Annotated in this window: 32 protein-coding genes, 1 tRNA gene and 2 pseudogenes; 26 read left to right on the top strand and 9 right to left on the bottom strand. The window is 57.1% G+C overall.

All coding sequences use genetic code 11. The annotated features are described in order from the left end of the window. Positions 1-407 precede the first annotated feature (407 nt). From folD to gcvPB, 5 genes are all read left to right on the top strand, one after another. A complete protein-coding gene (gene folD / locus B5V00_RS14775) occupies positions 408-1,259 on the top strand; it encodes a bifunctional methylenetetrahydrofolate dehydrogenase/methenyltetrahydrofolate cyclohydrolase FolD (protein WP_085011590.1) in 852 nt (283 codons plus the stop codon). A 146-nt stretch (positions 1,260-1,405) separates the two neighbouring features. Further along, positions 1,406-2,509 carry a glycine cleavage system aminomethyltransferase GcvT gene (gene gcvT, locus B5V00_RS14770; protein ID WP_085011589.1) on the top strand — a complete coding sequence of 368 codons (1,104 nt, stop codon included), beginning with the start codon at positions 1,406-1,408 and terminating at the stop codon, positions 2,507-2,509. A gap of 33 nt (positions 2,510-2,542) precedes the next feature. Continuing rightward, on the top strand, positions 2,543-2,929 hold the full coding sequence (gcvH, locus tag B5V00_RS14765; RefSeq protein WP_085011588.1) for a glycine cleavage system protein GcvH: 387 nt from the start codon (positions 2,543-2,545) through the stop codon (positions 2,927-2,929). Between the two features lie 191 nt (positions 2,930-3,120). Continuing rightward, a complete protein-coding gene (gene gcvPA / locus B5V00_RS14760) occupies positions 3,121-4,470 on the top strand; it encodes an aminomethyl-transferring glycine dehydrogenase subunit GcvPA (protein ID WP_085011587.1) in 1,350 nt (449 codons plus the stop codon). After that, the gene (gcvPB, locus tag B5V00_RS14755) at positions 4,467-5,927 is read left to right on the top strand and encodes an aminomethyl-transferring glycine dehydrogenase subunit GcvPB (RefSeq protein ID WP_085011586.1); all 1,461 of its coding nucleotides are present in this window, start codon (positions 4,467-4,469) and stop codon (positions 5,925-5,927) included. The genes gcvPA and gcvPB overlap by 4 nt, the downstream gene beginning before the upstream one ends. Positions 5,928-6,412: 485 nt before the next feature. On the opposite strand, the gene B5V00_RS14750 is transcribed toward gcvPB, so the two are convergent. Further along, complete coding sequence (locus B5V00_RS14750; RefSeq protein ID WP_085011585.1) at positions 6,413-7,342, bottom strand: energy transducer TonB; 930 nt, start codon at positions 7,340-7,342, stop codon at positions 6,413-6,415. A 157-nt stretch (positions 7,343-7,499) separates the two neighbouring features. On the opposite strand from B5V00_RS14750, the gene pta reads away from it, so the two are divergent. After that, positions 7,500-8,501 (top strand): phosphate acetyltransferase, encoded by a 1,002-nt coding sequence (gene pta, locus B5V00_RS14745; RefSeq protein WP_085011584.1) that lies wholly within the window; start codon positions 7,500-7,502, stop codon positions 8,499-8,501. A 460-nt stretch (positions 8,502-8,961) separates the two neighbouring features. On the opposite strand, the gene B5V00_RS14740 is transcribed toward pta, so the two are convergent. Next, entirely contained in the window at positions 8,962-10,227 is a 1,266-nt protein-coding gene (locus tag B5V00_RS14740) for an acetate kinase (RefSeq protein ID WP_085011583.1), read from the bottom strand. A gap of 222 nt (positions 10,228-10,449) precedes the next feature. Between B5V00_RS14740 and B5V00_RS14735 the strand changes: the two genes are divergently transcribed. Next, positions 10,450-10,680, top strand: a complete 231-nt coding sequence (locus B5V00_RS14735; protein ID WP_483866695.1) for a 4Fe-4S binding protein — start codon at positions 10,450-10,452, stop codon at positions 10,678-10,680. A 147-nt stretch (positions 10,681-10,827) separates the two neighbouring features. Here the strand turns inward: B5V00_RS14735 and B5V00_RS14730 are convergent, their stop codons facing one another. Both B5V00_RS14730 and hpt read right to left on the bottom strand, forming a co-directional pair. Then, positions 10,828-12,396, bottom strand: a complete 1,569-nt coding sequence (locus tag B5V00_RS14730; RefSeq protein ID WP_085011593.1) for a DUF3426 domain-containing protein — start codon at positions 12,394-12,396, stop codon at positions 10,828-10,830. A gap of 42 nt (positions 12,397-12,438) precedes the next feature. Further along, the gene (hpt, locus tag B5V00_RS14725; RefSeq protein WP_085011581.1) at positions 12,439-12,969 is read right to left on the bottom strand and encodes a hypoxanthine phosphoribosyltransferase; all 531 of its coding nucleotides are present in this window, start codon (positions 12,967-12,969) and stop codon (positions 12,439-12,441) included. Between the two features lie 209 nt (positions 12,970-13,178). On the opposite strand from hpt, the gene B5V00_RS14720 reads away from it, so the two are divergent. The 4 genes from B5V00_RS14720 (at position 13,179) to B5V00_RS14705 (ending at position 16,908) form a co-directional block, all read left to right on the top strand. Then, on the top strand, positions 13,179-13,868 hold the full coding sequence (locus B5V00_RS14720) for a DUF1573 domain-containing protein (protein WP_085011580.1): 690 nt from the start codon (positions 13,179-13,181) through the stop codon (positions 13,866-13,868). Positions 13,869-14,540: 672 nt separating this feature from the next. Next, on the top strand, positions 14,541-14,975 hold the full coding sequence (locus tag B5V00_RS14715; RefSeq protein WP_085011579.1) for a QcrA and Rieske domain-containing protein: 435 nt from the start codon (positions 14,541-14,543) through the stop codon (positions 14,973-14,975). A gap of 11 nt (positions 14,976-14,986) precedes the next feature. Continuing rightward, the gene (locus tag B5V00_RS14710) at positions 14,987-16,081 is read left to right on the top strand and encodes a cytochrome b (RefSeq protein ID WP_281249716.1); all 1,095 of its coding nucleotides are present in this window, start codon (positions 14,987-14,989) and stop codon (positions 16,079-16,081) included. Further along, positions 16,078-16,908 carry a multiheme c-type cytochrome gene (locus B5V00_RS14705; protein ID WP_139800796.1) on the top strand — a complete coding sequence of 277 codons (831 nt, stop codon included), beginning with the start codon at positions 16,078-16,080 and terminating at the stop codon, positions 16,906-16,908. The genes B5V00_RS14710 and B5V00_RS14705 overlap by 4 nt, the downstream gene beginning before the upstream one ends. 1 nt (position 16,909) lies before the next feature. Here B5V00_RS14705 and B5V00_RS14700 read toward each other — a convergent pair whose 3' ends face one another. Further along, positions 16,910-17,761, bottom strand: coding sequence for an MBL fold metallo-hydrolase (locus tag B5V00_RS14700; protein ID WP_172399772.1), 852 nt, complete (start codon positions 17,759-17,761; stop codon positions 16,910-16,912). A 114-nt stretch (positions 17,762-17,875) separates the two neighbouring features. Here B5V00_RS14700 and B5V00_RS14695 point away from each other — a divergent pair. After that, a tRNA-Arg gene (locus tag B5V00_RS14695) sits at positions 17,876-17,952 on the top strand. 742 nt (positions 17,953-18,694) lie between these two features. Here B5V00_RS14695 and B5V00_RS14685 read toward each other — a convergent pair. Continuing rightward, positions 18,695-19,300: a hypothetical protein gene (locus tag B5V00_RS14685; protein ID WP_085011576.1), complete on the bottom strand. Its 606-nt coding sequence runs from the start codon at positions 19,298-19,300 to the stop codon at positions 18,695-18,697. A 45-nt stretch (positions 19,301-19,345) separates the two neighbouring features. Then, positions 19,346-20,956, bottom strand: a complete 1,611-nt coding sequence (locus tag B5V00_RS14680) for an ADP-ribosylglycohydrolase family protein (RefSeq protein WP_139800795.1) — start codon at positions 20,954-20,956, stop codon at positions 19,346-19,348. Between the two features lie 213 nt (positions 20,957-21,169). Between B5V00_RS14680 and B5V00_RS14675 the strand changes: the two genes are divergently transcribed. The 10 genes from B5V00_RS14675 (at position 21,170) to B5V00_RS14635 (ending at position 37,735) form a co-directional block, all read left to right on the top strand. Beyond that, a complete protein-coding gene (locus B5V00_RS14675; protein WP_085011575.1) occupies positions 21,170-23,260 on the top strand; it encodes an AAA family ATPase in 2,091 nt (696 codons plus the stop codon). Positions 23,261-23,323: 63 nt separating this feature from the next. Further along, the gene (locus tag B5V00_RS14670; protein WP_085011574.1) at positions 23,324-23,833 is read left to right on the top strand and encodes an alpha/beta hydrolase; all 510 of its coding nucleotides are present in this window, start codon (positions 23,324-23,326) and stop codon (positions 23,831-23,833) included. Then, positions 23,830-24,093: a hypothetical protein gene (locus tag B5V00_RS14665; protein WP_085011573.1), complete on the top strand. Its 264-nt coding sequence runs from the start codon at positions 23,830-23,832 to the stop codon at positions 24,091-24,093. The genes B5V00_RS14670 and B5V00_RS14665 overlap by 4 nt, the downstream gene beginning before the upstream one ends. A 40-nt stretch (positions 24,094-24,133) precedes the next feature. Next, complete coding sequence (locus tag B5V00_RS17035; RefSeq protein WP_139800794.1) at positions 24,134-24,376, top strand: hypothetical protein; 243 nt, start codon at positions 24,134-24,136, stop codon at positions 24,374-24,376. Between the two features lie 103 nt (positions 24,377-24,479). Next, entirely contained in the window at positions 24,480-25,709 is a 1,230-nt protein-coding gene (locus tag B5V00_RS14660) for a DUF6361 family protein (protein WP_085011572.1), read from the top strand. Beyond that, complete coding sequence (locus B5V00_RS14655) at positions 25,703-27,508, top strand: phospholipase D family protein (protein WP_085011571.1); 1,806 nt, start codon at positions 25,703-25,705, stop codon at positions 27,506-27,508. Before B5V00_RS14660 ends, B5V00_RS14655 begins: the two co-directional genes overlap by 7 nt. Next, positions 27,501-30,689: a DEAD/DEAH box helicase gene (locus B5V00_RS14650; protein WP_085011570.1), complete on the top strand. Its 3,189-nt coding sequence runs from the start codon at positions 27,501-27,503 to the stop codon at positions 30,687-30,689. Before B5V00_RS14655 ends, B5V00_RS14650 begins: the two co-directional genes overlap by 8 nt. A 254-nt stretch (positions 30,690-30,943) precedes the next feature. Beyond that, on the top strand, positions 30,944-31,951 hold the full coding sequence (locus B5V00_RS14645) for a helix-turn-helix transcriptional regulator (RefSeq protein ID WP_085011569.1): 1,008 nt from the start codon (positions 30,944-30,946) through the stop codon (positions 31,949-31,951). Between the two features lies 1 nt (position 31,952). Beyond that, on the top strand, positions 31,953-34,559 hold the full coding sequence (locus B5V00_RS14640) for a PD-(D/E)XK nuclease family protein (RefSeq protein ID WP_085011568.1): 2,607 nt from the start codon (positions 31,953-31,955) through the stop codon (positions 34,557-34,559). Continuing rightward, a complete protein-coding gene (locus B5V00_RS14635) occupies positions 34,556-37,735 on the top strand; it encodes a UvrD-helicase domain-containing protein (protein WP_085011567.1) in 3,180 nt (1,059 codons plus the stop codon). Before B5V00_RS14640 ends, B5V00_RS14635 begins: the two co-directional genes overlap by 4 nt. A gap of 252 nt (positions 37,736-37,987) precedes the next feature. Here B5V00_RS14635 and B5V00_RS17480 read toward each other — a convergent pair. After that, a pseudogene (locus tag B5V00_RS17480) lies at positions 37,988-38,194 on the bottom strand (DUF4372 domain-containing protein); the annotation flags it as partial. Between the two features lie 214 nt (positions 38,195-38,408). Between B5V00_RS17480 and B5V00_RS14625 the strand changes: the two are divergent. From B5V00_RS14625 to B5V00_RS14610, 4 genes are all read left to right on the top strand, one after another. Further along, a complete protein-coding gene (locus B5V00_RS14625) occupies positions 38,409-39,986 on the top strand; it encodes a type I restriction-modification system subunit M (RefSeq protein ID WP_085011565.1) in 1,578 nt (525 codons plus the stop codon). Then, complete coding sequence (locus B5V00_RS14620) at positions 39,970-41,247, top strand: restriction endonuclease subunit S (RefSeq protein WP_085011564.1); 1,278 nt, start codon at positions 39,970-39,972, stop codon at positions 41,245-41,247. The genes B5V00_RS14625 and B5V00_RS14620 overlap by 17 nt, the downstream gene beginning before the upstream one ends. After that, on the top strand, positions 41,247-44,516 hold the full coding sequence (locus tag B5V00_RS14615; RefSeq protein WP_085011563.1) for a type I restriction endonuclease subunit R: 3,270 nt from the start codon (positions 41,247-41,249) through the stop codon (positions 44,514-44,516). Before B5V00_RS14620 ends, B5V00_RS14615 begins: the two co-directional genes overlap by 1 nt. 135 nt (positions 44,517-44,651) lie before the next feature. Then, positions 44,652-45,641, top strand: coding sequence for a type I restriction enzyme HsdR N-terminal domain-containing protein (locus B5V00_RS14610; protein WP_085011562.1), 990 nt, complete (start codon positions 44,652-44,654; stop codon positions 45,639-45,641). Positions 45,642-45,785: 144 nt separating this feature from the next. On the opposite strand, the pseudogene B5V00_RS14605 reads toward B5V00_RS14610, so the two are convergent. Continuing rightward, a pseudogene (locus B5V00_RS14605) lies at positions 45,786-45,962 on the bottom strand (helix-turn-helix domain-containing protein); the annotation flags it as partial. Positions 45,963-46,270 lie beyond the last annotated feature (308 nt).

Below are 46,270 nucleotides of genomic sequence, written 5' to 3'. Positions count from 1 at the left end.
TTCATCAACTCTGCGTTGCAGGCCCGCTTCGCTTGTGCGACGTAGCTGTCGCTACGCCTCCGCACTCATTGGGCTGCGCCTTGATCTGATAAAAAATCCAACGCCTTGAGGCAGTGGGGTGGAATTGGCCGATTGTGTGAGCTGATGATGCGGACAGACGCCATCCGGCAGGTTTACTTTATGTTTTTCCTTCCCTGTCAGGGCGTTGAAAAAGTCACGTTCCCCGGGCTGAGCAAAAATGTCCAGATGCAGGGCGTCCGCAACCCCGCGGCATAAGGCGTACCGGAAGGTACGTCGTTGACGCGGGATGAGGACAACGCAGCAGATGGGCGTTTTTCATCAGCCTGCTATAGTTTCACAGGTTCAGCGCGAAGCTTAACCCATCAGCAGAAGAGGAGACTGTGAGCATGGCAGAGATTATCGATGGCAAGGCGATCGCGGCGCGGCTGCGGGAAGAGATTCGCCAGGGTACGGAGCAGCTCAAGGCCGGCGGGGTGACGCCCGGGCTGGCGGTGGTACTGGTCGGCGAGGACCCGGCCAGCAAGGTCTATGTCTCGATGAAGGAGCGGGCCTGCGCCGAGGCCGGGATCTATTCCGATGAACACAAGCTTTCGGCCGAGACCAGTGAAGAGAGCCTGCTCGGACTGATCGCCCAGCTCAACGAGGATGAACGGATCGACGGCATCCTGGTCCAGCTGCCCCTGCCGGAACACATTGATGAACGCAAGGTGCTGGAAGCGATTTCGCCCTCCAAGGATGTCGACGGCTTTCATCCCTACAATGTCGGTCGACTGGCTACCGGCAACCCGCTCTTTCGTCCCTGCACCCCCTACGGGGTGATGAAGATGCTGGAGTCGGTCGGTTGTGACCTGACCGGCAAAGAGGTCGTCGTCGTCGGCCGTTCCAATATCGTCGGCAAGCCGGTCGCGCTGATGTGCCTGGCGGCGCATGCCACGGTGACCCTCTGCCATTCGCGGACCCGCGACCTGCCGGAGGTGGTGCGGCGTGCCGACGTTGTCATCGCCGCGGTCGGTCGTCCGCAGATGATCAAGGGGGACTGGATCAAGCCGGGGGCGGTGGTGATCGATGTCGGCGTCAACCGGATCGGCGAAAAGAAGCTGGTCGGCGATGTCGATTTCGCTTCCGTCAGCGAGCGTGCCGGCGCCATCACCCCGGTTCCCGGCGGTGTCGGCCCGATGACCATCACCATGCTGCTCTACAATACCCTCGAAAGTGCTCAGCGCCGCGCCCGCGGCTGAGACGGAATCCCTCTTCCCGTTCCGGCGGCGGTCGCCGCCCGGAACCGGGGTGGGGGGCGGGACGGAAACATTGTTCGATCTGCCGGAAAAAAACTTTTCAATTGTCCCTCTATCCTCCATAATGCGGCTCTGAAAGGAGTGGCATTATGCTGAAAAAAACCCCGCTCAATCGTATTCACCGTGATCTGGCCGCCCGCATGGTCGACTTCGGCGGCTGGGATATGCCGGTCCAGTATACCGGCGTGATCGACGAACATCTCGCCACCCGCGAGGCCGCCGGTCTGTTCGACGTCTCCCACATGGGCGAGGTCGAAGTGCGAGGCGCCGGCGCCCTGGCCTATATCCAGCATCTGACCATCAACGATGCCGCCAGGCTGGAGATCGGCCAGGTCCAGTACTCGGCCATCTGCTACCCCCACGGCGGCATCGTCGATGATGTCACCCTCTACCGGTTCGCTGCCGATCGTTTTCTCTTCTGCGTCAACGCCTCCAATGCCGACAAGGATTACGCCTGGATGGAGCAGGTACTCGAAGAGGGTGATTTTCCCGATGTGGAGCTGCGCAACCTGAGTGATGATTATGCCCAGCTGGCGCTGCAGGGGCCGGCGGCGGAGACCATTCTCGCCCGTCTGACCACGCATAACCTCAAGGATATCCGCTACTATCACTTCGCTGAAGGGCAGGTTGCCGGTGTTCCGACCATTATTTCCCGCACCGGTTATACCGGTGAAGACGGTTTCGAGCTTTACTTCGCCGCCGAAGCGGCCGAGTCGGTATGGACGGCATTGATGGCGGCGGGCAGCGAAGAGGGGATCAAGCCCTGCGGCCTCGGTGCGCGGGACACCCTGCGGCTGGAGATGAAGTTCGCCCTCTACGGGCATGAACTTTCTTCCGAAATATCTCCCCTGGAGGCGGGCCTCGGCTGGATCACCAAGTTCGACAAGGGAGACTTTATCGGCCGCGACGCGCTGCTCAAGCAGAAAGAAAAAGGCGTTCCGCGCCGCCTGGCCGGGCTGGTGATGACCGACCGGGGCATTCCCCGCGACGGCTACCCGGTTTTCGCCGGCGAGGAGCAGGTCGGAACGGTCACCAGCGGGACCATGTCGCCATGTCTCAAGGTCGGTATCGCCCTGGCGCTGGTCCGGCCGGAATGCAGCGGCGTCGGCAAGGAGTTGTCCATCGGCATCCGCAACCGCCAGGTCGCCTGTCGGGTTGCCAAGACCCCTTTTATCAAGAACTGGCGGGATTGACCCGCTACCGATCATCGTTAAAGGAGAATCGAGATGGAATTTCCCGAGGAGTTGAAGTACACCGCCGAGCATGAATGGGTTCTCTTTGAGGCCGATGTCGCCACCATCGGCATCAGCGATTTCGCCCAGGATGCGCTGGGAGACGTGGTTTTTGTCGAATTGCCTGAAGTCGGCACCCAGATTGAGGCGGGCAAGCCCTTCGGCGTGGTCGAATCGGTGAAGGCGGTTTCCGATGTCTACGCGCCGCTCAGCGGGGAGGTCGTCGAAGTCAACGCGGAGTTGCCCGATGCTCCCGAGATGGTCAATACCTCGCCCTATGAAGATGCCTGGATGATCAAGATCAAGGTCTCCGACCAGGCCGAACTGGAGAGCCTCATGGATGCCGCGGCCTACCAGGAGTTCTGCGAGTCGGAACACTGACCCGGCCCTGGTTGAGGACTGCCCCACGCTGTAACCGGATCATGATCCGGCCATTCTTCGGCGCAGGCTGTGCCCGCGGGTTGTCCGCACCGGCACAGCCTGTTGCCGTTTGCCCGCGCCGGCAATGTTTTCCGGTGCGCGGTTTCCCACACCCGGCGACGCCGGCGGCTGTCGCCTGAAGGAGAATCCTGATGCGCTACCTTCCCCATACCGACGACGATATCCGGCAGATGCTGGAGGCCATCGGGGTGAGCAGCGTCGATGAGCTGTTCAGTGCCATCCCCGCTGCTGACCGCCTGCAGCGGCCTCTGGATCTGCCCCCCGCGCTTTCCGAGCCGGACCTGCTGCGGGAGCTTGACCGCCTCGCGGAACTCAACACCTCCAGTACCCGGGCGCTCTCTTTCCTGGGGGGCGGAGCCTACAATCATTTTATTCCCGCCGCGGTCGACCACCTCATTTCACGCAGTGAATTCTACACCGCCTACACTCCCTATCAGCCGGAGATCAGTCAGGGGACCCTGCAGGCGATCTTTGAGTACCAGACCCTGATCTGCCAGTTGACCGGCATGGACGTCGCCAACGCCTCGATGTACGACGGCGCCTCGGCGACCGCGGAAGCGGCGCTGATGGCGGTGCGGGCGACGCGACGCAGTAAACTGCTCCTCTCGGCCGGTCTGCACCCCGAATACCGGCAGACGGTGTCCAGTTACTGCCGATATCTCGGCCTGGAACTGGTCGAGGTAACGCTCGCCGCCGATGGCCGTACCGATCTGGCGGCGCTCTCCCCGGTTCTCGATACGACCGTCGCCGCGGTGATCGTCGGTTACCCGAACTTCTACGGGGTCATCGAACCGCTCGCCGACCTGGCCGACAAGGCCCATGCCTGCGGTGCCATGCTGGTGAGCGCGACCGCCGAACCGGTCTCCCTCGGGCTGCTCAAGTCGCCGGGAGAACTGGGGGTCGATATTGCCGTCGGCGAAGGGCAGAGTTTCGGCCTGCCGGTTGCCTACGGCGGCCCCGGGGTCGGTTTCTTCGCCGCGCGCAAGAAGGCGGTGCGCTCCATGCCGGGGCGGTTGATCGGGGAAACCCTGGACAAGAACGGTGAGCGTGGCTTTGTCCTCACCCTCGCTACCCGTGAGCAGCATATCCGACGGGAGAAGGCGACGTCCAACATCTGCTCCAATCAGGGGCTCTGCGCCCTGATGGTGGCCATCTACCTGGCCCTGCTGGGCAAGCAGGGGATCCGGGAGTTGGCTGAGCAGAATCTGGCCAAGGCCGAGTATGCCAAGCGGCAGATCGCTTCTCTGCCCGGCTTCTCGCTTCCCCATCAGGCGCCGACCTTCAATGAATTCGTCGTTGCCACCCCGCGGCCGGCTGCGGAATTGCTGCGCACGTTGGAAGCCGACAACATTCTCGGCGGTATCGACCTGGCCAGGTTCGATGCCGCTGATGCCAACCGGCTGCTGGTCTGCGTGACTGAGCAGAACAGCCGCGACGATATCGACCGCCTGGTTGCGGCCCTGAAAGGAGGTGCGGCATGAGTCGGCTCGGAACCCGAGGACTGGTGCTGAATGAAAAACTGCTGTTCGAGCTGTCCGACAGTGGCCGCAAGGGCTACAGCCTGCCGGCGTCAGATGTTCCGCCCGCGCAGCTGGATGCCGAGCTGGTGCGTGACGCGGTGGAAGGATTCCCGGAGCTGTCCGAGGTCGACGTGGTGCGTCATTTCACCCGCCTGTCGACCTGGAATTACGGCGTTGATTCCGGTTTTTATCCCCTCGGCAGCTGTACCATGAAATACAACCCCAAGGTCAACGAGGTGGCCTGCCGCAGGCCGGGGATGGCCAACCTCCATCCCTACACTCCTGACCATCTGGCGCAGGGCGCGTTGGCGCTGATGTACGAGCTGCAGGAAGGGTTGAAGGAAATTTCCGGTTTTCCCGCTCTGACTTTGCAGCCGGCCGCCGGCGCCCATGGCGAACTGACCGGCATGCTGATGGTGCGCGCCTGGCACGAATCCCGTGGCGGCGGCCGCACCAGGGTGCTGATTCCCGATACCGCCCACGGTACCAACCCGGCGACCGCGGCACTGTGCGGTTTCGAGGTCATCCCCCTGGCCAGCGGCCCGGACGGTGTCCTCAATGTCGAGGATGTGCGGGCGAAGATGGACGACAGCGTGGCCGGGCTGATGGTGACCAATCCCAACACCCTGGGACTGTTTGAAAGCCAGATCCGCGAGATCTGCGATGTGGTCCATGAAAAGGGCGGTCTGGTCTACTGTGACGGCGCCAACCTCAACGCCCTGATGGGGATTGCCCGCCCCGGCGACCTGGGGATGGACGTGATGCATTTCAATATGCACAAGACCTTTTCCACCCCCCATGGCGGCGGTGGGCCGGGGGCCGGCGCGGTCGGTGTCTGCCAAGCCCTCGAACCCTTCCTGCCGGCGCCGCTGGTGGTCAAAACCGAGGAGGGTTTCCGTCTCGATGATGACCGCCCGCAGAGCATCGGCCGACTGCGGGCCTTCAACGGCAATTTCGGCGTCATGGTCCGCGCCTGGGCCTATCTGCGCAGTCTCGGCGGCGAGGGACTGAAACGTTCCAGCGAGCTGGCGGTACTCAATGCCAACTACATCCGCGCGCGGCTGGAGAAGGTTTTTCATCTGCCCTACAGTCAGCGTTCGCTGCACGAGGTGGTTTTTACCGACAAGAACCTCGGCGGTGACTGCCACACCCTCGATCTCGCCAAGCGGCTGATCGATTACGGCTACCATCCGCCGACCATCTATTTCCCGCTGGTGGTTCACGGCGCAATCATGATTGAGCCGACCGAAACTGAGAGCAAGCAGGTCCTCGATGAGTTCTGTGACGCCATGCTGGCGATCGCCAGAGAGGCGGAGGAGAATCCCGAGCTGCTGCACGAAGCACCGCGCTGCACCAAGATCGGGCGACTGGATGAGACGCGGGCGGCGAGACAGCCCCGCCTCTGCTGGCAGGCATAGCGAGGGGCGGTTCTTTTCCGCCAGCTCGGCGTTGGAACGGCCATCCCCTTGTGCGACGTAGCTGCCGCTACGCCTCCGCGGGGATGGCCGTTCCGCCTTGATCTGTCGAAAAATCCCTCGCCCTTTGGCGGCGCGGGGAGGCTGAGCATTCGCGCTTCGTAGGGGTAATAGGGGCGGTTCTTTTCCGCCAGCTCGGTGTTGGAGCGCCAAGTTTCCGTGTGTGACCTAGCGTACGCTACGCCTCCGCGGGAAGCACGTCTCCGCCTTGATCTGACGAAAAATCCCTCGCCCTTTGACAGTGCGGGGGAGACAGAGCGTTCGTGCTTCGTTGTCAGGTCGATGGGCGGTGGGGGAAGACGGAGCATTCGCGCTTCGTGGCGGTTGTAGGAGCGGGGTGCAAAAAGTAGGAAGCCGGTGGATATTGCCACCGGCTTTTTACTGCGGGGGGAGGACAGCGCCGCAGATGGACGTTTTTACTCAGCCTGCTATTGCCCGTAGATTCCCGCGCCCCTGGTTCGGCTCCGGCGCAGGTCATAGGTGAACCAGGCCTTGATGACCAGTTTGTCCTTCGGGTAGGCCCGCGGCAGCGGGCCGTAGGGGCCGCCTTTGCGGACGGCGGCCAGCGCTTCCCTGTCCAGGATGCGGGTTCCGGAGGATCTCAGCAGTTCGACTTTTTTGACCGAGCCGTCGCGCAGGAAGGTCATGCGGACCAGGCATCGTCCCTGCCTGCCTTGTCGTGCGGCGCTGGCGGGATAGTTCCAGACCCTGTAGATGCCGTTGCGCAGGCGCTGAAAAAAGGAAAACAGCAGGTCCTGCTGGCTGTCGAGCCAGACCTCGTCGCCGACGGCGACATCACGTTGTTTCAGGCGCCATTCCTTGTCGATACGGGCGGTGGTGTCGCTCGGCAGTTGCAGCAGGGAACGGGCATCCGGCAATGTTTCGGCCTGTTCACTCGCCTGGGTTTCTTCCCGCGGTTGGTTCTCTTCGGTGGCCTTGACCTGTTTCTGGACAGTCGCTTGTTTGTCTTCGGGGAGAGTTTCCGCTTTGGGTTGGCTTTTTTTCGGTTGCGGGGCGGCGATTCTGGGCTTCTTCATTGGTGCGGGCGGCGCGGCAGCGTCCGGACGCATATCTTCCAGGCTCTCCCCCTTGGGAGCCTGTTCCTTTTCGACCACCTGGTCGGCCGGCCCGAGGCGTTTGGCCGGTTTTTTTCGTGGCTTTTCCAGCTCTTTTCGAACCGGCATGTCCAGGTCCCGGAATTGTTCAGGTTCTCTCATCTGGACATAGATCCGCTCCTGTTTCTGCGGTTCGGGAAACAGGGTCATCTGCTTGCTCAGCAGAACCAGCAGCAGGTGGATCAGCAGTGAGAGCAGCAGGAAGAGCAGTAGCAGGTTCTGTTGGGTACGATTCCGGTTCATGGGGTCCGTGAGGTTGATATGGGCGCCTCATTATAACCGATGGAAGGGATGTGTTGGATAATTTCTGATCGCGCGTGGATGGCAAATTCTGTTGACCGGCTTCGGCACGAACGGCTATATATGGGCTTTTCCAACTCTGGACAAGGAGGTAAGTGTAATGCATTTGGTGGAACAGATTAAGAACAAGGCAAAACAGAACCTGCAGACCGTGGTGCTGCCGGAAGGTTATGACGAGCGGATGGTTCAGGCTGCCGGTCGGATCGTTGGGGACGGTCTGGCCAGAGTCGTGCTGCTCGGCAAACCTGAGGATCTGCTGGCCAGGGCCGGGGATCTGGATGTCTCGCTGGATGGTGTCGACCTGGTTGATCCGGCCGCGGCGGCCGAACTCGACGACTATGTCGCCGAACTGGTCAAACTGCGGGAGAAGAAGGGGATGACCGCCGAGCAGGCCCGGCAGACCCTGACCGCCGAGGACAACCTGTTCTTCGGCGCCATGATGGTGCGCCGGGGGGATGCCGGAGGTATGGTGGCCGGTGCCGCCAACACCACCGGGAACGTGCTGCGTGCCGCCTTCCAGGTGATCGGCACGGCGCCGGGCATGCGTACCGTTTCCTCGGTCTTCCTGATGGTGACCAGAACCCCTGAATTCGGCGAGAACGGCACCATCTGCTTCGCCGACTGCGCCGTCAACCCGAACCCCGATGCCCAGGCGCTGGCCGAAATCGCCGTGGCCACCGCCGCCAGTTGCAAAAGTTTTCTCGGTGCCGAACCGCGGGTGGCAATGCTCTCCTTTTCAACCAGGGGCAGTGCCGGTCACCCTGACTGTGACAAGGTTCTCGAAGCACTGAAGATTGCGAAAGAGATTGCTCCCGAGCTGCAGATCGACGGTGAACTGCAGGCCGATGCCGCCCTGGTGCCCAGGGTCGGCGCCAAGAAGGCGCCGGATTCCGCGGTCGCCGGCAAGGCCAACGTGCTGGTTTTTCCCGATCTCGATGCCGGTAATATCGGTTACAAGCTGGTCGAACGATTGGCCGGCGCCGAGGCGGTCGGCCCGATTATTCAGGGGCTGGCCAAGCCGGTCAACGACCTGTCGCGCGGCTGCAGTGTCGAGGATATTGTGTCGGTGGCAGCTATTACCGCCGTCCAATCCCAGGGGTAGCTAGCTGGGCGCGGTTCTTTTCCGCCAGCTCGGCGTTGGGGCCGGTTTTCCCTTGTGCGACGTAGCTGCCGCTACGCCTCCGCGGGAAAATCGGCCCCGCCTTGATCTGACGAAAAATCCCTCGCGCCTTGGAGCGGGGGTGCAAAAAAGCAAAAAGCCGGTGGATATTGCCACCGGCTTTTTGTTGCTGGGCGCGGTTCTTTTCCGCCAGCTCTGCGTTGGAGGTGTGATTCCCTTGTGCGGAGTAGCTGCCGCTACACCTCCGCGGGAATCACGTCTCCGCCTTGATCTGACGAAAAATCCCTCGCGCCTTGGAGCGATGGGCAAAAAAAGCAAAAAGCCGGTGGACATTGCCATCGGCTTTTGTTTTGCTTTCCTCGCGCCTCGCGCCTCGCGCCTCGCGCCTCGCGCCTCGCGCCTCGCGCCTCGCGCCTCGCGCCTCGCGCCTCGCGCCTCGCGCCTACTTCCGCTGAAAATCGCTCGACGAAAACGAGTACTTGAAATTCATATGATCGGTGTAGGTCTCTTCGAGGATGGCGACCACGTCCTCTGTGAAGACCAGTTCCTCATCGGTCGGAATGACGAACACCTTGATCGGTGAGTCGGGGGTGGTGATGACGGACTCTTTTTTCCGGGTCATGGTGTTGCGGTTCTTCTCCTTGTCGAGAATGATCCCCATGTGCTCGAGGTTGTCCAGCGCGGCCTCGCGGATCTTCCAGCCCATCTCGCCGACCCCGGCGGTGAAGACCACGGCATCGAGGCGACCCAGGGCGGCGCAGTAGGCGCCGATATATTTCTTCAACCGGTAGCCCTCGATCTCCAGAGCGAGCTTGCAGCGTTCATCGCCGTTGTCGATGCCTTCAAGGACGTCGCGGCGGTCGGTGTACTTTCCGGTGATGCCGAGAACGCCCGACTTCTTGTTGAGAATGGAATCAACCTCTTTCGCCGACAGGTTTTCCTGTTGCTGAATGAACAGCGGGATGGCCGGGTCGATGTCGCCGCAGCGGGTTCCCATCACCGCGCCTTCCAGCGGCGTGAGTCCCATCGAGGTGTCGACCGAAATGCCGCCCTTGATGGCGGTGTGCGAGACGCCGTTGCCGATGTGCATGGTGATGATGTTGCAGTCTTTCGGCTCCTTGCCGAGCATCACCGCCGCCCGCTTGGAGACGTAGAGATGGCTGGTGCCGTGGAAGCCGTAGCGGCGGACGCCGTGTTTCTCATACCACTCGTAGGGCAACGGGTACAGGTACGCCGCTTCCGGCATCGACTGGTGGAAGGCGGTATCGAAAATGGCGATATGCGGCACCTCGGGCAGGTTGGCCTGGGCAGCTTCGATGCCGGCGATATTGGGCGGATTATGCAGCGGCGCGAGATGCTGTACCTCTCTTATCGCGTCGAGGACAGCGTCGTCGATCATCACCGAACAGGTGAATTTCTCACCGCCATGCACCACCCGGTGGCCGACCGCGCTGATCTCGTTCATCTCCTTGATGACCCCATATTTGGAATCGGTCAGGGTCTTGACGATCAGGTGGATAGCGACCTTGTGATCCGGGCACTCGTATTCTTCACGATAGGTTTCGCGTCCGGGGACCTCGTGGATGATGAACGAGTCGCCGATGGTGACCCTTTCCACCATCCCCTTGGCGATGACCTCTTTTTTGCTCCAGTTGTAGAGCTGGTACTTGACGGATGAACTGCCGCAGTTCAGAGCGAGAATATCCATTGAATCAAACCTCCTCCAGAGTTGGGTGAATGGTGAGCTCTATCTCCCCAGATAGAAATATTGTTTCATGGAAAAAAAGGATGGTGGGATGAAACCGGTTTTTCCTTGTTAATTCGCTGATGTTGCTTGTCAGCGAAGTTTTGAAAGACTAGCGGATGGTCGCCATCATTGCAAGGAATTTGTCGTGAGGCCGGGGCTGGACATGGCGTAAACGGCAGTGCTATACTCCGCCGGAATTGTCAAAGAGCAGTTCCCACAACACCTGTAGAGGAGGATATAATCATGGCTCATGTGATTTCTGAAGAATGTATCAACTGTGGTGCCTGCGAGCCTGTTTGCCCGGTCGAGGCGATCAGTGAGCAGGGCGATGTCCGTGTCATTGACGCGGCCACCTGCACCGACTGCGCCGCCTGCGTTGACACCTGCCCGGTGGATGCTATCTCCCAGGCCTGATCACTGTCGGCGACAATCAAGGTTGTTCAAAGGTTCATCAAAAAAGCCGCTCCTTTTCAGGGCGGCTTTTTTGTGTCTGGCGGGTATCGCGCTGTTCGCGGCGGTTGGCGCGAACAGGCCGGATCGGTTTCAATCCCGGTCGGCGGATTATCGTGTTCCCGGCCTGGAGTCGGCCACTTCGACGTTGAATTCAGTCACCTCGTTCGGCAGGTTTCTGAAGACAATGGTGAAGGGAACTGTTTTGCCCGGCGCCACGTCGAGGTTGGAGAGGGAATCTCCGAACTGATTGTTCATGGTCTCCTCGATCTTGGCGAAGGGCAGGGTGCGCAGGGCCGCCTCGTCGAGGGGGTTGCCGCAGAAAACAGTCTGCTGCATGACCGGCTTGCCTTTGGCGTCGTAGATCACCCCTTTGACCGCGATCGCCGAGCGGGTGTGGTCATAGCCGTTGCGGGCTTCCCCGGAAATGGCGAACAGCTGCCCGGCATTCTGGTTGCTGATAAAGGTGCTGCGCATGTTCAGCAGTTCGATTTTGGCGGTCGGATCTTCCGGCGCCGAGGTGCCGGTCAACAGCTGCAGGTGTCGCAGCAGGACATGGGGATCCCAGGTCCCCTTGATCTGGGCGAGGTAAGCGTAACCGCCGGCCAGCAGGGCGGTCAGCAGCAGCATCAGCACCAGCCCGGTGTGACGGTTCTTTTTGCGTTTCTTGATCCGCGCCGTTCCCCGCTGGCGGTTCTTCGTCGACCTGGGTGGTGTTGTCGGGGCCGTGGCCTGCTTAACCGGCGTACTGGATTTTTTCGGCGGCGTTGAGGATTCCGGAAGGGGTGTCGGCTCCTGTTCAAAGATGAAATCTCCGGTTTTCGTCTGCTCCGAGTCCAGTTCGACGTCCAGTTCGGAGTCGGCCGGAACATCGTCGAAAGCGAATTCTACCGGTCCGGTCGGGCTGGATTCGACCTGGTCTCCGGTTGCTTCCGGTTCTGCGGCGGAGAAGCTGAATTCATCATCGATGCCGCCGCCGAATTCCTCGGGTTTGGCTTCAGGCCGCTCGCCGAGTTCAGGAAGTGCGCCGAGATCATCGTCGAGATTGAAGGTTTCACCGAGGTCGCCGCCGATGGACAATTCCTTTTCCGGGTCGAAGGAAAAGTCCTCGGCGGGCGGGGTTTCGAGGTCCGCCGCGGAAAAGTCGGTTGTCGCCGCAGATTTCTCGTCGGGGTTGATCCGGGGTTCTGTCTGCCGGGTTTCGAGACTCAATTCCTCGGGAGAAAAGTCGGCCAAAGGTTCCGGGGCGGTCGGACCGTCATCAAAGGAAAAGTCCTCCGGCAGGTTGAAGTCGGGAAGCTCGCTGTCGAATTCTCTGACCTCGTTCGGCCCGGCGGCCGCTGTTTTGTCGGCGGACGTTGCAGCGACATTCTCTGTGTCCGCAGTGCTGCCGAGATCTTCCATGTTGAACTCATCGAAATCGAAATCGTCCCGGTCCGCGCTCGGCTGACTGCCGGTTTTGTCGCGATCGATGTCGGCTGATTCGAAGTGGCCTCCGGCGGATTGTGTGCCGGAAAAAGCTTCGTCCGGTGCGGAAACTGCTGTTTTCGGGGGTTGCGGGGGGGCGGGGACGCGGAAGACGGTTTCACACTTGGTGCAGCGAACCTTGACCCCTTGCGGCTTGAGTTTTTCGTCGGGCAGTTTGAAACGGGTTTGACAGGCGTCGCATTGGATAATCATGTCAGACCCCTCCTCGGGCAGTTACCAAATCAGGAAATCGAGCTATTCAAAGGGTTCAGCCAGGAAAATTCCGGGTAAATTGCGGTAACGTTCATCATAGTCGAGTCCGTAGCCGACGATAAAGCCGTCATCCATGGTGATGCCGATGTAGTCCGCTTCCAGTGAGACTTCCCGCCGCGCGCGTTTGTCAATCAGGGCGCAGACTTTGAGAGACGCCGGTTGGCGTTCCTGCAGACGGTGCAGCAGGGACTGCAGTGTCAGGCCGCTGTCAATGATATCCTCGACCACCAGCACGTGTTTGCCTCTGATGGAAACTTCAAGGTCCTTGCGCAGTTCGATGATGCCCGATGACTGGGTTTCGGAGCCGTAGCTGGCCAGGCGCATGAAATCGATGGTCAACGGTCCCTGCAGTTGTCGGCAGAGGTCGGCGATGAACAGAAACGAGCCTTTGAGGATACCGACCAGGATGATTTCCCGGTCCTGGTAGTCACGGTTGATTTCCTGTCCCAGGCGGACGACCTGGCGTTCAATTTCTTCAGCGGAGAAAAGTGTTTTCAGTTTCAGTTCGGGCATCTTGTTTCAGACTCGTTCAGTTGGAGGATCCAGGCGTGGTGGACAAGCCGCAGATAGGTGTTTTTTCAGTCTGTCAGCCTGCCATTCTATAGCAATTAGGCAGGGATGTGTCAATTTCTTCACGGCTCTGTTCAGGGGCTTGCGTCGTTTCCCGGGGTCGGTTAAGCTCTGCAGATCCCTATCTATGCTCAAGTGAAAGGTCTGTTGACATGATCCGTCTGTTTTTTTTGTCCCTGTTGCTGCTTGTCCCTGCCGCTCCCGTTCTGGCTGACGGGCCTCGAATCGAAGTGACCCAGCCCGATTTTCAGTTCGGCAGTGTGTTCCAGGGGGAGAAGGTCGAGCACGTTTTTGAATTTCGCAACGCCGGGGATGATCCACTGCTGATCGACAGGGTCAAGAGTTCCTGCGGCTGCACGGCGGTCCTGGTTTCAAGCAAGGAACTCGCCCCGGGCGCGACCGGCGAGGTCCGCGCCACCTTCGACTCGACCCGGTTTCATGGCAATGTGGTCAAGACCATCTACGTCTATACCAATGACCCGAACCACAAACTGGTTCAGTTGCATCTGCGCGGCAATGTCAAGGAAGAGCTGCAGCTGAGTGCCCGTTCGGTGACGCTTGGGCCGGTCGCTGCCGGACAGTCGGTCAGCACCCGGGTGAAACTGACCAACAAGGGAGACCAGGTTGCCGCCATCGGGCCCGCCCGCACCACGGCCAAGGAGATCAAGGTCGACTTTCCCCGTCGCCTGCTGCAGCCCGGCGAAACCGCTGATATTGAATTGACGGCCACGGCGGGGTCGGGAAAAACAGTTGTCAGTGGCTATCTGCTGATCCCGACCGACAGCCCGCGGCTTCCCGAGTTGCGGATTCCCCTGCAGTTGCGGATTACCAAATCGGAATGATCGAAGCCCGGGGCCACCCGGGCTTTTTTCGGTTGTCGGGCGGTCCTTTTGCACCGACTCGGCGTTGCCTTCCTCTTCGCTTGTGCGACGTAGCTGCCGCTACGCCTCCGCGCTCATCGGTCGGCGCCTTGATTCGGCACAAAATTCCTCGCCCTTCGGCGGTGGTGGGTGGGGGGCTGCGGATCTTCGTTGCGGTGTTTGTCGGGCGGTTCTTTTGCACCGACTCGGCGTTGCCTTCCTCTTCGCTTGTGCGACATAGCTGCCGCTACGCCTCCGCGCTCATCGGTCGGCGCCTTGATTCGGCACAAAATTCCTCGCCCTTCGGCGGTGGTGGGTGGGGGGCTGCGGATCTTCGTTGCGGTGTTTGTCGGGCGGTTCTTTTGCACCGACTCGGCGTTGCCTTCCTCTTCGCTTGTGCGACATAGCTGCCGCTACGCCTCCGCGCTCATCGGTCGGCGCCTTGATTCGGCACAAAATTCCTTGCCCTTCGGCGGTGGGAGCGATTCCGCCGATCTTCGTTAACCACGCTTTAAAATATGACAGAAAAAGTCTTTTGGGCCCGTCCGGTTGCAAGTTGCGGGGCAACGATTATACTTTTTTCTGTTTTGATGTTCCGGTGTTGCGTGTCCTGATGCCCTGATTCGGGGTGACAATACAATCAAAGGAGTTGTCATGCCTCAGAACGAACTTCCTTCTTCCCAGCGGCGGACTTTTCTGACGGTGCTGCTGGCCGGCCTGGGCACTGCTCTCGCCGCCATGGCCGCCTGGCCGTTGTTGCGTTATCTTTCGCCGCGCGATAGGGGCGATGCCGATGCCAAGGTGACCCTGGCGCGTGACAAGGTTCCGGTCGGGGGAGCCAAGTTCATCGATTTTCGCGGTCGTCCGGCGGTGGTTCTGCAGCCGAAACCGGGGGAATTCGTGGCATTGACGGCGGTCTGCACCCACCTCGGCTGCATTGTCAAGTGGGTCAATGCAAAACAGGAGTTTCTCTGCCCCTGCCATGGCGGCCGGTTTTCCTCCAGTGGCCAGGTGCTGGGCGGACCGCCGCCGAAGCCGCTTGAATCATTCAATGTGAAGCTTGACGGCGATAAGCTGGTCATCGGCTAGGAGGATTGACTATGATGAAACGTGCTGTTGACTGGCTGGATGTGCGTCTCGGGGTCAGGGAGCTCTGGGAGGAGAACACCAGCGGCTACCTGGTGCCGCGCAATATCAACGCCTGGTATTCCCTTGGAACGGTGCTGCTGGCGCTGTTCGGACTGCAGTTCCTGACCGGGATCCTGCTGCTGATTCACTATGTTCCCGATACCGAGAAGGCCTTCGGCAGTGTTGAAACGATTGTCAATGCCGTTCCCTACGGCTGGCTGATTCGCAACCTGCACGCGGTCGGCTCCAACCTGATCGTTGTCGTGCTGTTGCTGCACATGCTTTCGGTGCTGTTTATGGGCTCCTACAAGCGGCCGCGGGAGTTGACCTGGTTGTCCGGTTTCATTCTTTTCAACCTGGGACTCGGTCTCTGTCTGACCGGCTACCTGCTGCCGTGGAGCCAGCTCTCCTTCTGGGCGACCACGGTGGCGACGGATGCCGCTGGTGCGGTGCCGGTGATCGGTCCGAAGCTGGTTGAGTTTCTGCGCGGCGCGCCTTCGGTCGGGGCGCCGACCCTGGGACGGTTTTTCGCCCTCCACGTGGTGGTGCTGCCGGGGGCTCTCATGGGGCTGGTCGGTTTTCATCTCTTCTGCGTGCGACGTTGCGGCATTTCCGTGCCGCCTTTCGGCAAGGATGCCAAACCGGCCCGGGTCGGTACGGTGTTCGATCACGAAAAGCATCCGGGGGGGATTCCTTTTTTCCCAAATTACACCGCCGAAGAGGCCGCCATGGTCTGTTTCGCCCTGGCTGTGCTGGTGGCGGTGACCTTCTTTGCCCCGCAGATTTTCATTCCCCTTGACGCCCTTGAACCAGCAAACCCGTTCGTGACTCCAGAGCATATCAAGCCTGAATGGTATTTCCTCTGGGCCTATCAGACATTGAAGATTTTTCCAAGCAAACTCATCGGCCTGGCCGCCCAGGGAGCGTTGATGACTTTTCTCGCCCTGTTGCCGTTCATTGATCGGGGAGAGGAACGTCGTCCGGCAAAGCGGCCGCTTTTCGTCACCTGTTACGTACTCGGTCTGCTGTTGCTGATCGGCATCTCAATCTGGGGGCGCTACTCATGATGCACGCGAAAGGATGGTTGTTGGCCGGATGCCTGCTGCTCCTGTTGCCGGGGCCGGTTTTTTCCGCCGATGAAGAGGCTCCCACGATTCCCAGGGAGACGGTCTGTCTGCAGTGTCACGGCGGGATGGAAGGGCGTCTCGGGGCGCCGGTCGGTCTCTGGAAACAGAGCATTCACCGGCAGAACGGAATTTCCTGTCATGACTGTCATGGTGGCGACCCGACCGATTTCGCCATGGCCATGAGTCCTGAACGGGGGTTTCGCGGTGCTCCGGAAAAAGCCGAGATTCCCGCCTTCTGCGGTCGTTGCCATATCGGGGTCAAGGATGATTACCTGGCCAGCAAGCACGGCCGGGCCCTCGGCAAGGGGGGACCGCAGTGTGTCACCTGTCATGGCAACCATGCCGTCGTCAAGGCCAGCCCCGACCTGATCAATGACAAGGATTGCACCCGCTGTCACAGTTTTGAACGTGCCGCCAGGATCAAGGCGGCCCTGGCCGATACCGACCACATCATTTCCGGTCTGGAAAGCGACCTGGCCGACCTGCGCCGGCTCGGGATATCAGTGAAGAAGATGCGTGGTGAGGTGTTCGCCAAGCGCAACGAGTTTCACCGGCTGTTTCATACCGTTGATGTGAACAAGGTTCATCAGGGCACCGCGGCGGTGCAGAAATCCCTCGGGAAGGTTGCGACCGAAGTGGCCGGCATTCGTTCGGATCTCAGTCAGCGCAAGCTCTGGGGAGGGATCGCCATTGTCCTGCTGCTGGTCGCCGGCGGCCTCTGTCTGTTGTTGCGGCGGACCTACCATGATGAGGAAGGGAAAGGCTGATTCAGTTTTTGGGGCTGACCTGCTCACGCAACTGCAGATAGGCTCGGCGGATGTTGGTCTGCATGAACTGCTTGTAGCCTTTGCGGTCCCGGTGCTGTGGCAGATCGAAGGTGCGCAGGGTTTTTTTCAGGCTGTCGCCGCGTTCGATATGGTTGATGATGGCGGTCAGAAAGTCCTTGAAAAAGTTCTTGTAATCGCGGATGTCGCTGCTGCGGCTGACCGGACCCTGTCCGGGAACAACGTATTTGGCCTGCAGACTCTCCAGAAAATCGAGGGCCAGCACCCATTCCCGCATGTGCCCGTCTCCCATATAGCCGACACTGTCGGTGTAGAGCAGGTCGCTGGTGAACAGGACATTATCTTCCGGCAGGTAGGCGACGACATCTCCGTTGGTGTGTCCCGGTCCGACATTGGTCAGGATCAGACTTCTCCTGCCCAGCTTCAGGGTCATGCCTTCGCGGAAGAAAATGACCGGGAAATCGACTTCGCGTTTTTCGGAGCTGACCGCCAGCCAGGTCTGCCACGACATGATCACTTCCTTGCCGGGGGGGAAGTCGAAGTCGATGTGGCTGTAGCCGCGATGATGATGGGCGAGGACGAAGTAGCGGATCGGGGTGCTGGTGACAGCGGCACCGGCGGTCACCAGGTCATTGATCGCTTCGCGGGTGAAATGGGCGCCGATCACCACCGCTTTATCCCTGCCGACCACCAGCAGGGCGTTCGACGTGGCGCGGCTGCCGGTTCTGGCAATGGCGGCGTAGACGCCGTCGGTGAGCTTGACCATCTGGTAGCTCGACTCTCCCCAGGCCAGACAGGGAAGAAGCAGACAGACGATGATCAGCAGCAGACGCATCAGGCTCCTCGCGGGTTTGGGTTGCGGGGCGATTATAACAGATCGAACATCATCTTTCGTTGCCCTTTTTTCCATTTGCAATCTGCCCCGCTATGCGTTATATAAACCCCCCGTGCGCGATTAGCTCAGCTGGATAGAGCGCTGCCCTCCGGAGGCAGAGGTCATAGGTTCGAATCCTATATCGCGCGCCAGGAAATTCAATGGGTTGACCGGTCTTCCGGTCAACCCGTTTTTCGTTTGTGCCCATTCTGTGCCCTCCCCCCTCCATGACGCCTACATCAGCCGGTGATATCACGCCATATCAGCAATGTTTTCGAAGAGGGCGAGCTCGACGAAAAAAAAGCAATATGCAAAAAATGCAAATTGCAAATTCAGACCGGCCGGTCACCTTTTCCAGCCTTGATGTCATCCACATTAATGGGACATTTAATCGTTGAAAGAAGGGTCACTGAAGGAAGCCTTTTGGGCTGTTTGCCCATAAAGTGATACGGCAGGGCTTGATACCACCCCGCTGTCCTTCCTGCTGTCACCCCGCCTGATGAAAGGACGCTGACCGGGCCGGTCCACAACCTCGATCCACGGACGCCCAGTAGGCGGGGTGGCCCCCATTGACGCCCATGTTCCCTTCACAATGCGGAAGAAGCCTTCCCCGAGTGCCGATGCCTTGACCCCGACAATACGCCCAAAGCTGCTGGGGGCCTGACTTCTCCCACAAAAAAATCTAGGCCAGACCCAGGCAACCGTCAAGAAAAGGGGTGTTCCGGCGGGTCTTCAAGCAGTACGGCAATCACCATCCCATTCCTTTCCGTGAGACCATCGACTTATAAGCGACCATTTCAGAAAAACAATCACATCCTGAGGAATTGCCGATTCCGAAAAAGAAGTAATCGGCATACAATTAAAAAATTATCCACAGATTTATAGAGAACTGAATCAGCACATTAGTTGAGTGATGTTCGAAAAAATTCTTACGTTGGCTTCCCTGGCCAACGTTATTGTCTCCCGAACAGAGATTCTGTCGGAGTCAAAATCAGGGTTTTCAACCATAATGAGCATAATTTTGATGATTTTTTGGTGATATCCATTTTCAGGTGTCAATGTTGCTAATTTTTCAATATCACGACGAATTCGTCCGTTATCAAATTCTTCATACGGATAGCGATAGTTTTCGTATTTCACTTCTATTGCAGCAGTTAAAGAGTTTCGGATGTCGTCCTCATTCAGCCAGATGCATGGATCTGTAACTTCTGTAATTGCCAGATCGACTCGCATTCCATGAGAGCCAAAGGATTTATCGTAGATCGGCAATTCAGAATGCACAGTATATTCAGTGGGATTCTTATTCATGAAAGTTAGTTCAAGATATCCACCGAATTTACATTGAACGTCGGCTTCTGTTTTTAAAAATTGGTTCAATGAGTTGTGCCAAGTTTTTTTAGGAACGGCAGAATATAGCTTTTTATCGGCGATTCTGTATTTTGAACAATAGTTTACAATCCAGTTTTCGAATTCATTTTTTAACACTCTTTCCATGTCCATAATTTCTCCAAGAAATGTTTGATTTAATTGCAGTCGGACCCAATGTCACGGCCCGACAAATAACCGCCCGGCCATCTTTCCGATACAGCCCTCCAGTTCCAGTCCCTTTGTCCATTCTCGCGGAATGGCGCGATCCCCCAACAGGGCTCCCATGATATTTCCGGTTATCGCCCCGGTGCTGTCGCTGTCGCCGCCGTGGTTGACGGAAAGCAGCACCGCCTTTTCAAAATGATCCCGGTAGCATAACGCGCAATAAAGGGCGATGGCCAGGGCCTCTTCGGCAACCCATCCCTCGCCGATCCGGGCGATGGCTTCCGGGCCGGGGGTGTTCCCGGTTTCTCCGTAAATCCGCCAGGCTTTGCGAATCGCTGTCACACACTCCTCATGCTCCGGCCAGCGCAGCAGCTCTGCGTCTGCCACGGCCGTGGCCTTGTCCAGGGAGTCGCCCATGATAGCCCGGGAAATCAGCAGGGCCAGGTAGCCGCCGGCCAGCCAGCCGGTCGGATGACCGTGAGTGATGGCCGAGATCTCACAGCCGAGGCGAAAGGCCGTTTCGTTGCTTTCATCTTCCGCAAGAGTGGAAAGCAGTTCCGGGGATGCGGCAAACAGGCCGACCGGAGCGACTCGCATAACGGTACCGCAGCCCTTGCTGTCATTGATGCGCTCTTCCATGGTTCCAACCCGGCCGGATTTGAGCGCCGTGATGCAGGTGCCGCCCGGCGCCCTTACGGCGAACATCTCCGGATATCGGAGCAGGTGGCCCCCGATGAGGTAGTCCCGGCTTCCTTCGGGAAGCTCTTCCCCCTGGGCGTGCAGCCAGCGCAGGTAGGCGCGGTGTGCCTGGCGGGTGATGGCGTCTTTCCTGCCGGCGCACCATTCGACGTGACCATGCAGCAGTCCCTCCGCGGTGAAAAGAGCCATCTGGGTGTCGTCGCTGATTTCGACCCTGCCCCGGGTGTTGGCCACGGGGGCGGTGATGCCCTCCGCTCCATACACGGAGCGGATTGTTTCCAGGCTGGAGAATTCGATGGGCCAGCCGAGGGCGTCGCCGACCGCGCCGCCAAGCAGGCAACCGTGGAAATGCCCAAACGCCTGCCTGCCGACCCAGGGACGGTAGCGAAGGATGAAATCCTTCTGTTCCGGTGTTTCGACAGCACCGGGTTGCGCCCGGCGGACCATGGGGATGGCATCCTCGGGCGGGATGCCGAGGTCGCGCAGCATCAGCGCGGCGACCAGCCCGCTGCGCCCCAGGCCGCCCCGGCAATGGATGACAATCCGCTCACCCCGCAGCAGGCGCCCCCGCAACTCCGGACCGGTTTCCCGTTTCCAGTTCTGCAGCCAGTTCTCGTTCGGAACATCAAGATCCCGGATCGGCAGATGCAGCCAGTCCATCCCGGCCCGCTCCGTTCCGGTCGGCAGGTCTTCAACCTCAAGGATGCGCAGTTCCTGCTCCTGAAGCAGCGTGACCAGGCACCGGGCTCCCCAGTCACGGACAGCGGCCAGGTCGGTGTCAAGATTCCGGTTCCAGCAGCCACCGAAGGTCCTCTCGCCCTTTTTCCCGGGACAGAGGGTCAACCCGATGCGCCCGGGAAGCCAGGGCAGGGCGATGGTGCTGATCTGCAGGGGATCGGTTTCGCTGGTGCGGAAGCTGATCATATCGTTTCACCCTCCATGGATTCTTGGGAACGGAGTGTGGCCGGAGTCGCCTGATTGGAAGTCTTATCCGGGACGCCGGCTCCCGGCCGGGTGGCCCGGTTGGGTTCGAATGTCACCCGGTTTTCTTCAAGATACGACCCCTGTGCGACATCGTGTGTCGTACTCCTGTGGTTTATTTCTCCCCAAGATGCGGAAAGTTACGGAGGAGATGCCATGACAGAATCCTGTGAGCAGAAGCGAGTGATCGGTTATCTGCGAAATCTGCTGCAACAACCCGGTTTTTCCCAGGCCGCGCTGGACGAGATATGCAGCGCCCTTGAATGCTCTCCCGCTTTTTTCGGCCTGCCTGAAAACGACGATACTTTCTTCGAACTGCTGGACGAATTCAGGCGGGCATTTCACGATAAGCAGGGATCACGAAAACTGCGCCTGCGAACCCAGCAGGCTATTGTCGCCAAGCTTGCAGAACGGGAGAAGGACGTTGCGTCAGCCGTTGAAAGCAAGCTGGAGCGGATTCTTCATCCCCTGGTTGCCGAAATGAGGCTTTCGGCCCTGGAAGCCCAGTTCCTCGAACTTCTGGTTCACTATCGCCTTTGCGATCCCCTCTACAGCCTGCTGAACGAGTTGACTCGGCTCAACATGGGGATCGTGGAAGTCTGTGCTTCGTGTCTCGGAACCCGTCCTGAAGAGTTGCGAAAGGTTCTGACGCCCTCCGGCCACTTGATGTCGGCCGGACTGTTGCGCCTGCCGACCCGCCACGGCAAGGACATTGATGACCATTACGATGTCCCGGATTTGCTGCTGACCGCCTTACAAAAGAGCCTGGTCAGTGACGAGGACCTGAAGACTCATCTGTTGGGACATCCCGCCAGGGCCCATCATGAATGGCGGGATTTTGAGCATCTCGGCCCGGTTCGCGATAAGCTGGCCACCTTTATCCGCTCAGCGGTTTCACGGCAGGCCTCGGGGATCAACATCCTTCTCTATGGTCCCCCGGGGACCGGCAAGACCGAATTCTGCAAAACTCTCGCTGCGGAACTGGGGCTCGACCTCTATGCCTTGGCCGAAGCTGACGAAGAGGGGGCGGAACCGAACCGAAAGGAGCGTCTTGCCGGCTTTCAACTGGCCCAGAATCTTCTGCGTTACCAGGGCGGCAGTCTGCTTTTGTTCGATGAGATGGATGACCTCTTCGAGTTTCCGGGACTGGCCCGGCTGTTCGGCGGGAAACTTCAGGCCGGTTCCAAGGTCTTCATCAACCGCCTGTTTGAGAACAACCCGGTTCCGACCATCTGGACCATCAACGAAGCATCCTGTCTCGATGAATCGATCATTCGCCGGATGTCGCTGGCGGTTGAAATGAAGATCCCGTCACAACGTTCGCGCCAGCGGGTCTGGAAACGCCAGCTCGATCGGCAGAATATTTCTCTGCCTGAGACCGACCTGGAAAAGCTGGCACAATCGGAAGTCTCCCCCGCCATTGTACAGAATGCCATCCGCTTTGCCGAATTTTCTGAAGGCGGCATGGATGACTTCCAGTTCGCCACCCAGAGCCTGATCCGTGCCATGAAAGGGCCGGCGGCATTAAAGACGGCGGCCCCCAGCGAGGGTTATGACCCGGACCTGGTTGTCGCGGACTGCGACCTTGATACCCTGGCCACAAACCTCTCCTGCGCGGAGCGGAAAGATTTTTCCCTCTGCCTTTATGGTCCGCCGGGGACCGGCAAGTCGGCCTATATCCGTTTCCTGGCCCGGAAAATGGGCATGCCGGTTCTGCAGAAAAGAGCGTCCGATCTGTTGTCCAAGTGGGTCGGGGAGAGTGAGCAGAAGATTGCCGAGGCGTTTGCCGAAGCCCTGCAGAGTGAGAGTTTTCTGGTCTTTGACGAGGCCGACTCGCTGTTGCGGGATCGGCGTTACGCCAAAGCCGGCTGGGAGGTCTCCCAGGTCAACGAGATGCTGACCTGGATGGAACAGCACCCGTTGCCTTTCGCCTGCACCACCAACCTGAAAGAACATCTCGACGCGGCCTCAATGCGCCGCTTCACGTTCAAAACCCATCTGGATTACCTGGGGCAGCAGGAGGTCTGCAGGGCCTTTGAGCGGTTCTTCGGTTTGGCACTTGATATTCGACAGGCTGGTTCGCTGCGCAACCTCACTCCGGGAGATTTTGTTGTCGTGAAGAAAAAAGTCGGTTATCTCGGTTGCGCGAACGACCACGCCACCATTATTGAGCTTCTTCAACAGGAGGTTGAAGCGAAAAATGAATTTTCCGCTGTTTCGCCGATCGGATTTCATGCTGTCGGTTGAAGAAAATGTGAGCTATTTTACGCGGAGAAAGGGTCATTCTGCGGGTCAGACAGGAGGTTCTAAATGAAGATTCTTTTTCTGCACGGGCTTGAGTCCGGCCCCCATGGGAGCAAGTACCAGGCACTGAAGAACAGGTTCGGGGACGTTCTGGCCCCGGACTGCACAGGTATCTTTGACGCGGAGCAACGCCTGGTCGTGATTCTCGACACCCTGCGGGACGAAAAAGGGCCGTTTCTGGTTGTCGGTTCGAGCATGGGAGGACTGATGGCCCTGTTGCTGGAACGGCGCGCGCCCGAGCTTGTTGCCGGGATGATTCTCTGTGCCCCGGCATTGCATCGCGACGAGGCCGTCGGCTTGAAAGCGGAAGGGTTACCGCCCACCGTGATTATCCATGGCGTCAACGACGAGGTGGTTCCGATTTCTGCCGGCAGGAACTTCGGGGTTAGGTTGATCGAGGTTGAAGATGATCACCGGCTGAGTCGAAGCATGGAACTGATTCTGAACGAGGTGGCGTCAATGCGTGCTTTGCTTGAGAGGGAAGTATCAAAGCTCCCCAGAGAGGATGACAGATGAAATATCCTGAGTATATCCAGTTGTTTCGAAATGAAGGCGAGTATAAAATCCAGGTTCATTTTAAGGATTTTGATGGATCTGCAACTGAGTTGTCCATGGACGCAAATGAGATTGAAAAACTTATTGATCCATGTACTGGAAATTTTTACAGTGCGATGCGATTCGATGACTGGCTGTTTGAAGTCTACAAATATGAAATAGATCCGATAAAGAAGATTGTAAAAATTAGAGCAAGGCAGACAAAAAAGCACTTATTGTAGCCAGTTGTGTTTTTGTTGCTGTTTATTGGTGTTGGATGTTTTGAAAAAAACTATCTTTGGTGGTGAAGGAATGGGCAAGAAATTAGTAATAATTTTAGATGAAGAGACAACCAGTAAGTATCTGAGGTTGGCTGGCGAGAAAACAGAGGCAGAGGTCACCGAGGACTGCGAGCCATCCGGATCTTCCTTGACAATTCATATTTCGCCAACGCCTTATGACTCAAGTGTGTGTTATGAAGACAGGGAAATTGGCATCGCATCTGTCTGTTTGGAGGATGCGTAAAATGCAACTTCTCAAGAACCTGCTGGTTATTTATGACAAACAATCGTGAGTTAATTGTGCTGTCACTGCATGTGACGCGTCATTGCCAGGAAGTACGATTGATATGGTATCAAATCTGACTTGGATTGATCATGACTCAAAAGCGAGGGAACGTACACTTCGCATTCTTTCCCTTTTTCAGGAAAAGGAAAGCCGTGACGAACTCGGACTTGGCTCCGTGCGAGACAGCTTTGCAGACCAACTATTTCCCGGGACAAGTACGATCCAGACGCGCCTTCGTTACATGCTTTTTGTACCATGGATATATCAGGCCCTGGAAGAGAAGCGAGTGCCTGTGGAGAGTTTTGCAATCCAGGCCGACAAGCTGGAGAGAGATCTGGTTCAGCCACTGATGGATTCCGATGATCAAGCTGGCGTATTTGGTAAGACAGCTGGCAAAAAGCTCAAACGGCTGCCCAGCTCTGTTTACTGGGCCGGTCTAGGCGTCTGGGGCATACGCCTCACCCCATTCTCGCAGGACGAATACCATAGACGCATCAACGAAATCTACCGCCGGCGAGATGCGTTGAAAGCTCTCGAAAAAGACGCCAAAGCGCGGGGCGACGACATAGATGTTGAGCAGAGAATGGCCGGGCTGAGTTGGCATCCGAGGTTGCCCGCTCCGCCAGATAGTTTTCCGGCAAAGGCAGACTTCGCATTATCCAGGGAAGAGGCTGAATTTATCCGGGATCGTATTCAGGTTAGTTGCCCAAATAGTCTATTGTCCTTCCTAACATTGCACTGCGAGCCTGCTGACACCAATGCGCCGTGGGAACCTCCGGATTACGGCAGCTTTTCCGATGAACATAAAGAGTTGCTGACTCACGCCAGACTCTTCTCGGAGACGATGCACGGTGCGGTACTGTCCTACAACATCCAACTCGCTCAACTTAGAAACCATGAGGATCTTGTCGCCAAACATCGGAAAAGCTTCTCTGAGTGGACGGCGAGCATCCCGTTGGATGAAATTCGCTCCTGGTCGATAAAGCGCCTTTGGGAGTTGACCGTTGGCCATGGGCACACCATCACCCCACAAACGAGATCATTTGTTCAACAGTGGATCGAGCATATCCGAAAATCCCCCAAAGCCCTCCTTTCGAATGCCGAGGCTCTAAATCTGGTCAAAAGGAGGGAGATGAAACTTAAAGGCACACGATCTCGGTTCAGAAATCAGAGAGCGCTAGAGCAGTGGGGTGGATACTCTGGCGTCGGGAAGCTGGTTTACCGTTGGCCGAATGTAAAAGTTCTTTTGAACGATCTGTACCAGGGCATGAATCGGGAGGAAAAATGCTGAATCCAAACTTCCGAAGCCTTTATACCTCTGCTTTGACCCCTCCACCGGGAATGGTCTTCGATGAGGCCATTGCAACCACTTTTTCAATGGACCCGGCGTTGCTGCTTGAAGTACCTGTCTACTTGGCTTTGATGGCCGCAGATGGTCAGACAGATCCCGATCCCCTGTCTGTTCTTGAGGCCATTCGCAGATATTCAAAGCGGATTACCGTGTACGTGCAAAAAGGCCGGATTCAAGTACCCCAGATCGCCAAGCCGAACCCGTTGTTTGGCTTTCTGGAGGAGATGGTTGTCGAGGTAAGGGCTCCTGGCGGTGGTGTCTTCCATCCGAAAGTCTGGGTAATTCGTTTTGTTACTCCGGATGGACATAGCTTGATATATCGACTGGTTATTCTGACCAGGAACATGACCACAGACAAATCGTGGGACCTTTCGCTTCAGCTCGAAGGCACGATTGGAGGGCGCAAGGCAAAGCTGAACAAACCTCTTGCGTATTTCTTCAAGTCACTTCCTGGCCTGACTACCGGAGAGATAGAAAGGGAAAGACTTGACCAGGTAAATAGATTTTCAGACGAAATACATCGAGTCCAGTGGGAACTTCCCGAAGGGTTTGACGAACTCGCCTTTTATCTTCCAGGAACTAAAAAGTTTGAGTGGGAACCGCCGGTTGCGAATCGTATGGCTGTAATCTCACCATTTTGCTCCGATGAAGCCCTTCAAGCCTTGATAAAGCAAACCAAGGCTGCTGATGCGCTTATTTCAAGGCCGGAGTCTCTATCTGGTCTGAAGAAAGACACTATTGAGCTTTTTTCACAGTGCCTTCATTTGGACGAGGCCGCGGAAACCGAGGATGGCGAGGAAGACAACTCTACTGATCAACCTCTGGCAACCGGTCTCCATGCAAAGGCATATCTGTTTGAAAAAGGCTGGAACACCGAGATTGTCGTAGGATCGGCAAACGCTACCAATGCCGCTCTTATGTCCGAAAAAAACTGCGAGATACTTGTTTCTCTAGCCGGCAGAAGGAGTAAAGTTGGCGGCATTGATGAACTATTGGGTGACGATGGGATGGGAGAATATCTCGTCACTTTCGATGCTACCAAGGAAGCTGAAATCGATACAGAAAGGCAGCAGGCTGAGGAACTTATCGAGAAGGCTCGATCCGTTATGTCCGAAGCGGAACTCTCCCTAAAATGCGGGAACGCGTTGAAGGAGAATTTGTGGGCCTTAACGCTAATAGGGCAGATACCATCCCTTGATGGGATTGTCAGCGCGACTGCCTGGCCTATAACCGTTACACGTGATTTTGCGGTGAATATCTCGGAGGGCGTTACTGACGGGGTCAAACTTGGTGAATTTTCAGCTTCATCCGTGACGGGACTTATAGCCTTTGAGCTCAAGACCAGCCATCCAGAGGTTTCTGCTCGGTTTGTACTGAACTTTCCGGTGGTAGGAATCCCTGCTGAGCGTAACTCTGCCATCTTGCAAACCGTCATCAGCAACCAGGATGGATTCATTCGATACCTGTTGCTCTTGCTGGGTGATGGTTCGGGGGCCGGGCCTCTTGATTCCGGCACCGGTTCCGGGGTGGCCAGATGGTTGTCTCGATTGGCCGCTGGAGAAGATATTCCACTGCTTGAAGAGATGACCCGTACTTACAGCCGACACCCTGAGCGGCTTGCCGAAATCTCGAGACTGGTGCGTGAGCTATCACAGGGGAGCAAGAATGCCATTATCCCCGAGAACTTTTTGAATCTCTGGTCAGTTTTTGAATCTGCCATCGGAGGGCATGATGCATAGCAACCACTTTTCATCAAGGCATGCCATGTCAGGGCTAAAAGATTTCCAGAGAAGGACCGTGGAGTACGTGTTCCGGAGGCTCTATGGCGATGATTCGACCTCCCGCTTCCTGGTTGCCGATGAGGTAGGACTTGGGAAAACGCTTGTTGCCAGGGGAGTCATTGCCAAGACCCTGGAACACCTGCAGGACCAGGTAGACCGGATCGATGTAATCTACATCTGTTCCAATGCTGCAATCGCAACTCAGAATATCAATCGGCTCAATGTCAGTGACTCTGACGGTTTTTCAATCGCCACGCGGCTTACGTACCTTCCAAGACAGGTTCGGTCACTTCGGAAAAACAGGGTGAACTTTATCAGTCTTACTCCGGGGACTGCTTTTGATCATGCTCGCAGCCGAGGTGGTCATATGGATGAAAGGGCTATTCTCTATCAAATGCTATGGGATCTCCCTTGGGCACATGGCAGTCGGAAAAGAAGGTACCAAAATGGTTTACTCAATATGTTACAAGCGACCGCTGGAAAGGACAGTTGGAGGGCTAAAGTCGGAGTATCCGATACGTGGGAGCTGGATAGGGACTTAGCAGTCGCATTTCGGAAAAAAGTACGACAAGACCAAGACCTCTATACTGACCTTAAAGAATGTTGCTGGTATTTCAGACGCTATAAGGAAAACATTGATGGCGACTTCAATGAGTTACGCTACAGCCTTATTGGCAGACTCAGAAGCATGCTGGCCTCGGTGTGCCTTTTCGCATTGGAGCCGGACCTGATCATTCTTGATGAGTTCCAGCGGTTCAAACATCTGCTGGATGGCGACGACGATGCCTCAATGCTGGCGACCGCACTCTTCGAATATCCTGACGTCCGGGTACTCCTGTTGTCCGCGACCCCCTACAAAATGTTCACGCTCGACCAGGAAACGGACGAGGATGATCACTATCCTGATTTCATAAGAACTCTGAATTTCCTGTTTAATGATCCAACCAGGGTTGATGAGGTTAAGAAACTTTTGGCTGAACACCGCACTACGCTCCACGCTCGTGCTTCAGGCTCGCAGTGTCTCCCGGGGAAAAAGGCAGAGCTTGAGAAAGCCCTTCTCAAAGTAATGTGCCGAACAGAGCGGGTCATGACCACTCAGGATCACAACTCAATGCTGACCGAAACTGAACGAGTGACCCCTATCAAGCCAGAAGACCTTTACCATGCGGCGATGGTCGATAAAGTCGCCATCTGCGTCAAAGCGGGGGAACCTATTGAATACTGGAAGTCCGCACCATATCTGATCAATTTCCTGAAGCATTATGAATTGAGGAATAAGCTGGACGCGCAGTTGGAGTCCCCTTCGGATGAGCTTCGAGGCGCTTTATCTTCGGCGAATGGACAATTGCTGACTAAAGAGAAGTTTGAAAGTTACAGCACGCTCGACCCGGCCAATCCAAGGATGCGCGTCCTTTTTGAAGACACGATTGATAAGGGCATGTGGCAATTATTATGGATGCCGCCGTCCATGCCGTATGCCAAGCCTGGTGGCGTTTTTAAAGGCAAAGACGGCTTGACCAAGGCTTTGGTGTTCTCCTCCTGGAGTGTCGTTCCGGATGCGATTGCTTCAATCTGCTCCTACGAAGCCGAACGGAAAATGCTCACCGGTACTTCGGTTTCGCACAGCAACCTCTATGATAAGATAAAACCACTCCTGAGATTTGCAGTAACTTCGAATGACAATCGCCTGACCGGCATGCCAGTTATCGCCTGGCTGCTACCATCGCCAACTCTTGCCACCGTTATTGATCCCCTCATAATCTCGTTAAGCCGTGGAGGAGGACCATTGCCTGCGCAAGAGATGAAAAATGAGGTTAAGGCGATTTGCCGTAGCCTTCTCAAAAGTCTACCGGATGCTGGTGCAGGCTCACGTGCCGACGAAAGATGGTACTGGGCGGCACCCATACTCCTTGATTCCAAAAATGGTTTACTTGAGTGGTGCAAGAGCGAATCGGGATGGCGAGCGGCAACACCGGACCATGAAGCAGGCACCCGCTTCAAAGATCATATCGATCTACTGATCAAAATGGCGGAGGGGAAGATACCTCTTGGTCCAAGACCAGATGACCTCGTTGACGTGCTCTGTGATCTTGCGCTCGCGGGTCCCGGCGTTTGCGCATTAAGAGTGTTACATCGTATCGTGGATGACTTGGACCCGTATGATCCGAATCTTCTGTCCGCATCTGCCAGGATTGCATCCGGCTTTCGCTCTCTTTTCAACATGCCTGAGACGATTGCCATGCTACGCGGCTCCGGGGAGGATACATATTGGCGGTTGACGCTTCAGTACGGCGTCGATGGCAACCTTCAAGCCGTCCTCGACGAATATGTGCATGTCCTCAAGGAGTCGTTGGGACTCCAGGAACACTCACCATTAGAACAGGTTGCTGGGATCGCCGACTGTATCCAATCGGTACTGTCTCTGCGGACTGCTCAAATTCGGATAGACGAAATCAAAGTATCGGAAGATGGGTTTGTCATTGATGACTTCAATACCCGTTGTCGCTTCGCTCTCCGATTTGGGGATATTCGGGATGACAACAATCAAGCTCTCGTCCGTGCCGATTCTGTTCGGGACGCCTTCAATTCCCCGTTTCGTCCTTTCGTCCTGGCTTCGACTTCAATTGGCCAGGAAGGACTGGATTTCCATACGTGGTGCCATGCCGTGGTGCATTGGAACCTGCCATCAAATCCTGTCGACCTTGAACAACGCGAAGGCCGGGTCCATCGATACAAAGGGCATGCGGTCAGAAAGAATATTGCTGAACGATATGGTTTGGCGGCCCTTTCTGGAGCTCACCAAGGAGGTGACCCGTGGCAGACCCTTTTTCAGATTGCGTCGCAAAGTAAATCGAATGGACACTCAGATCTCATCCCGTATTGGATTTTCGAAGAAGGCTCTGCGCGAGTAGAGCGCCGCATACCCCTGCTTCCTTACAGCAAGGAAGTCGGAAAGCTCAAGCGACTTAAACGGGGATTGGCCCTCTACAGGATGGTATTTGGGCAGCCACGCCAGGAAGACCTTCTGTTCAGCCTTAGCCAGAATGGCAGCCATAAGTCAGCGGATTTGGCCGACTGGCTAATTTCGCTTCAGCCCCCGGAAACTGGCTCCTCATCACATTTGAAGCTCCTGCCGTAGGGATTCTCAAAATCGACAACCGCGACAGATAGTGTCACATGGGGCATCAGACACTGGTCCGTAAGAAAGTTCATATGGATCTTATGCGACGCGTCCCGTCGCTTCGAATCAGCAGAATATGGGTATGCGAACAAACGATTTCAAGCTGCCGGCTGAGGAAAATGTGAGATATTTTTGAGATCCTGCTGTTACCGTCGATCTGGTTTCAGCCGCGGCCGATGTGACATCTTCTGTTCACGCCCTCGGGAGGTTCTATGGATACACTGTTGCGGCAATGGCTCATGCTGCGCATGATCCCGCGCCATCCGCGCAAAATAAGCACCGCCGATATCGAAACGCGACTGGCTGCAGAAGGTTTCGGTACCACCCGACGGACAATCCAGAGGGATCTGGACAAGCTGTCGACGAAATTTCAGCTCTGCAGTGATGGCAACAAGCCGGCGGGCTGGTCCTGGCAGGCCGACGCCGAAGCTTTCGATGTCCCGGGGATGGACACCACCGCCGCCTTGACCTTCCGCATGGTCGAGACCTTTCTCGCGCCGCTGCTGCCCCGAACCTGCATCGCTTCCCTGCAACCGCAGATGCAGCGGGCGAAGAATATCCTCGCGCAGCTTGAAGGGCAGGCCCCGGCTAGCTGGCCGGACAAGGTGAAAACGATTTCCCGCAGTCAGCCGCTACTGGCGCCCGAACTGCCGGCCGAAGTCCTTGAAGTCGCCTACGAGGCCCTGTTTCGCGACCGGCGTTTCTGCGGGGCCTATCGCAACCGGGAAGAGACGGACTATCGTGACTATGTGGTGAATCCGCTCGGGCTGGTGATCGCTGAGCCGGTTGTCTACCTGGTCGCGACGCTCTGGGATTACACCGACATCCGGGTGCTGGCCCTGCATCGCTTCAAGTCCGCAGAGTTGCTGGAAGATCCCGTGACCCGGCCGGTGGGCTTCGATCTCGATGCCTATCTGCAGCAGGGGGAGATGATGCTGCCGGTTTCACCCGGGGCAAAAACGATTCGGCTGGTGGTCGAATTCGCTCGGGATGCTGGCTACCATCTGCTGGAAAGCCCACTCAGCACAGACCAGCAGACCACGACCAGTGAAGAGGGTTTCATCCGTCTTGAAGCCACGGTTCCCGACACCCTGCAGTTGAGGTGGTGGCTGCTCGGGTTTGGAGACGGGGTCGAGGTGCTTGCTCCCGCCTCCCTGCGTGAGGAGTTCAAAACCATGATTCGCTCCATGAGTGAACTCTACGCCGAAGAGGATTCCTGACGTGAAACGGACGACTTTTCTGCTCTGTCCCGACCGGACATCCGCCCGTTACCTGCGGCGGCGGGTCGCCGAGCGCCGACCGGCCGCCGGGGTTCTGGTCGGAACCTGGCCGGAGCTGCTTCAGCAGGCGCAGGATACCTATCTCCTGAGCGAACCCGCAGATAGCTGGTCGGCTCGGCTCGGAGAGGCCGCTGCCGGAATAGACGGTGCTTTCTGGCAACCAAGCCTGGCCCTGGCTCCGTCTGAAACCCTGGGGATTCTCGACAGGGTTCTGCAGCAGCTGCTTGCGGCCCTGGCGCCCGGTCAAACCCTGGACGCGGTCCGCTGCCCGGCGCTTTCCCCGCGGGGGGAACGATACCTGGCCGACCTGGTACGCCTGCAGGACGCTGTCGGCCATCAGCTTCCTCCGCAGCTGGCGGTTCTGGAGCAACTGCTTTCCAGTGACGCCAGCCGGGCCCTGGGGACTGTTGCGGTTGCGCTGATTCCCGGCTGGCCGGAACTGAATCCCCGCCAGCAGGCCCTGGTCGCCAAGCTGAACCGCGATGCCGGTTCTGCCCCCGATGACGCCTTTCAGGCGTTGCTGGATGAGACGAGCCGAACGCCCTGTTTTGACGACCCGCCGGCCGGATTGGCGTTTCTGCAGCGGAACCTGTTCACGGCCGTGGAGCAGGATTGTCCACCCGATCCTTCCGTCCAGTTTCTCGCGGTACGCGACTATCTGCAGGAGGCCGAGGTTATTGCCGGGATGGTGCAGAAAGCCCTGGCCGAAGATGACAGCCTGGGCTTGGATCAGATCGGACTGCTGCTGCCTGATGACGCCCGTTACGCCCCGGCGGTCAGGGAGGTCTTTGCCCTGGCGGGATTGCCGCTGGCGGGACTGCCCGAATCTGCCGAGGTCCGTGACCTGGGACGGGAGGTGATGGATGGAAATTTCCGGCTGGAGAAGATGGAATGGCCGCCGGAGGGGAAAAGCTTTCTTGCGGCGCTGGTCAAGGGCGTGGCATCCCCGCCCGAACTGCTCCAGCTGCTGGAAGAACTTGATCAGTCCCTGGCCGGGAGAGAAGGTCCGGCTGTGGCTGTTCAGCAGGCCAGGGAGCTGCTGGCGGAGTTGCAGTCCGGGATGGCCGGCCAGTCGGTGATTCCCTGGGACTCTTTGCTCGCCCTGGCGGCCCCGTCGGTCAGTCATGACCACGGCGAGGAAGAGGTCCCGCTGCAGGGCATTGCTGTTTTTCAGGAAAGCCTCGAACCCTGGCGGGCGGTACGGAGGCTTTATGTCCTTGGCTTCAATGCGGGACATTATCCGCAGGAAGAGAGTTCTTCCCCGGTTTTTTCGGATACGGACCAGGACCAGCTCAAGCAGCTGTTCGCCGGCCGTTTTGAGACCGCGGCGGACCGGGCGAACAAGCGCCGCCGGCTGTTCAAAAGACAGCTTGCCTTTGCCGCCGAGGAAGTCTGTTTTTTCATCTCCCGCCGTGATGCCTTCGGCAAGCGCATGGGTCCTTCAACCAGCCTGACCTTTATGGCGCAGCTGTTCGGGTCAGCGGAGCCCGAATCGCTGATCTGCGAACTGGACAGCGAAAGCGGCCGGAACAAGGTCAGCGGGCTGGCGCTGGCCGCCCCGGCGACGCCGGTCGTTCCACGCTGCCTGCAGGCCGAGGATCTGGATCTCGGCTGCGACCTGGTTGCCTTGCAGACCCGTGATGACGGCAGCCTCTATCCCCTGTCTCCCAGTCGTCTCGAAATCCTGATGGTCTCACCGCTGGCCTGGTTGATGGGCCGGGCCGGCCTGGAACCGCGGGAATGGGCTCCCGAGACCCTGGATGTCGCGTCCAGGGGAACCCTCGCCCACGCCGTTTTTGAATGGCTTTTTCCGGTCGGAAGCAAGCTTCCCGCCGAAGAAACGATCCGCAGCCGGGTGCCGGTCCTGCTCAGGCAGGCCATCAGCACCATCAAACCCTTCCTGCTGGGAGCTGAATGGCAGGTCGAACGAAACCATCTCGAACAGGAAGTCCTGGTCGCGGCCCTGCGTTGGCGCAGTCTGCTGGAGACCCTGGGTGCCCGCATTCTCGGTACCGAGGTCTGGCTTGAGGGCCGGCTTGATGATCTTCCACTGCATGGCGCCGCCGACCTGCTGCTCAGCCTGCCCGACGGCCGTCTCTATGTGGTCGATTACAAGAAGAGCAAGAGTAAAAAGCGTAAGGAAAGGATGACGGCGGCCTATGACAGCCAGGCTTCCCTCTATCGCCTGATGCTCGAAACCGGTGGCGTTTCCTCTGCCAAAAGTCCTGATGCCGGAGAAGCGGTCCGCCAGGCGAAAGAGGTGGGGGTGATGTATTACCTGCTCAATGATCAGGTGGTGCTGGCCGATACCGACGGCTGGCTGGACGACGCCCTGGACGAGGTTGAAGAGATGGCCGGTGACATCTCCGGTGAAGCGCTCAAACTGATCCGCCAGCGGCTGGTTGAAGTCCGGCAGGGGAGGGTACGATTGAACCGGGTCGATGACGAGGAGCGGTTCGACAAGGAGGCCGGGATCAAACTCTACGCTCTTGACAACAGTCCGTTGCTGCGGCTCTTTATGCATCCGCTACCGGAGGAAGAATCATGAGCCTGCCTCCCTTGACCATTATCCCGGCCGGCGCCGGTTCCGGGAAGACCTATACCATCCAGACCCGGCTGGCAACGTGGGTGCGGGAGCGGAAAATCTCCCCGGACAAAATCGTCGCCGTGACCTTTACCGAAGCCGCCGCGTCCGAACTGCGTGACCGCATCAGGGCCGAACTGGTCAGGCAGGGGAGGCTGGAGGACGCCCTCGGCCTGGACCGGGCCTATATCTCCACCATCCATTCCTTCGGCTTGAGGATTCTGACCGAGTTCGCTTTCGACGCCGGATACAATCCCCTGCCGCGGTTGCTGACCGAGGATGAACAGGGGGTTCTGATCCGCCTGGCGCTGGCCGCGACCGACAAGGCGGAAGCGATCATGGGGGATCTCAACCGCTTCGGATATGCCTGGGATTTTTCCAGCGGCAAGGGGGCTGAAGACAAGTTCCGCGAGCGGGTTCTGCAGGTTATCCGTCGCCTGCGCACCCTCGGCCCGGCGGCGGTCAACCCGCAACTCGCGCAGTGGTCCGCCGACCTGGTCCGACAGCATTACGGCCCGGTTGAGGATGCGGAGAAACTCGCCGCGGCCCTGCAAAAGGCGGTCACCGATCTGCTGCAGCAGTTTCCCGAAGATCTTTCCGTTGTTGCGTCGACCAGCGGGGTGGCAAGGAGGCTGGCGGAGGACCACCGGCAGTTGCGGCGGGCCTGCCACGCGGAGGAGTTGCGGCAGAATTGGGGGCTCTGGAACCGCTTGCGCACTCTGCAGCAGTCGACCCCGCACAATGCACTGCCGGAGGCCTATGACCAGCTGACGGAGGCGGTGACTGCCGCGGCCGAGGGTTTGCTGCGACACCCCGGTCCCCTCGAAGAGGCCCTGCTGCATGGCAGCGCTCTCTATGGCGCCGCTCAGGATTCCCTGACCCGTTTCGCCAACGGCAAGGCCGACCGCGGGCTGGTCGACTATACCGATATGCTGGCCCTGGCCCTGGAGATACTGGAGCGGAATCCCGCCGTTCTCGACACGTTGCAGGAACGGGTCGATTGCCTGGTGATCGATGAATTTCAGGATACCAACCCGCTGCAGTTTGCTCTGCTCTGGAGCCTGGCCAGGGCCGGGATTCCAACCCTGATCGTCGGTGACCTGAAGCAGGCCATCATGGGGTTTCAGGATGCCGATTCCCGGCTGCTTGCCGAACTGCAGAAACAGAATTCCGCCGCAGTGACTCCGCTGACCTCCAACTGGCGTTCACATCCGGGATTGCTGGACTGGATCAATCAGCTCGGCGCCGGCCTGTTCGGTGCAGATTACACGCCCCTGCAAGCCAAAGCCGACTTTCCCACCGCCCTCGGCCCCCTCGAATTGGTGGAGTTCTCCGCCCGCAGCCGGAACGACCTGCGGGCGGAACATACGGTTGCCCGCATCAAGGTGTTGCTGGATGACCCCGAGACCCGGGTCTGGGACAAGGAGCTGAAGAAGGCGCGGCCGATTCGGGGCGGGGATATTGCCATCCTCTGCCCGACCAACAAGCGTCTTGAACTCTACGCAGAAGCCCTGCGGCAGCTGGGAGTCAGGGTGCGGATGGAGGCCGGGGGCTGGTTCGAGTCGCGGATCGTGCAGATTGCCTGGCACGCGCTCAGCTACGTCGCCGATCCCCTGGACCGGCACGCGGCGCTCTATCTCGGTGTCACCGAACTGGGCACCGAAACCCTGCCGTCGGCGTTCGGAACCCTGATCAGGGAAGAGGAGCTGCGTGACCCCCTCCTGGCGAAACTCAAGCCGCTCAGGGCCGCTTGTGATGAACAGTTGCCGGCCTCATTGCTGGCGGAAACCATTGCCGCGCTGAATCTCTATGGCCTGATTGCCGATTGGCCCGACGGGGAACAGGCCCGGGCCAATCTGCTGCGCTTCGAGGAAGAGGCGCGGGAATTCGCCGCCGCTAATCGGGATGCCCTGGCCGCCAGCGGTTTCTACGGCAGTGATGTAAAAACCTTTCTGGCCTGGATCAAGGACCGCGCCGAGCGTGAGAACGGCCAGCCGGATCCGCGTGTCCGGGACGAGGACGCGGTCCAGTTGATGACCTGGCACAGTTCCAAGGGACGCGAATGGCCGGTGGTGGCCGTCTGCGCTGCCGACAGCGATATCAAATGTCTGCTGCCGGATGTGCGGGTCAACTACCGGGACTTCTCCGACCTCGACAAGATCCTCGACAACGCCCGGCTCGACTTCTACCCGGAGTTTGTCGCGCCGGAGAAAACCGAACTGTTCCGTCAACAGTTGTGGCCCGAAGCGATCGACAGCGCCCGGCGGCTGCTCTATGTCGCCCTGACCCGTGCCCGGGAAAAGGTCATCCTCGAATGGCCGGTCTATCTCGACAACGGCCGCGAGCGCAAGAGCTTCAGCTATTTTGAACAGCTGCTGCAGGATACGGGGCTCAAGGTTGACGGCAACCGGATCGTGACCGGCGGCAAGGCCTTTGATTGTCGAATCATCCAGGTCGGTAAGGATCGCCACCCCCTGTTTGAAGCCGCCGGAACCGGGACCACGCACAGCCTGCCGGTATGGGGGCGTCGCGCGATTCGACCGCAACCGTTGCCGGAGGGACTGATTCCCGAAACCATCCGCCCGTCCGGGCTCGGGCTGGAACTGGAAGTCTCTGCGGCGGACCTCGACGTTGCCGGTTATGCCGACTGCCTGAACATCGATTTCGACCTGCCTGCGAATGAACGCGGCACCGTTCTGCACCGCTGCTACGAGGTGATGGACGGCCGCCATGACCTGGAAACGATCCGGATGGCGGTGCGCCATCCGTTCTCGCCCGAGGAATTCAATCTTCTGCAGAAACGGGTGATCGCCTTCAATGACTGGTTGAAAGCACACTTCCAGCCGGTTTCGCTTCAGTACGAACTGCCGGTTCTGGCGTTGAACCGGCAGGGGAGTGTGGTGACCGGCTTCATCGACCTGCTGGTCGAAACGGAAGACGGCTTCTGGATCATTGATCACAAGTCGGACCAGATCGAGGATCGGGTTGCCCGTTTCGCCGAACACCTGCCGCAACTGCTCTGTTATCGCCAGGCCCTGGCAACGATCTATCCCGACAAGGAGGTCCTGGGGGTCTGTCTGAACTGGATCACCTATGGTGAAACGATGAGCTTGAGATTGGGGGAAGATCAAGGGGGTTGAGCGGGGGGAAGAAACGGTCTGACCTTCCCCCGAAATTGTGGGCAGTCTGGAAAACTGTTTCAACAGCGTCAGGTGGGTTGGAATAGTTAGTGCGCGGCGGTCGAAACAGACTCATCAAATCGCGCCGATCGAACAAATTGATCTGTAATATTCGTAATACACGCTGTAACGAAGTCCCGAGCTTTGACTGGAACCTCAGAAACGAGAAGACCAGATGTGCGTAGAGAGAGATCCAGAATTGAGTCTTGACGGCTTGCAGCCTTGCACACCAAGGGTGTTGACCACGTCGCGCAGGCTGCTGTGAACCGACAACTGGGCCGTCAGCATGGCAACAAACTGCGACCAAGGGGAGAACGAGCGAAATCTCTGTCCTTCCTGGTGCCTGTTGGCGAGAGACTGAAATTCATGTCTCGGGAAAAATCATACTATTTGAGAAATAACGGTGCTACAATGTGCCATGTCTTGGAACTCATTGTAGTTACTTGTGTTTTGGAGAACTTAGTATGCCGCAAGTGAGTTTCCAAGCTTTCTGTTTATCGACTAAACGGTGAGATAGCAGTGCGTTGCAGGCTCCTTTCTTTGAGGGTTTGCATGATTCTCATCAAGTAAATTGTCCCCCTGAAATACGCAGACCGTGGCAACCTGAATCTCGCACGGCTTTGGAAGGATATTTATGGCAAAGAAAAAGACGGCGAAGAAAAACAGCAAAAGCTTTGAGGAAACCCTCTGGGATTCGGCCAACAAGCTGCGGGGCTCGGTGGAGCCGGCGGAATACAAGCATGTGGTGCTGAGTCTGATCTTCCTGAAGTTCGCCTCGGACAAATTCCTGGAGCGGCGGCAGGAGATCATCGACGAGGGCAAGGCGCAGTTCGTGGACATGGTGGAGTTCTACACCATGAAGAACGTCTTCTATCTGTCAGAGGAATCCCGCTGGTCGTACATCCAGGCGAACGCAAAACAGGACGATCTGGCGCTGAAGATCGACACCGCCCTGCACACCATCGAAAAGAACAACAAGTCGCTGGCGGGCGCGTTGCCGGATAACTACTTCTCCCGGCTCGACCTGGACCGCAGCAAGCTGGCGGCGCTGATCGACACCATCAGCAACATCAACACGCTGGCCGACAAGTCGCAGGATGTGGTGGGCCGGGTGTACGAGTATTTCCTGAGCAAGTTCGCGCTGGCCGAGGGCAAGGGCAAGGGCGAGTTCTATACGCCCAAAAGCATCGTCAATCTGATCGCCGAACTGATCGAGCCCTACAAGGGCAAGATTTACGACCCCTGCTGCGGTTCCGGCGGCATGTTCGTGCAGTCGGTGAAGTTCGTCGAGAGCCACCGGGGCAACACGAAGAATGTCTCCATCTACGGGCAGGAAGGCACCACCACGACGATGAAGCTGGCGAAGATGAACCTCGCCATTCGCGGCATCTCGGCCAACCTGGGCGTGAAGGCGGATGACACCTTCGCGAACGACCAGCATCCGAATTTGAAGGCCGACTTCATCATGGCGAACCCGCCCTTCAATCTGAAGGCGTGGCGCGCGTCTGATGAGCTGGTCGATGATCCGCGCTGGGCGGGTTACGAGGTGCCGCCTACCGGCAACGCCAACTATGCATGGATTCTGCACATGGTGTCCAAGCTGTCTGCCAATGGCGTGGCCGGCTTCATTCTGGCCAACGGGGCGCTCTCGGGCGATGGCCAGGAGAAGGCCATCCGCAAGAAGCTGATCGAGAACCGGCTGGTCGAGGCGATCCTGATCCTGCCCCGTAACATGTTCTACACCACCGACATCAGCGTCACCCTCTGGATCATCAACAAGAACCGCAAAGCGCATACCGTCAAGCACGGCGACCTGAGCCGGCACTACCGCGACCGGGAAGACGAGATTTTGTTCATGGATCTGCGGCAGTGGGGCGAGCCGTTCGAGAAGAAATACATCCAGTTCTCCGATGACGACCGGGCAAGAATCACCGAAACCTTTCACACCTGGCAGGAGGAACGCGCGGCCGATGAGTACGAGGATGTGCTCGAGTACTGCTACTCGGCGAACATCGAGGAAGTCCGCGCCAAGGACTACTCGCTGGTCCCCAGCAAGTACATCGAGTTTGTGAACCGCGACGAAAACATCGACTTCGACGAGAAAATGAGAAGCCTGCAGAGTGAATTTGCTGAGCTGCTGAAGCAGGAAGCCGATTCCAGGGCAGAACTCCTCAAGGTGTTCAGGGAATTGGGCTATGCGATCGACTTATAAAAAGCTGGGTCCGTACATCCGTGAGGTCGTTGAGAAGAACAGCAATCTAAGTGTGACGTTACTTCTGGGTGTGAGCGTATCGAAAGAGTTTATTCCGTCGATAGCTAACACCATTGGCACGGACATGTCCCGCTACAAAATTGTACGAGAGAAGCAGTTCGCCTACGGCCCGGTTACATCCCGAAACAGCGACAAGATATCAATCGCTCTGCTTTCAGTGCCGGAGTGCATCATTTCCACATCCTACACCGTCTTCGAGATCATCGACCAGGAGAAACTGTTGCCGGAATACCTGATGATGTGGTTCCGCCGCCCGGAGTTTGACCGGTACGCGAGATTCAAATCGCATGGCAGCGTGCGCGAGCTGTTTGGCTGGGACGAGATGTGCGATGTCGAGCTGCCCATCCCCTCCATCGACAAGCAGCGGGAGATTGTGAAGGAGTATCAGACGGTTGTGGACCGCATCCGGCTGAACGCGCGGCTGAACGAGAAGCTGGAGGAAGCGGCGCAGGCGATTTACAGGCGGTGGTTCGTCGAGTTCGAGTTTCCCATGACCGCCGAGTACGCGGCATCGATCGGCAAGCCGGAACTGGCAGGCCAGCCGTACAAGTCCAGCGGCGGCGAAATGGTGTACAACGAGGTTCTGGAGCAGGATATTCCGAAGGGGTGGAATAACACCACACTCGGCAGCGTTGCCAATATCTTGGCCGGAGGTGATCGGCCAAAGGATACATCTCCCTGCAAGACAGAGACATGTAATATTCCTGTTTACTCAAATACGACAGTGAATGAAGGGCTGTACGGATATACATCCAGCGCACGGGTGACAGATCCGAGCATAACCGTTTCAGCAAGGGGGGCGATCATTGGTTATACCGTCTTGAGGTTGGAACCATTCGTCCCGATTGTCAGACTGATAGCCGTGACTCCAAAAGATAAGTTCAGTTTGAGCTACTTGTATTTCGCTATCAAGGGCTTTCGTTATTACGATGATGCCGCCTCTGCACAAGGTCAGTTGACGGCCCCCGAGATCTCTTCATTTTCCGTCCTACAGCCTGACGCCTGCATACTGAAGACCTTTCAAAGGCACACTTCAGTTGTTCTGGAGAATATCAGAGCATTCCGAGACCAGATATCTCTATTGGATAGGCTGGCTGGTGTCCTGCTTTCCAGAATGACAAAGATGGAGAGCTTAGAGCCGACCGCATTGGGACAAGATAAGCTGATGTTTTCCTCAGCAACGAGTGGGGCGGAGGCTTAATGAAATTCACCGAATCCCAACTCGAACAAGCGATCATCGAACTGCTGGGCGAACAGGGCTATCCCCATGTCCCGGGCGCGGATATCGCACGCGGCCCGGAAGATGTCCTGATCAAGGACGACCTGCGGGCGTACCTGCAAGAGCGCTATGCCGGGGACGGGATCACGGATGGCGAGATCGAGTTCATCATCAACAAGATCGAGCGGCTGCCGGCGTCGGACCTGTATGGCAGCAACAAGGCGTTCATGAAGATGGTGTCGGACGGGTTCCTGCTGAAACGGGAGGACCGGAGCCGGAAGGACCTGTTCATCCACCTGATTGACTACTCCCCCGCCGACCGGAACCTCTACAAGCTCGTCAACCAGTTGGAGATTGAGGGCTTCGAGAAACGGATACCGGACGGGATTCTCTATATCAACGGACTGCCGCTGGTAGTGTTCGAGTTCAAGAGCGCGATCCGGGAAGAGGCGACGATCCATGACGCCTATGTGCAGTTGACCACACGCTACCGGCGGGACATCCCCGAGCTGCTGAAATACAACGCGCTGTGCGTGATCAGCGACGGGGTGAACAACAAGATGGGCTCCCTGTTCGCGGCCTATGAGTTCTTCTATGCGTGGCGCAAGGTCACGGGCGACGAGAAGATCGAGCGGGACGGTATCGACTCGCTGTTCACGATGATCCACGGGCTGTTCGACAAGGGGCGGCTGCGGGACGTGATCCACAACTTTATTTTCTTCCCGGACAGCTCGAAGAGGGAGGAGAAGATCGTCTGCCGCTATCCGCAGTATTACGCCGCGCGCAAGCTGTTCGCTAATATCCAGAAACACCGGCGGCCGGAGGGCGACGGCAAGGGCGGCACCTACTTCGGCGCGACGGGCTGCGGCAAGAGTTTCACTATGCTGTTCCTCTCGCGGCTGCTGATGAAGAGCGAGGCCTTCGCCAGCCCGACGCTGGTCTTGATTACGGATCGGACCGACCTGGATGACCAGCTTGCGCGGCAGTTTACCGCGGCCAAGGGGTATATCGGCGACGAAGAAATCATCAGTGTCGAGAGCCGGGAGGAGTTGCGGGCCTGTTTGCGCGGACCGTTTGAGCTTCCGGACAAACCGGACGGCCAAGGTGATCGACGATTGGATGCGCCGGCCCAACTGGCTGCAGAGGAACACGGGGAGTATGTCGTGGCACCGCACGGGCGCGTGAGCGGCGGTGTGTTCCTGACAACGATCCACAAGTTTACGGAGGACACCCGCCTGCTGACGCGGCGGGACAATGTGATCTGCATTTCCGACGAGGCACACCGCAGCCAGGTGAACCTGGACCAGAAGATCAAGGTGACGGAGAACGGCGTAAAGCGGAGCTATGGCTTTGCCAAGTATCTGCATGACTCCCTGCCGAATGCGACCTATGTCGGCTTCACGGGTACGCCCATCGACGCGACGCTGGACGTGTTCGGCAAGGTGGTCGATGCCTACACGATGGAAGAGTCGGTGAGGGACGAAATCACCGTGCGCATCGTGTATGAGGGCCGGGCTGCGAAGGTGCTTCTGGACAATGCCAAGCTCCAGGAGATCGAGGACTATTATGCGCAGTGCGCCGATGACGGCGCCAGCGACTATGCGATCGAGGAGAGCAAGCGGGCCAATGCGCAGATGAACTTGATCCTTGGTGACCCCGACCGGATCAAAGCGGTGGCCGAGGACTTTGTGAAGCACTACGAGACACGGGTGAGTGAAGGGGCAACGGTCAAGGGCAAGGCGATGTTCGTGTGCAGCAATCGGGAGATTGCCTACATGCTGTACAAAGAGGTTATCGCCCTGCGGCCGGAGTGGGCCGAAGTCAGGGTTTGCGAGGAAGGCGCGACGCTGACGAAGAAGGAGAAGCGAGAGATCAAGCCGATGGCGCGGATCAAGATGGTGATGACGCGCGGCAAGGATGACGAAGAAGCCCTGTACAAGATGCTTGGGACGAAGGACTACCGGAAGGAGTTGGACCGGCAGTTCAAAAACGCAAAGTCGAATTTTAAGATCGCGATTGTGGTGGATATGTGGCTGACAGGGTTCGACGTGCCGTTTCTCGATACGATCTACATCGACAAGCCGATCCGGCGGCACAGCCTGATCCAGACGATTTCACGGGTGAACCGGCGTTACGCCGGGAAAGACAAGGGGCTGGTCGTCGATTACATCGGGATCAAGAAGCAAATGAATCTGGCCCTGGCTCAGTATGGGAACCTCGGTGATGGTGTAACGATCGAGGAAATCCAGCAAGCGGTGGTTGTCGTGAAGGATCAGCTCGACCTGCTGGGGAAGATGTTCCACAAATTCGATTCCAGTCCGTACTTCAGTGGGAATGCGTTGAAACAGCTTCACTGCCTGAACATGGCGGCGGAGTTTGCCCAGGTGACCGAAAAGCAGGAAAAGCAGTTCATGTACCTGGTGAAGCGGATGAAGGCAGCCTACGACATCTGCTGCAACAGTGACGCCTTCACGCAGTTGGAGCGGGATACGATCCACTTTTACATCGCGGTGAGGTCCATCGTGTTCAAGCTAACGAAGGGCGACGCCCCGGATCTGGCGCAAATGAATGCGCGGGTGCGGGAGATGATCGAGGAGGCGATCAAGGCGGATGGCGTGGAGGAAGTGTTCAAGCTGGGTGACAGCGGGGAGGCCGAGATCGATCTGTTCGATGATGAGTTCCTGGAGAAGATCAAGAAGATCAAGCTGCCCAACACAAAACTGAAACTCCTTCAGAAACTGCTGAAGAAGGCGATCGACGACTTCAAAAAGACGAACAAGGCCAAGGGCGCTGACTTTGCGAAAATGTTCAAGGCACTCGTGGACAAGTATAACGATCGTAAGGAGCAGGACGTTCTGGTGAGCAATGTTCTGGAGGACTTCACCGACGAGATTATTGATCTGTACGAGGCACTGAAAAAGGAGAAGGCGTCCTTCGTAGACTTGGGTATAGACTTCGAGGAGAAAGCCTTTTACGACATCCTGAAGGCGATCGCGAAGAAGTACGAGTTCAAGTATCCCGACGAGAAGCTGATCCCTCTCTCGAAGGCTGTGAAGGACGTTGTGGACGACAAGACGAAGTACACGGACTGGGACAACCGCGAAGACATCAAGGCGGAGTTGAAAGTGGATTTGATTATGCTGCTGGCGGAGAACGGGTATCCACCGATTACGCATGACGATGTGTACAAGGAGATCTTCGAGCAGGCACAGAACTTCAAGAAATACCGGCATGAAACCAGGGGCTGTTGATCGTGGTGTGCGGAGAACTTGGCAATTTGAATTCACCATTTCTCGATAGATTATTGTGGTGAGAAGTCAAGAATGGTAACGTTCGAGCATTGAGATAGGTCTTCGTTAATTCAAAACAAAACGTTGGAGGGAATGATGGAGTTAACTGAACAAAGCTTTAGAGATAGATTAAGTTATCTTTCTCGAGCGAAGATTGAAAAAGATGAAGAATGGAATGATATAGTTCGTAGACTGAAAGAAAAGGGTGTTGAATATTGCATTGTCTTGCCTTTGTTTGAAGTCGTCCTTGGATTCGATCCTTTAAAAGATGTTAAGATGGAGCAAGGTTCTGATGAATATAGCAATCAAAGATTTGATTTTGTTATAACTCCACAAGAGAATAATCACTATTCCCTAATCATTGAGGCAAAATCCTTATTAGAAACAAACTTAAAAAAACATGAAGAGCAAATAACTAAATATATGAGAGATAATCAAGAATATCCTTGGGGGATATTGACTAATGGATTTGAGTGGCATTTTTTCTTATCTAAGAAATATATTGAGTTTAAATTCAATGATGATCGACCGTTAGATAATTACAAGAGCAATAAAATATTTAATGTATTGTCATTGTCGTTAAGTGATGAGAACTTTATTGAGATAATGCAAGGTATGAGGAAGGGGGATTTGGGAACTTTTTGGCATAATATGGCAAAATATACTTATGCGACTATTGCTGGTGGTCGCGGGAAAAGGCCAAATATCCACAATAATAGATCGATTAATGAATATATTTCTGAACAAATTAAAGAGGCTGTCGAAATTAAGACTGGTGAATATTGGGATCTTATACAGTCTGGAAAAATGAATAAAGGTGATAAGGTTTTCTGTAAAAACAATTTTATTGACCTAACATTTGAATTAGATAGTGGTGGACGTTTAATATTGAAACCAAAAAGAGCTAATACACATGATTTTGCGGAATTTATAAAGCATTGTAGTAATGCTGTTGAGCTACTTACTGCATGGCAGGGTTCAACAAATACTTTTACAGATAGAAGTCAAGTTGTTAAGGCCCTCACTGGTGGGAAAAAATTTACTAAAACCTTAAAAAATATGTTTCCATTTACCCCAAGTCCATAATTTATTTTGGTCCCACACTCCAGGTGTACAGAGATAGTTATCACCTGGTACATCCGCCCCTGGCAGGGTGACAGGTTACGCAGCTTCTTTGGTTGCTTTGCTGTTCGTTTCTTTGCTCTTTGGCAATCCGTCGATAAAGGCGACTCCGGGACGCTGGACGATCAGGCCTTGTGCACCATACGTCTGGTAGTTGCGACGGATCTCATAGACCTGTTGCCGGGAATACCCCATGATGCGGCAAGCCTTGCTGACATTGTTCATTTCGGCAGCGAGTTCTAGCAGGCTGAGCTTCCTTCGTGCTACTTTGTGTTTGGTGGTCATGACGTTCTTCTTTGCTGAGGTTGATGAAGTTTCGACAACTCCATCTTTACCCCAGCCAGGGGCGGCATGACCACCACTTCATTTTGTGGCCAACTGTCAGGTTATAACCATCTCAGAAAACTCTCCAGACATTCTAATCCCCAACCAATGCGACATTAATTGTCGCACCGATTAAGTATAAATGACCTCGAAGGCCCCTTCTTTCTTGCCCGGAGGTCATCGGATGAACAAGATTGCCTGGGAAAAACACTTCGAAGTGGATCGGATCCGCTTCAGCCTGAGCATCGACAAGAGCCACAAGATCACCT

The sequence above is a fragment of the Geothermobacter hydrogeniphilus genome, from assembly GCF_002093115.1.
Lineage (GTDB): Bacteria > Desulfobacterota > Desulfuromonadia > Desulfuromonadales > Geothermobacteraceae > Geothermobacter_A > Geothermobacter_A hydrogeniphilus.
This window is presented reverse-complemented; position numbering and strand designations above follow the sequence as displayed.

Excerpts from the sequence above, each read along its gene's own strand:
- B5V00_RS14740 (WP_085011583.1), bottom strand. The coding sequence starts at position 10,227 with ATGGATATTCTCGCTCTGAACTGCGGCAGTTCATCCGTCAAGTACCAG.
- B5V00_RS14645 (WP_085011569.1), top strand. The coding sequence starts at position 30,944 with ATGGATACACTGTTGCGGCAATGGCTCATGCTGCGCATGATCCCGCGC.
- B5V00_RS14615 (WP_085011563.1), top strand. The coding sequence starts at position 41,247 with ATGAAATTCACCGAATCCCAACTCGAACAAGCGATCATCGAACTGCTG.
- gcvH (WP_085011588.1), top strand. The coding sequence starts at position 2,543 with ATGGAATTTCCCGAGGAGTTGAAGTACACCGCCGAGCATGAATGGGTT.
- gcvT (WP_085011589.1), top strand. The coding sequence starts at position 1,406 with ATGCTGAAAAAAACCCCGCTCAATCGTATTCACCGTGATCTGGCCGCC.
- B5V00_RS14705 (WP_139800796.1), top strand. The coding sequence starts at position 16,078 with ATGATGCACGCGAAAGGATGGTTGTTGGCCGGATGCCTGCTGCTCCTG.
- gcvPB (WP_085011586.1), top strand. The coding sequence starts at position 4,467 with ATGAGTCGGCTCGGAACCCGAGGACTGGTGCTGAATGAAAAACTGCTG.
- B5V00_RS14660 (WP_085011572.1), top strand. The coding sequence starts at position 24,480 with ATGGTATCAAATCTGACTTGGATTGATCATGACTCAAAAGCGAGGGAA.
- B5V00_RS14680 (WP_139800795.1), bottom strand. The coding sequence starts at position 20,956 with ATGATCAGCTTCCGCACCAGCGAAACCGATCCCCTGCAGATCAGCACC.
- B5V00_RS14620 (WP_085011564.1), top strand. The coding sequence starts at position 39,970 with ATGCGATCGACTTATAAAAAGCTGGGTCCGTACATCCGTGAGGTCGTT.
- B5V00_RS14610 (WP_085011562.1), top strand. The coding sequence starts at position 44,652 with ATGGAGTTAACTGAACAAAGCTTTAGAGATAGATTAAGTTATCTTTCT.
- B5V00_RS14685 (WP_085011576.1), bottom strand. The coding sequence starts at position 19,300 with ATGGACATGGAAAGAGTGTTAAAAAATGAATTCGAAAACTGGATTGTA.
- B5V00_RS14655 (WP_085011571.1), top strand. The coding sequence starts at position 25,703 with ATGCTGAATCCAAACTTCCGAAGCCTTTATACCTCTGCTTTGACCCCT.
- gcvPA (WP_085011587.1), top strand. The coding sequence starts at position 3,121 with ATGCGCTACCTTCCCCATACCGACGACGATATCCGGCAGATGCTGGAG.
- B5V00_RS14635 (WP_085011567.1), top strand. The coding sequence starts at position 34,556 with ATGAGCCTGCCTCCCTTGACCATTATCCCGGCCGGCGCCGGTTCCGGG.
- B5V00_RS14665 (WP_085011573.1), top strand. The coding sequence starts at position 23,830 with ATGAAATATCCTGAGTATATCCAGTTGTTTCGAAATGAAGGCGAGTAT.
- B5V00_RS14670 (WP_085011574.1), top strand. The coding sequence starts at position 23,324 with ATGAAGATTCTTTTTCTGCACGGGCTTGAGTCCGGCCCCCATGGGAGC.
- B5V00_RS14730 (WP_085011593.1), bottom strand. The coding sequence starts at position 12,396 with ATGATTATCCAATGCGACGCCTGTCAAACCCGTTTCAAACTGCCCGAC.
- pta (WP_085011584.1), top strand. The coding sequence starts at position 7,500 with ATGCATTTGGTGGAACAGATTAAGAACAAGGCAAAACAGAACCTGCAG.
- B5V00_RS14700 (WP_172399772.1), bottom strand. The coding sequence starts at position 17,761 with ATGCGTCTGCTGCTGATCATCGTCTGTCTGCTTCTTCCCTGTCTGGCC.
- B5V00_RS14750 (WP_085011585.1), bottom strand. The coding sequence starts at position 7,342 with ATGAACCGGAATCGTACCCAACAGAACCTGCTACTGCTCTTCCTGCTG.
- B5V00_RS14675 (WP_085011575.1), top strand. The coding sequence starts at position 21,170 with ATGACAGAATCCTGTGAGCAGAAGCGAGTGATCGGTTATCTGCGAAAT.
- B5V00_RS14720 (WP_085011580.1), top strand. The coding sequence starts at position 13,179 with ATGATCCGTCTGTTTTTTTTGTCCCTGTTGCTGCTTGTCCCTGCCGCT.
- folD (WP_085011590.1), top strand. The coding sequence starts at position 408 with ATGGCAGAGATTATCGATGGCAAGGCGATCGCGGCGCGGCTGCGGGAA.
- B5V00_RS14625 (WP_085011565.1), top strand. The coding sequence starts at position 38,409 with ATGGCAAAGAAAAAGACGGCGAAGAAAAACAGCAAAAGCTTTGAGGAA.
- B5V00_RS14710 (WP_281249716.1), top strand. The coding sequence starts at position 14,987 with ATGATGAAACGTGCTGTTGACTGGCTGGATGTGCGTCTCGGGGTCAGG.
- B5V00_RS14650 (WP_085011570.1), top strand. The coding sequence starts at position 27,501 with ATGCATAGCAACCACTTTTCATCAAGGCATGCCATGTCAGGGCTAAAA.
- hpt (WP_085011581.1), bottom strand. The coding sequence starts at position 12,969 with ATGCCCGAACTGAAACTGAAAACACTTTTCTCCGCTGAAGAAATTGAA.
- B5V00_RS14715 (WP_085011579.1), top strand. The coding sequence starts at position 14,541 with ATGCCTCAGAACGAACTTCCTTCTTCCCAGCGGCGGACTTTTCTGACG.